Genomic DNA, 57,254 nt, shown 5'->3' with positions numbered 1-57,254 from the left:
GGGCCAGCAGCCCGGCCACGCGCGCCACATCCGACCTCGGCACCTCAAGGTGAGGGCCGTTGTGGGCGATGTGTTGCCGTACGTTCTGCCAGTAGATCAGCTGATGCTGCATGTGGTGTTCATAGAAGGCGAAGAGCCCACGCATCACGCGGTAATCGTCTGCAAGCAGCATGCGTTCGGACTGGCCCTGCGCTGCAGGTGTCGGCTCTGCGCACGGCGGTGCGAAAACGCTCCTGAAGCCCAGGCCCGACGTGACGGGGGTTGAGATCATCGGAACGATCAGCGCATCAGTTCTGCGGGACAATGCGGCGGTGCCGAGCATGATGCTCATTGAGCGCTGGCAGAAGCTGATGGGGAACGTGGCGTTCTCGTCCTTGAAAACGTCAGGCAGGATGAAGACTGCTGCGCCTGCCCTCAGTTCACGGATGGCTGTTGCGAGGCCTTTGCGGGTGTCATGGACGAAACCAACACCGTTGTCCTCGTTCCAGAACCAGCCGTTGAGCCTGTCGAAGACTTCGTTGCCTGGATGGGTATCCGGGTTTCCATAGAACAGGAAAGTCTTCCGCTCATGCCGTAAACGCTCCGCCAGCATGATGATCGACAGAATGTAGTGGGCATGGTGCGGCACTGCGATCAGAAGCCCGCGTGGCGTGCGTGCCAGTTCATCGAATGCGCTGTAGTCCGACCGGTCGGCGCGACTGAGCAGAGACAGGAACTCGGTCCGGTTCCCTCGCCGCAGAACATTGGCAACGAACAGCTTCTGCAGGTACCAGTAGTAGTATTCGCCAAATCTCGTATTTCCCGATTCGGCGCAGGCAATACGCAGGTAGTGCTCGTCGTCGTCGGTCAGAGGGGTTTTGATGATCGACTCGATCCAGGCAATCCGTCGATCAAGGCGGCGCAAGGGACGGGCAAGTTGAGTCAACAATTGTGGAATCAGCATGCAAGCCTTCCCTGTCGATCAACGACATCGCCCTCAAGCGTATCGATCGCTTCCATCAATGCTTCGACTTCGGTATCGGTACTGTCGGGTTGATACTGTGCCAGCAGTGCGGAGCGGAACATCCTGATCTTTCTGCGCGCGTTGTATGTCCTGATCGCCGGCCTGCGCAGTGACTGTTGTTCGCGCAGCAACCATTGATTCCCCAGGCTGCTGCACTGGTGAAGATGGTCGATGATCCCGTGCAGGATCGCGCTGCTGTCGGTCGAATGGGCCTCGATCATGGAATAGCCCTGTATGCCCCAGAACGACAGTGCATAGCCGTAGCGTTGATTGAGGATCATTTCGAGCGGCGAAACGTAGATGTCTTCGCGCGAGGTCCGTATCAGCAGGGTTGCTTCGTGCGCTGAGACAAGCTGGTCCGAGAAAATGACGAGTGCTGGTCGCTGACCGGACTGCGCCAGCCGTACTATGGCGCTTGCGCTCAACCCAAGGCTGTTCTCGTTGCACACAACGCGTAGGCGCCCTGCATCTGCGAGCTGTCTGCTTCTGGTCAAGACTGCGCGCGTGGATGGCAGGACCAGCGCAAGAGCGTCGGTGCCAGCGTGTTCGATCCCTGTATCGGAATGGAGGCTCCGCTCGAACTCCTCCGGTGCGTTGAATCCATCCATGGAATGTGCTCTCGGTAATGACGAGGGCGAAGGCAACAGCCTTCGCCCTCGATCTGCGTCAGTTGATGCCCGGCTCGATTTCCGGCACGCAGTCATTGCCGTTGCTGCCGCAACAGTCCGAGCAGAACAGTGCTACCGCACCATTCCTCACCATTTCAAATGCTGTGCCAATCGACGTTGCGTCATCGGCCCTCTGCAGCATCCCAGCTTCAAAGTCTGCGACATCCAATGCCATAGAACTCATCCTGATTCTCCATTCCAATTGGATACAACGATCAATAGCCGGACAGAGTGAGCCGGCCAATCTGGACGCAACGTCCAAATTCCTTTTTTGAATCAGCTTGCGCGGTGATCTGAACAGTCGAAGGGGATCACCATGAATTTATCGTGAATGGGAAAGTGCTACTGATGAGGGCGAAAGTCAATAGCCTCAGTTCGGACATCCGAGGAGGTAATGGCAGGGCCTGGTCGCCAGGGAAACGAGATCCAGGTCTGCGCGACTGGGAGCGGACGGATCGCATGCATCGGGCCTGACCGGTCCATGTCCAAAGGCCTAGAATGGTGCAATTGCAACCACAGGCTGGAACCCCCATGGCTTCGATCCGCATCGCGATGGCGCAGTTCGATTTCCCGGTCGGCGATGTCGCCGGCAATACCGAGCGCATCATCGAGATGATCGGCCAGGCGCGCGAGGAGTACGGCGCCGAGCTGGTGATGTTCCCCGAGCTGGCGGTCAGCGGCTATCCGCCGGAAGACCTGCTGCTGCGCCCGGGCTTCCTGTACGAGTGCGAACAGGCGATGGGCCGCATCGCCGCTGCCTGCCGTGGCATCACGGCCGTGGTCGGCTGGCCGCAGGCCGCCGGTGCGGTGGTCTACAACGCCGCCAGCGTGCTGCGCGACGGCCTGGTCGAGCGCACCTACCGCAAGCGCGAGCTGCCCAACTATGCGGTGTTCGACGAGCGCCGTTACTTCGACGTGGATCCGGACGGCGGCAGCTGCGTGTTCGACGTGAACGGCGTGCCGGTCGGCCTGCTGATCTGCGAGGACCTGTGGTTCGCCGAGCCGCTGGCCGATACGGTGCGCGAGGGCGCGCAGCTGGTGGTGGTCCCCAACGCTTCGCCGTACGAGCGTGGCAAGCACGCCCAGCGTGACGCCGTGCTGGCCGCGCGCACCCGCGAGAGCGGGGCAGCGATTGCCTACCTCAACGTGGTCGGTGGCCAGGATGCGCTGGTGTTTGACGGCGCCTCCGTGGTGGCCGATGGCGACGGCACGGTGCACCCGGCGGCCGCCGCCTTCGTCGACCAGTGGCTGGTGGTGGACTACGACGGCGAAACCCGCCGCTTCCTGCCGCATGTGTGGATGGACGATGGCGACGAGAGCATGGACGCGCTGGCGTGGCGCGCGGTGACCCGCGGCATCCAGGACTACTGTGGCAAGAACGGTTTCAAGAAGGTGTGGCTGGGCCTGTCCGGCGGCATCGATTCGGCCCTGGTGCTGGCCCTGGCGGTCGACGCGATGGGGGCGGAGAACGTCACCGCCGTGCGCCTGCCGTCGCGCTATACCGCTGGCCTGTCCAACGACCTGGCGGCCGAGCAGTGCCAGGCACTGGGCGTGAAGCTGGAGGCGGTCTCCATCGAGCCTGCCTTCAAGGGCCTGATGGAGTCGCTGGCGCCGATGTTCGAGGGCACCACGCCGGATGTGACCGAGGAAAACCTGCAGTCGCGCAGCCGTGGCGTGATCCTGATGGCGCTGGCCAACAAGTTCGGCGGCCTGCTGCTGACCACCGGCAACAAGAGCGAGTATGCGGTCGGTTACGCCACCATCTACGGTGACATGTGCGGCGGCTACGCGCCGCTGAAGGACCTGTACAAGACGGAGGTGTTCGGCCTGTCCAAGTGGCGCAACACCGTGGGCGGCGCGCCGGTGATCCCGCCGGCGGTGATCAGCCGCCCGCCGTCGGCCGAGCTGCGCGACAACCAGCTGGACCAGGATTCGCTGCCGGCCTATGACGTGCTGGACGGCATCCTGTACCGCTACGTGGACCAGGAGCAGTCGCGCACGGAGATCGTGGCGGCCGGCTATGACGCGGCCGTGGTGGACCGCGTGCTGCGCCTGGTGCGCATCAGCGAGTGGAAGCGGCACCAGGCGGCACCGGGCCCGAAGGTTTCGCGCCGGGCGTTCGGCCGCGAGCGTCGGTACCCGATCAGCAACGGCTACAAGAGCTGAGCGGCGGTCGCCGGGCATGGCCCGGCGCTACCGGGTCATCCACGCATGGCGTGGATCTACTGTAGAGCCGAGCCAATGCTCGGCTTGAAGCTACAAAAGAAAAGGGCCCCTTGCGGGGCCCTTTTTCTTACTTCTTTTCCAGCCGCGCGTTGCGCTGGCCGGTGCTGGCCGACTTCTCGCCGGCGAACGGGTTCAGCTTGCGGATCATCCACGGGTACTTCGGCCAGTTGCCTTCCAGCCACGGGTGCTGCGGCTGGTTCAGCGTCAGCACGCGACGGGCGTCGTCGGCCAGGGTCTTGTTGCCCAGGTGGGTGTAGGCCTCGCCCAGCACCGCCACGGCGTCGTACTGGAAGGCGCTCTGCGGGTAGGTTTCCAGCAGGTAGTTGGCGCGGCCGGCGGCCGAGACATAGGCCTCGCGACGCAGGTAATACAGGGCGTTGTCCAGCTCGTGCTGGGCGAACACGTCACGCAGCTCGATCATCCGCTGGCGCGCATCGGCGGCATAACGGCTGTTCGGGTAGCGGTCGACCACGATGTTGAAGTCCGAATACGCCTGGTGCGGCGTGGACAGATCGCGGCGGCTCGGGTCCAGGGACCATACGCGACGCAGGAAAACCGTATTGCGGTTGGAGTTGGCCAGGCCGCGCAGGTAGTACAGGTAGGCGATGTTGCGGTGGGTCGGGTAGGTACGGATGAAGCGGTCGATGCTGGACACGGCGTCATCGTGCTTGCCGGCCTTGTACTGGGCGTAGGCGGTTTCGATCATCGCCTGCTCGGTGTACGGGCCATACGGGTACTGCGCCACCAGGCGACGGAAGCTGGCTTCGGCGCCGCTCCAGTTGCCGCCCTGCATCAGCGAGTGGCTCTTGTCGTACAGTTGTTCGACCGGCGTTCCTTCATCGGGGCGATCACCCTTCTTGGCGCCGCGATGGCAACCGGTGGCGGCGATGACCAGCACCAGCAACAGGGCGGTGAGGCGGACGGGCGCGGAGAGCATGGAGGAGCGTCGGATCATGGGGTCAAGGCGGGACGCGTCTGGAATACGAAGGGTCGATGATAGCCTAGTGTCCTGTCCAGCGACTGAAACCGGTCGGCCGGACCCCAAAATTTCGAAGATACCCCCCTGCCATGTCTGAACAATCCTCCGAATCGGCCCGCCAGGCCATCGTCCCCGACACCTCCGCCGGCCGCCGTTTCGACGCGGTCGTGGCCGAGCTGTTCCCCGAATACTCGCGCTCGCGCCTGACCGAGTGGATCAAATCCGGCAATGTGCTGCTGGACGGCGCCCAGGCCCGCCCGCGCGACCCGCTGCGCGGCGGCGAGGCCGTCACCCTGAACGTGGTGCTGGACACCCAGACCGACGCCCAGCCGGAGGACATCCCGCTGGACGTGCTGTTCGAGGACGAGCACCTGCTGGTGATCAACAAGCCGGTGGGCCTGGTGGTCCACCCGGGCGCCGGCAACCACAGCGGCACCCTGGTCAACGCCCTGCTGTACCGCGACCCGTCGGTGGCGGTGCTGCCGCGCGCGGGCATCGTGCACCGCCTGGACAAGGACACCAGCGGCGTGATGGTGGTGGCGCGCACCCTGGAAGCGCAGACCGCGCTGGTCGAGCAGCTGGCCGCGCGTGACGTGCACCGCCAGTACCTGGCCATCGTGATGGGCGCCCTGGTGGCCGGCGGTACCGCCGATGCCCCGATCGATCGCCACCCGCGCGACCGCCTGAAGATGGGCGTGCGCGAGGACGGCAAGGAAGCGATCACCCATTACCGCCTGCGCGAGCGCTTCCGTGCGCACACCGCGCTGGAATGCCGCCTGGAAACCGGCCGCACCCACCAGATCCGCGTGCACATGGCGCACATCCGCCACCCGATCGTGGGTGACCCGCTGTACGGCGGCGCGCTGAAGCTGCCCAAGGGCGCCAGCGATGAGCTGGTCGCGGCCCTGCGCGGATTCAAGCGCCAGGCCCTGCACGCGGAAACCCTGGAGTTCGTGCACCCGATCACCGGCGAGCAGGTGCGCAATACCGCACCGGTGCCGGCGGACATGCTGCACCTGATGAAGGTGCTGCGTGAAGACAGCGCGGCCTTTGCCGAGCGCGAGCGGGACCGCTGGTGATGGACGCCACGCTGCCGCTGCTGCAGGCCGACTGGCCGGCGCCTGCGGGCGTCCGCGCGCTGACCACGCGTCGGCATGGCGCGGGCATCTCGCCGGCGCCGTTCGCGCAGTTCAACCTGGGCAATCGGCATGCGGCCGACGGTGATACCCCGGCCAACGTCGAGCACAACCGGCAGCTGCTGCAGCAGGGCCTGGCCCTGCCATCGGCACCGCACTGGCTGCGCCAGGTGCATGGCACCACCGTGCTGCGTTTCGACGCGGCACCGGTGGCCGGTGCCAGCGAGCCGGTGGCCGACGCCGCGGTGACCTCGGTGCCAGGCGTGGTGCTGGCCATCCTCACCGCTGACTGCCTGCCGGTGGTGTTCGCCGCCGCCGATGGCAGCGAGGTGGGGGCGGCGCATGCCGGCTGGCGTGGCCTGGCCGACGGCATGCTGGAAGACACCGTGGCTGCCATGAACACCCCGCCAGCGCAGCTGCGTGCCTGGCTGGGCCCGGCAGCCGGCCCGCAGCACTATGAAATCGGTGAAGAGGTCTACCACGCCTTCGTTGGCCACGATCCGGGCGCGGAAGCGGCCTTCGTCGCCACCCGCGCCGGGCACTGGAAAGTGGACCTGTTCGCCCTGGCCCGGCAGCGCCTGCAGGCCGCCGGGCTGGATGCAGCCAGCATCCATGGCGGAACGATCTCGACCATGGCCGACCCGGACCTGTATTCGCACCGCCGCGACCGCCGTACGGGGCGCATGGCCACGCTGGTGTGGATGGCATGAACGGGCCCGCAGCGCCGGCAGTGATCGTCTTCGACGGTGTCTGCGCGCTGTGCAGCCGCTGGGTGCGTTTCCTGCTGCGGTTTGACCGGCAGGGGCGCTACCGCTTCGCGGCGATGCAGGGTGCACAGGGCAGCGCCCTGCTGCGCGCCCATGGCCTGGACCCGAACGACCCGCTGTCGTTCCTGCTGGTGGACGCGCAGGGCGCCTGGACCGACACCGACGCGATCCTGCGCGTGCTGACGGGGCTGGGCGGCCTGTGGCGCGTGGCCGGCGTGCTGCGCCTGTTGCCGCGTGGTTGGCGGGACGTGGCCTATCGCGCGCTGGCGCGTAACCGCTACCGCTGGTTCGGCCGGCACGACGCCTGTTACCTGCCTGGTCCGGAACAGGCCGCGCGGTTCCTGGATTGACCGCCGCCGGGCGTGGCCCGGCGCTACGACGTGCGCGGGCCAAGGTAGCGCCGGGCCACGCCCGGCGGACCCGTTACCCTTCCAGCGCTTCCAGGTAGCTGCGGCGCCAGTGGTTGATGTCGTACGTGCGCAGGTGGTCCATCATCGCGTGCCAGCGTTCCTGGCGCCGGCGCAGCGACATCGTCGCCGCGGTGGCGATGGCATCGGCCACGCCGTCCAGGTCGTGCGGGTTCACCAGCAGTGCCTGCTTCAGTTCATCAGCGGCACCGGCCAGCAGTGACAGCACCAGCACGCCGGGATCATCCGGGTCCTGCGAGGCCACGTACTCCTTGGCCACCAGGTTCATGCCATCGCGCAGCGGGGTTACCAGGCCCACGGCCGCAGCGCGGTAGAAGCCGGTCAGCGTGGCGTGGGTGAAGTTCTGGTTGACGTAGCGCAGCGGGGTCCAGTCGGGCTCGGCGTGGCCACCGTTGATGTGCCCAGCAATCTGCTCCAGCTGGCTGCGCAGCTGCCGGTACTCGGTGACATCGCCGCGTGAGACCGGGGCGATCTGCAGGTAGGTCAGCGAGCCGCGCTGGTCGGGGTGGCGCTCCAGGTAGCGTTCGAAGCCCTGGAAGCGCTCGGGCAGGCCCTTGGAATAATCCAGGCGGTCCACGCCGATGGCCAGCTGGCGGTCGCGCAGGCTGCTGCGCAGGTTCTTCACCGAGGGCTTGGTTGCTGCCGTTGCCGCCTGGCGGGCGATGAGGTCGGTATCGATGCCGATCGGGAAGGCTGCCGCGCGGAAGCGGCGCCCGCCGGGGGCTTCCAGCCGGCCATCCTCCAGTACGCGGCCACCGCCGAACAGGCGCAGGTAGGTCTGGAAGCGGTCGGCGTCGCGCTGGGTCTGGAAGCCGACCAGATCGTAGGCATAGAGCGAGGAGAACAGCCGCAGGTGGTCGGGCATGGCCTGCAGCAGGTCGGCCGACGGCATCGGGATATGCAGGAAGAAGCCGATCCTGCAGCCGATGCCGCGCTCGCGCAGCATCGCGCCCAGCGGTATCAGGTGATAGTCGTGGATCCAGACGATGTCGTCCTCGCGCAGCAGCGGCGCGAGCTTGTCGGCGAACAGCGCATTGACCTTGTGGTAGGTCTCGCGGGTGCCGCGGTCATAGTCGACCAGGTCCAGGCGGAAGTGCAGCAGCGGCCACAGCGTGCGGTTGGAAAAGCCGTTGTAGTAGCCATCCACATCGCGCTTGGCCAGGTCCATGGTGACGTACTCGATGTCACCGTCCTTCTGCTGGTGCAGCGTGCCGCTGGCATCCTTTGCGTTCTTGCCGCTCCAGCCGAACCACATGCCGCCGCGTTCCTTCAGTGCGGCAAGCAGGCCCACGGCCAGGCCGCCGGCGCGGCTTTCACCGGGTACGGCCACCCGGTTGGACACTACGACCAGACGACTCACGACGCCTCCTGCCAGGAACGCGACAGGCGCATGGCGGCGGTGATCAGGCCGACGTGCGAATAGGTCTGCGGGAAGTTGCCCCACGCTTCGCCACCGTCGAAGGCCAGGTCTTCGGAGAGCAGGCCGAGGTGGTTGCGCTGCTTCAGCAGCAGCTCGAACATCTCGCGCGCTTCGTCCATGCGGCCGATCGCCGCCAGCGCATCGATGTACCAGAACGTGCAGATGGTGAAGCTGGTTTCCGGTTCGCCGAAATCATCCGGTGCCACGTAGCGGTACAGCGAATTGCCGTGCTTGAGGTCGCGGCCGATCGCCTCGACGGTGGCGACGAAGCGGGCGTCCAGTGCGTCGATGAAACCGATGTCGGCCAGCAGCAGCAACGAGGCATCCAGGCGATGGCCGTCGAAGGTGTCGGTGAAGTGGCCAAGCTCCTCGCTCCACGCCTTTTCCATGATGCGGGCGTGGATGGTGTCGGCGCGCTCGCGCCAGTAGTTCGCGCGATCGTCGCGCTTGAGGCGCACGGCGATCTTGCACAGGCGGTCGCAGGCGGCCCAGCACATCGCGCTGGTGTAGGTATGCACTTCGGTGCGGCCACGGAATTCCCACAGGCCGGCATCGGGCACGTCATGCAGGGCGAAGGCCTGCTCGCCCAGCGGCTCCAGCCGCGCGAAGGTGTGCGCATCGCCCGGGTCCTGCAGGCGGCGGTCGAAGAACAGCTGGGTGGATGCCAGCACCACGCTGCCATAGACATCGTGCTGGCGCTGCACCCAGGCCAGGTTGCCGCGGCGCACCGGGCCCATGCCGCGGTAGCCGGACAGGCTGGGCACTTCATCCTCGTCCAGCTTGGCCTCGAAGCCGATGCCGTACAGCGGCTGCAGGGTGCCGTCGGTGGTGGCCAGGTTGAAGATGTAGCCGAGGAACTGTTCCATCGTGCGGGTGGCGCCGAGGCGGTTCAACGCACGCACCACGAACGCCGCATCGCGCAGCCAGCAGTAGCGGTAATCCCAGTTGCGCACGCTGCCGGGCGCTTCGGGAATGGAGGTGGTCATCGCGGCGATGATCGCGCCGCTGTCCTCGTACTGGCACAGCTTGAGGGTGATCGCGCTGCGGATGACCGCGTCCTGCCACTCCAGCGGGATGGACAGGTAGCGCACCCATTCGCGCCAGTAATCGCGGGTGCGCTGGAAGGCTTCCTGCACGTAGCCGCTGATGGAGCGGTTGAGCGATTCATCCACGCCCAGGATGAGGTGGATGGGATGGTTGAGCACGAACGGCAGGCCTTCGCGCACCATGCGCACGGGCACGTCGGTGGTCAGGCGCAGCACGTGTTCGGGCAGGATCCAGCGCACGTGGTTGCTGCCCCAGGTCGATTCGGGCACGCGGGCGCCCCAGTCGGCCAACGGGCGCGCCAGCACGGTGATGCGCGGGCTGCCGGTGAGCGGCCGCACCTGGCGGATCAGGCTGACCGGACGGTAGAAGCGGTCGTTCTGCCGCCAGCGTGGGGCGAAGTCGAGGATTTCCAGTGAACCGCCGTGGCTGTCGTGCAGCACGGTGCGCAGGATCGCGGTGTTGGTCAGGTATTCCTGCTCGCTGCTGGCGAAGTCCTCCAGCTCGATGGCGAAATCGCCGCCGGTCTGCTGGTTGGGCCCCAGCAGGGCGCAGAACGTAGGGTCGCCGTCGAAGGTGGGCAGGCAGCTCCAGACAACGCGGGCATGTTTGTCGACCAGGGCGCCGAAGCTGCCGTTGCCGACCACGCCCAGATCAAGATCGGGTTGGGTCATCACGCGGTACATCTCGGTTGCGGCCGTGGGGTGGCCGGGTCAATACGCATTCTCACGCAGCCAGGCGTGCACGCTGCGTATGTCAGGCAGCGCGAACACCGCCGCGCTGGGTTCACGTTCGCCGATCAGCACGCTCCAGCCATGCTGTCCGTTGGCGGCCTCGAAGCCGAACTCATCGGTGAGGTCATCGCCCAGGAAAACCGGCAGGCGGCCACGGAACGGCAGGTACTGCATCAGGCGGCGCAGGGCGCGGCCCTTGTCGGTGCCCACGGGGACGAACTCGACCACATGGTCACCGGGTTGCAGGCGATAGCTGGGGCGGCCGCGCACATGGCGCTCGGCGAAGGTGCGTACATCACTGGCGGCATGCGGTGCGCCACGCCAGTGCAGGGCCAGACCGGCACCCTTTTCCTCCACCAGCACGCCGGGATAGCCGTGGGCGAAACGCATGGCCTGCTGGTGCAGGGCATGCAGCCATTCGGCGGTGTCATCGTCCTGTTCTTCACGCAGCACGCGCCCGTCCTCGCCACGCAGTTCGTGGCCATGCAAGCCGGCGGCGGGCAGCTGCAGGGGGGCGAACAGCTGGTCCAGCTGTTCCAGTGGGCGACCACTGACGAGGGCGACCGCGCCTTCGAGGCGATCACTGATACGGCCGATGGCTTCACGCACATCCGGCAGGAGCTGCACGGCATCCGGGCGCGCAGCGAATTCTATGAGGGTGCCGTCGACATCGAGAAACAACGCACAGGCGTCGTCCAGCAATGGCGGTGGCGGACGCAGGGGGAGCGGTTCAGCCATGCCCACCAGCTTGCCAGCGGCGGCGTGTAGGGCAGGTCGAGGCGGGGCGACAACTGCCTGACCGGTGGGTGCCGACCGTTGGTCGGCACGAAGGGCAGTGCGGACCAACGGTCCGCACCCACCAGAAAAAATGAAGACCGGTGGGTGCCGACCATTGGTCGGCACGGAAGGGCAGTGCGGACCAACGGTCCGCATCCACCAGAAAAAATGAAGACCGGTGGGTGCCGACCGTTGGTCGGCACGAAGGGCAGTGCGGACCAACGGTCCGCACCCACCAGAAGAAATGAAGACCGGTGGGTGCCGACCGTTGGTCGGCATGGAAGGGCAGTGCGGACCAACGTCCGCACCCACCAGAAGAAATGAAGACCGGTGGGTGCCGACCGTTGGTCGGCACGAAGGGCAACGCGGACCAACGGTCCGCACCCACCAGAAGAAATGAAGACCGGTGGGTGCCGACCGTTGGTCGGCATGGAAGGGCAGTGCGGACCAACGGTCCGCACCCACCAGAAGATATGAAGACCGGTGGGTGCCGACCGTTGGTCGGCACGGAAGGGCAGTGCGGACCAACGGTCCGCACCCACCAGAAGAAATGAAGACCGGTGGGTGCCGACCGTTGGTCGGCACGAAGGGCAGTGCGGACCAACGGTCCGCACCCACCAGAAGATATGAAGACCGGTGGGTGCCGACCGTTGGTCGGCACGGAAGGGCAGTGCGGACCAACGGTCCGCACCCACCAGAAAAAATGAAGACCGGTGGGTGCCGACCGTTGGTCGGCACGAAGGGCAGTGCGGACCAACGGTCCGCACCCACCAGAAGCGGTCAGAACGTGTAACGCACGCGGCCGTAGTAGTACGCGCCGTTGCTGCCGATCGGCGACAGCACGTCGTACGGCAGGTTGCCGTAGTAGTAGATATCGTCGTTGGACTTGTCCGGGTAGTTGTCCGTCAGGTTCTGCCCGCCGATGGCCACGCTCCACTGCTTGTTGAAGCGGTATTCCACCTCTGCATCCAGCTGCCACTCGGCCTGGTAGGTCTGGCGCGGAATGTAGCCATCGCCGAAATTGAACACGCGGGTGGCGCTGCCGTAGCGGTTCACGCGGCTGCTCAGCGACCAGTGGTCGTTGCTCCAGGCGGCCGAGAAGCTGGCACGGGTGCGCGGGGTCGCGTCGGTCAGCGTGTTGGTTTCCTCGATGCCGAACAGCACGTAGTCCGCGTCCAGCGCCTGCAGCTGGGACGGGGTGGCCAGCACGTTCTTCAGCGTGGTCTTGGTGTAGGCATAGGTGCCGGTCAGCAGCAGCTGGCCATCGCCCAGTGCCTGGCGCCAGTTGGTCACCAGCTCGGCGCCACGGGTGCGGGTATCGGCGGCGTTGACGAAGAAGCTGGCACTCTGCAGGCCGGTGACGCCGTAGTTGGCGGCCACGAAGTCGGTCAGCGCATCGCCGGTGATGCTTTCCGACAGCGCGATGCGGTCGTCGATGTCGATCTGGAAGAAGTCCAGCGACAGGTCGAAGTGCTCACCGATGCGGCTGGTGAAGCCCAGCGAGGTGTTCAGCGACTTCTCCGGCTTCAGGTCCTGCGCGCCGAGGCCGCGGGCGATCGGGTTGTTGACCGACAGCAGGCGGCCCTGCACCAGCTGGCCAGCGGCGTTGTAGCCGGTGGACGTGGATTCGTAGCCGATCTGTGCCAGCGACGGCGCGCGGAAGTTGTTGGAGATGGCACCGCGCAGGGCGAAGGCCGGGGTGAATTCGTAGCGCAGGCCGAGCTTGCCGGTCAGCTCGCCGCCGAAATCGTCGCTGTGCTCGTAGCGCGCGGCCAGGTCGGTGGAGAAGTGGTCGCCGAACTGGCTGGACAGGCTGGCATAGGCACTGGCCACGTCGCGCGCCAGCGAAGCGGCATCCTGCGGGGTCAGGCCGCCACCGGCCTGCGAGCCGGTCGGGCGATCGGTGTACGGGCCGGCCGCATAGCTGGACGGGTCACCCGGACGCGTCTGGTAGCGCTCGTGGCGCACTTCCGCGCCCAGGCCCAGGGTGTGGGTGATGCTGTCGCTCTGCGAGAACACGCGGCTCAGGTCGAGGTTGCCCACGGTCTGCGCGTACTGGTAATCGGCGGTCTTGAAGCGGGTCGGGCTGGTCGGGCCCAGCGAGGCATTGATCGAATCGCGCAGGCGGTAGGTGAAGTCGTTCTGGCCGTAATCCACGCTGCCGTCATAGCTCCACTCGCCCCACTGGCCACGCACGCCGGCCACGGCCTGCACATCGCGGTTCTCGCCTTCGGAAATCGGGCGGTATCCGTTCGGGTAGACCTCCTTCCAGTTGGCATCGCCATCGGGGTAGCGGAAGTAGTTCGCACCTTCGGTGTCACGCTGGTTGAAGGTGCCGAAGGCATAGAACGTTGCGGTCTTGCCCACCGGAATCTCGGTGTTCAGCCACAGGTTGATGTCCTTGCTGGCGCCATCGCCGAGCACGTAGTTGCGCTTGCCCTGCAGCGCCAGGTTGGCCTCGGTCTGGTCCCACGGCGGGATCAGGTCGTAGCCGGCGCGGTTGGTGCCGTTGCGCTTCTTGTATTCCAGGCCTACGCGCAGGAAGCCGCCATCCTCGCCCAGCGACGTGCCGACCTTGGCGCTGATGTTGCCGGCCTGGCCATCGGTGAGGGTGCGGCCGATCGGCTTGAGGTCGGTGTGGTTGGCGCCGTAGCTGGCTTCGATCTCGCCGCCGTCGCCGCCGTTGTCCAGGATCACGTTGATCACGCCGGCCACGGCATCGGAGCCGTACAGGGCGCCGGCGCCATCACGCAGCACTTCGATGCGCTTGATGGCGCTGACCGGGATCGAGTTGAAATCGACCGGGGTGGTGCCCTTGCCGATCTTGCTGTCCGTGTTGACCAGTGCGGTGTGGTGGCGGCGCTTGCCGTTCACCAGCACCAGCACCTGGTCAGGCGACAGGCCACGCAGCTGCGCGGCGCGCACGTGGTCGGCGCCGCCGGAGTTGGACTGGCGCGGGAAGTTGAACGACGGCAGCAGGGCCTGCAGCGCACTGCCCAGCTCGCCGTTGACCACGCCGGCCTTGCGGATGTCCTCGGCGGTGAGCACGTCCACCGGCGAGGTGGATTCGAGCACGGTGCGGTCGGCGGCGCGGGTGCCGGTGACGATCACCGTGTCCAGGTTGGTGGCCGCATCCTGGGCAGAGGCGAGGGCGGGGGACAGGGCGAGCGCGATGGCGAGGCCAAGCGGCGACGCGGACAGGCGGGGGGACATGCGGACTCCAGCAACAACGACGTGGGGAAGGGGCGGGGGAGAGAAAGTTTCACTTACATCCATCCGGATGAAGCGATATATTATCTTGGCGTGAGGAGGGGGTGTGACGCAAGCCCCGCTTCCAATCGCATCAGCTGATGCCCCTGTGGCATGAGTGATTGGTTGCAGCCGCAACCGAAACGCAGGTGTACCCTCCGTGCCCCTTCGTCGTGCTTTTCCCCTTCCCCGGAGTGCTGTCCCCCATGAAACACCTTGGCCTGATCTTTGCCGTGCTGCTGGCGACCAGCGGCTGCGCCAGCCTGTCCTCGAAGGCGCCCAGCGCCTATGCCACCACCGCCGAGATGCAGGGCGACGCCGCGCGGCCGTCCAACGGCCAGGGCTGGGTGCGCAGCGAGCTGTACTTCGGCGTGGGTGAGGAGCAGGGCGCGGGCAACCGGCCGCAGGCGGACACCATCAGCGAGGCGCAGTGGCGCGCCTTCCTGGACAAGGAAGTGACCCCGCGCTTCCCCGATGGCCTGACGGTGTTCGATGCCTACGGCCAGTGGCTGTTCCGCGGCGACACCTCGCCCAACCGCCTGCGCACCAAGGTGCTGGTGGTGCTGCATGAAGACAGCCCGCAGCGTCGTGCCGACATCGAAGCCATCCGCCTGGCGTGGAAGCAGCAGACCAAGCACCAGTCGGTGCTGTGGTCGCGGCAGGCCGTTGACGTATCGTTCTGACCTGGAGGCGCCACCGTGGCGCCGCAGGGAACGACGATGAGACACAGGGACACGGTGATGGGCCTGCTGCTGGCGGGCCTGATGACTCCGCTGGCGCATGCCGCTGAAAGCAATGCGCCGCTGCGCTTCGAGGCGGCGCCCGGCGTCCGCGTGCAGGCCGAGGTGACGGAGGGCGGCAGCATTGCCGTGCAGGTACTGCCCTCGGGCAAGCGGCAGAGTCTGCCGGGGGCCCCCGATGTCGAGGGCAATTCCCGCCTGTCTGCCGAGGATGTCGATTTCGATGGGCGCCCGGAGCTGGTTGCGCGGGCGTCGGTCGGCATGGTCAACGAAGCGGTGGCGGTGTATCGCTACGATCCGGCCAGCGGCGGTTTCCGCGCGCTGCAGGCCCAGACCCATGGCCGTGACAACTGCGGCGGCCTGATGGGCCTCACCGTTGATGCGGCCACCCGTATGCTGACCAGCAGCTGCCGCGGCGGGCCGATGTGGTACACCGATCAATACCGCTTCGATGGCAGCACGCTCTATCTGTACCGCTCCGAGGACGTGCTGCGCCTGGGCGACACATTGAACAACACGCTGCAGCCGGATCGGACCGAGGAAAACGGCCCGCTGGCGGTCTGGCGCACCCATGATGCGTCCGGCCGCGTGCTGGAAAGCGCCATCGCCGATGGCCTGAGTGCACCGGCCGCCAATGCACCGCTGCGCGGCCAGCAGGCCACGGTGCTGACCGCGCGCCTGTTCCTGTTTGATCGCCCGGGTGCTGCAAGCACCAAGCGCTATCTGCTGCAGGGCGACCGGGTCGAGATGCTGGATGAAAAGGACGGCTGGATGAAGCTGCGCTATCGCAACCCGAAGCGCGGCGCGATCGAGGGCTGGGTCAACGTCAACGATTGAAACAGGCGTTCAGTCACCGACGCAGCGGATGGTGCTGCGCTGGCGATATGCCTGGTCGAACAGCACCAGCAGACGCAGCGCCACCTCGGTCAGCGGCGAGTCTGCGCCCTGTGGTTCCTCCAGCATGCGGCCGATGATTTCCTGCACCAGTGCCTGTGACTGCTCGGGCGAGATGGAGGGCTGCGCGTAGAACTCACGCGCGAGCCGGCACAGCTGCGGGTAGCGCTGCGCATCGGAACTGAGGATGGCTTCCTCGTGCGGCGCAATCCAGGCACGCTGTTCCGGGTCGCGCCCGTTGTCGAGGTAGAGGTCGAAGGCCACGTCGGTTCCTGTCCGGGTCAGCGGGTCTGCCAGGCCACGGCCTGGCCATCGCGGTGGGCGGCGGCAAACACCAGAAGCAGGCGCAGGCCGCCCCTGCGCTGCACGTCGTCACCAGGGACGGTGGCCAGGCACTGCAGCAGTTCGTCCATCGCGGTTGCGAGCGCGGTGCCCTCGAGGCTGCCGCGCGGCTGCGCACGCAGTGTTGCCAGATGCGGATGCAGGGTGGCATCGAGCCCCTGCAGCCACTGCAGTTCGTGGTAGTTCAGGGTGTCGCGCGATTCAGCGCGGTGCAGGATGAGCTGCATGGGGGCAGGCCGGGGAATCTGCCGTCAATGTATCGGATCAGCCTGCACAATGCCCACAGTGGCATCACTTGGCCGGGTCTAGCCTCGGGGTTCCCCCGAACCCCGACTGTGCCCCCATGAGCAAGCGCGTTGCAGAAATCGTCATCGACACACTTCAGCAGGCCGGCGTCCGCCGCTGCTACGGCATTGTGGGCGATACCTTGAACCACGTGACCGATGCGATGCATCGCAGCGAGATCGAATGGGTGCACGTGCGCCACGAAGAAGTGGCCGCCTTCGCCGCCGGCGCTGATTCGCTGGTGAGCGGGCAGCTGACCGCCTGCGCCGGTTCCTGCGGGCCCGGTGGCCTGCACTTCATCAACGGCATCTTCGAAAGCAACCGCAACCGCGCGCCGATGGTGCTGATCGCCAGCCAGATCCTCACCAGCGAACTGGGCATGGAATTCCCGCAGGAAGTGGATTTCAAGGCGGTCTATGGAAGTTGCACGGTGTTCTGCGAGCAGGTGCACAGCCCCGAGCAGGCGCGGCGCGTGGTGGCGCTGGCCTGCCAGGCGGCGATCAGCCGCCGCGGCGTGGCGGTGGTCATCCTGCCGGCGGACATCAGCGAGGCCGAGGTGAAGCACGACGTGCCGTTCTCGGTGCATTACGCCCAGCCGGTGCTGCGCCCGTCCGATGACGAGCTGCAACGCATCGCCGGACTGCTGGGGCAGGGCAAGCGCATCGGCATCTATGCCGGCGCCGGTTGCCAGGGCGCGCACGCGCAGCTGCTGGAACTCGCCCGGCAGCTGCAGGCGCCGGTGGCGCACACCTCGCGTGCCAAGGATTTTGTCGAGCCGGACAACCCCTACAACATGGGCATGACCGGCATCTTCGGCATCGAATCGGGCTTCCACACGTTGATGGAGTGCGACACGCTGCTGCTGCTGGGCGCTGACTTCGCCTGGGGCCAGTTCTACCCGGACAAGGCGACCATCATCCAGGTCGACCGCGATGGCAGCCACCTCGGCCGCCGCCATCCGGTGAGCCTGGGCGTGGTTGGCGACATCGCACCGACGCTGGACGCGCTGCTGCCGATGCTGCCGCCACGCGAGGACAGCACCTTCCTCGACGAGTGCATCACGCACCGGGACAAGGCGCTGCAGAAGCGCGAACAGGAAGAACAGCCCGGCGAAGGCGAACTGATCCACCCGCAACACCTGACCGCGTTGCTGTCGAAGCACGCCAGCGACGATGCCCTGTTCACCGCCGACGGTGGCTCGCCGATGGTCTGGGTGCTGCGCCATATCCGGGTGAACGGCCGCCGGCGCACGCTGACCAGCCTGCTGCACGGCACGATGGCCAACGCGATGCCGCAGGCGCTGGGCCTGCAGAAGGCCTTCCCCGGCCGGCAGGTGATTTCGCTGTCCGGCGATGGTGGCCTGGCGATGCTGCTGGGTGACCTGCTGACCGCCGTGCAGGAGAACCTGCCGATCAAGGTGGTGGTGTTCAACAACGGCTCGCTGAATTTCGTCGAGCTGGAGCAGAAGGTGGAGGGCCTGCTGGACAACTACACCGACCTGAAGAATCCCGATTTTGGTCGCCTGGCCGAGGTGATCGGTTTCCACGGCCGCACGGTGACCCGCAGCGAGGATCTGGAGGAAGCGGTACTGGACTTCCTGGCCCAGCGCGGACCGGCATTGCTGGATGTGCATACCAGCCGCGCGGAGCTGGTGATGCCGCCGCAGATCGAAGCCAAGCAGGTGGCGGGTACGGCGTTGTATGCGGCCAAGGCGGTGTTGAACGGCCGCTTCGACGATGTGAAGCACCTGCTGGTGGACAACTTCCTGAAAAAGTAGGGGTGGGGGGCGATGCAGGGCTGCGCCCTGCACCCGCTACAGACCAGAGCAACGTCAAGTTCAAGAGCTGGCTATCCGTGGGTTGGCGGGGTGGGTCCGGTTGAGGGGGACGCCGTAAACCCATCCCTGGGGGCTTGGTCGCGCCATCCATGGCGCTCACACCCCCTCAACCGGACCCACCCCGCCTTCGACAGTTTCCCGGTGGCCGGTAGATCCACGCCATGCGTGGATAGCGGAAGAATGATCGGAGTGATCTTCTGTAGCCGAGCCATGCTCGGCTCATGGCTCTCGCGTACAGCAGCCGAGCATGGGCTCGGCTCTACAACGGGAGCCTGCTTCTGATCTTCTGATTCTCTTCCGTGGCCGGCGCGCGCAGGAAATCGTCAGGGGCCGGGCGGGTGGGTGGCGCGGGGGTGTCCGCGGCATGGATGCCGCGGCCAAGCCCCCAAGGATGGGTTTACGGCGTCCCCCGCGCCACCCACCCGCCCGGCCCAGCCCGGAGATCGCTGTTCGAGACCCAGCCACGAGGGGCCCCGCCGTTGGCTGGAACCCATCATTCCATGACGGAATTGGCGCCCAGGCCCCGCTGGGCCTACCATCGGCGGTCCCCACCCCCACCGCCCCTTCCATGTCCGCTCCCGCTCCCGCCGCACCACGCCGCTGGTTCGTCGCTGGCGACTTCAATGGCTTCTTCGGCCTGGTCGTCGACAACCTCTCCATCCTTGGCTTCATCGCCATGGCCCTCATCGGCGTGTTCCAGTTCCCCGCCGATGTGGTGTTTGGCCGCATGTTCCCCGGCACGGCCTTCGGCGTGCTGGTCGGCAACCTGCTCTACACCCTGATGGCGCGCCGCCTCGCCGCACGCACCGGCCGCGACGATGTCACTGCCATGCCGCTGGGCCTGGATGCGCCGACCAGCATCGGCATGGCCCTGCTGGTGCTTGGCCCGGCCTTTGCTGCCTTCAAGCAGCAGGGCATGGACCCGCACGCCGCGGCAATCGCCACCTGGCAGCTGGGCATGGCCGCGCTGGTCATCATGGGCGTGCTGAAGCTGATCCTGTCCTTCTTCGGTGAAGCGGTGACCCGCGCGCTGCCGCGTGCGGCGCTGCTGGGCTCCATCGCCGGCATCGCCCTGGTGCTGATGGGCCTGCTGCCCCTGCTGGAAACCCTGCGCTCGCCGCTGGTCGGCTTCACCACGCTGGGCCTGCTGCTGTACGTGCTGATCGCCAAGGGCAAGCTGCCGGTGCGTGGCCCGGGCGTGCTGCTGGCCTTCGTGTTCGGCACCGTCCTCTATTACGGCCTCGGCCTGGCCGGGCTGGGCGTGCCGGGCTTCCAGGTGCCGGCCTGGGTGCCGCCGCAGGTGGTGCTGCCGCTGCCCACGCTGGGCTTCATCGATGGCCTGCCGACGGCGATGACCTACCTGCCGCTGCTGCTGCCGTTCGGCCTGCTGATGGTCGTGGGTGGCATCAACGTGTCCGAGAGCGCGCGCGCGGCCGGCGATGACTACCGCACCCGCGACATCCTGCTGGTGGAAGCGGTGGCCACGCTGGTGGCCGGTGTCTGCGGCGGCGTTGCCCAGACCACGCCATACATCGGCCAGCCGGCCTACAAGCACATGGGCGCACGCAGCGGTTACACGCTGCTGACCGGCCTGTTCGTCGGCATCGGCGGCATGCTGGGCATCATTTCCGGCCTGGTGCAGTGGCTGCCGCTGGCGGTGCTGGCGCCGATCATCGTGTACGTGTCCATCGACATCACCACCCAGGCGTTCCAGGCCACCCCGCGCCAGCACGCCGGGGCGATGGTGCTGGGCTTCCTGCCCTCGGCGGCGTACCTGCTGGCGATCAAGGCACCGGGCTGGATTCCCGCCGACCAGATGGGCGCGCTGCTGACCCACGTCGATGGCCACGGCCTGCCGGAACTGGCGGTGATCTTCGCGCTGGGCAATGGCTTCATCATTACTTCGATGCTGTGGATCGCCACCGTATCGGCGATGGTCGATGGCCGCCTGCGCCGCGCCTGCGGTTTCCTGCTGGTGGCGGCCGGCCTGACCCTGTTCGGCCTGATCCATTCGGTCGACCCGCGCGGTGGCATCTACCTGCCGTGGGATCTGCAGGGCCTGGCGCGCATCATCAGCTGGCAGTTTGCCGGGGCCTACGTGGCGCTGGCTGTGCTGCTGGGGCTGCTGTCGCTGCAGAAGCAGCCGGTAAAGCCGTTGGCTGACGCCGGGCATTGATGGGGCGCCGGGCCTTGCCCGGCGTCAGGTGTCTCCATCCAGCTCGGGGTAATGGCGGAAGATGCCGTTGGTGTTGAACGCCAGCCGCCGCTCCGAGTCCAGGTACGCGGCGATGTTCGGCCGTTTCGCCACCCGCTCCTGCAGCGCCCGCAGCAGGGGCAGGGTGGGCGCCAGGGCCTGCATCCGCTTCGGGAACATGTAGTCCAGGCCGCTCAGCAGCTGGAACAGCGAGAGGTCCACGTAGGAGTGCTCGCGCAGCGGGTGGCGACCGCCGTTGGCCTCGATCACCTGCTCGAAGTAGCCGAGGAACTTCGGCAGGCGCTCGCTGCGCATCGTTGCCGCGCGCGCCTTGGCCTCGGCTTTCTGCTCCTCGTAGTACTGCGAGGCGGCAATCGGATGATGGGTGTCGTGCACTTCGGCCACCAGATCGGCGATGGTCAACTGCAGCTGCAGCGCCTGCATCCGCCGCGAGGCCGCCTGCGGTACCAGGTCCAGCGTGGGGCCGAGGAAGTCCAGGATCGCCGCAACCTGTGCGATCACCTGCCGTCCGGCCTTCAGGAACGGGGGTGCAAATGGCTGCCCGCCCTCGGCCTGGCCCTGCAGGAACGGCTCCATGACCGCATCACCATGGACGCGTGCCATGTCCACGTACCCGGCGCCGGCATCTTCCAGTGCCAGCCGCACGAACTCGCCACGGCCCTGGATGCCGGTCCAGTAATACAGCGCGTAGTGCATCGCCTGTTCCCTCGCAACGAACCAGCCCCCAGAGTCGCTGCATGGACGCAAAGCAGGCGTGAGCGCCGGGCGTGGGCGGCGTCAGTGTGTATCGCGCCTGCCGGTTTCCGCTGCGGCTGCCTTCAGGCCTGAGGTGGTGCGATGGGCAGGGCAAAGTCGAAATCGTCATCTGCCCGTATCGCAGACAGCTCGGTCACGGCCCGCAGCTGCAGCCCATAGCCCTGTGGAGGGTGCGGCTGCGGCAGGCCGGTGTACCCATGGATGGCAACGTCGTAACAACCTGGAAGCACGTCCAGATAGTCGCTGTTTGGCAGGCGCTCCTGCAGGCGCTGGCGGTAGTGCAGGAAGAAGTCCGCATCCCACGCCATCAACGCGTGCAGGTCAGCGGCGATCAACACGCCGCTGTCCACCCGCAGCGGGGCGCCGGGATGGCTGAAGCAGCGCGTGGCGCCGTCGGCAGGAGCGCTGGTGTCGGCGAATGCGGGCTCAATGAAAACCGCGTAGTCGTCTTCTTCGATGGGGTACATCGGGAACACCGCGCCGGCCCGCGTGGCCGCATCACCGACCGCCGGGTCATCAACGAACCTGCTGAAAGGTGCTTCGCCCGGTGCAAAGTGCTGCCGCAGGAATGCATCCAGCACCAGCGGATCAAACAGCACGATGCCGGGCTGGAGCAGGCGTAGTGCCGCGGTGTGTTTCATTGGAACGCCAGAGTGGGCGAAGCGGGCATTCATGCGGCCTGCGCGAAGATGCAGTGTAAACGCGTCAGTACACGGTCGAGTGCGGCGGGGAACCCCGCAAGCGCGTGCCGGTCTGACGTAGTCCAAGCAGTTTGCAGAGCGAGGTTGCGCATCATGCAGAAGAGTGGAAAAGCAGTGTGGCCCTGGGTGTTGGGCGTCGTGGTGGTTGGCGGTGCGGGCGCGTGGTTGTTCCGCGACCAGTGGCAGGGTCTGGCCGATCGCGTGGAGGTGCCCGCCCAGACGGCACCGCCTTCGACTGCGGCAACCCCTGCAGCACCGGCCACGGAGGCCGCACCCTCGGCGCCGGCCATCCAGCATCCGCTGGACACCGACGTTGCTGCCGATCCGGCGCTGCCAAAGATGGAAGACAGCGATACTGCTGCATGGACCGCGCTGAGCGGCCTGTTCCAGGGGGAAGGCGGGCTGGCGCTGCTGCTGCGGGACCACCTGATCCAACGCCTGGTCACCCACGTGGACAACCTGGACAAGACCAGCGTGCCACCGTCTGCGCTGGCCACGCGGCCGCTGCCCGGCGGCCTGCAGGTGGAGGCCGGCGAAAACGGCGAGCAGATTGCCGCAGGCAACGCGGCGCGCTACGCGCCCTACGTGCAGGCATTCACCGCGCTCGATCCTGCGGCAGTGGGTACGGCGTACAAGCGCTTCTATCCGCTGATCCAGCAGGCCTACGTCGACCTCGGGCGGCCGCAGGGCTACTTCAACGACCGCCTGGTGGCGGTGATCGATCATCTGCTGGAAACCCCGGAACCGGCGCGGCCGGTGGCGGTGGTGCGTGATGAGCGGGGCCGCTATCGCTTTGCCGATCCCGATCTGCAGTCGCGCTCGGTGGGGCAGAAGGCACTGCTGCGCATGGATGCCACGCAGGAGCGTGCGGTGAAGCAACAGCTGCGCGCGATCCGCAGTTCAATCACGCGCGGCTGAAGGCCGCAGCGGCAGATGTCATCACCACCGTGATACGGTCGGCGTCGGGTAGACAGGAGTAACCTCGATGCATGCAATGTGGTTGGGAGTGAGTGCGTTGTTCGCCACGGCGGTGGCTTCGGCTGCCACCGTGGACACAGCGGACGCCGAACTGAGTGATCCCTATCGCTACACCCGCAGCGTGCGCCTTGCCGAACTGGGCAGGCTGCAGGCGCTGGGCAAGACCCAAGGGGCAAAGGGACTGCTGGGCCAGGCAGGCTTCTACCGGGTGCGTGGGGAGCTGGAACGCTCCAGCAAAGCCGCCCAGCAATGCCTGCAGGCCGTGGCCAGTGAACCGGCCGACAGCGTGACGGGGGTCGAGTACCTGTGCTCGGCCACCTTGGCCGGCAATCTGCTGCTGCAGGGCGATATCGCCGGATGGGCAACGCAGATGCTGCAGGTCCGCACGCTGCTGGAGCGTGATATCCGGCCGTTGTTGAAACGCCAGGTGGGCGACATCCATCTTGCCGGCATCAGTGAGCCGCATTTCGAGCGCTTCACCGCCTGGCCGCGCAATGCGCTGGCAGTGCCTGCGCCTGCCAGCGATGTCAGCGTTCCCCTGCAGATGAACAACGAACTGCCGACGCTCGCCCTGAAGGTCCGTACCGCCACCGGTGAACGCGAGGTGCGCGTGCATCTGGACAGCGGCGCGGCGCATTCGCGCATCGGGCGCGCACTGGCGGCCGAACTCGGGCTGGCGCTGACCGAAGGTTTCATGGTGGCCGATGGCAAGCCCGGGCAGTTGTATGCGCTGGCGGCGCCGGCCGATCTCGAGATCGGCGGTCTGGCGGTACGCGGCGTGTCCTTCGCAGTGCTGGGCCAGGACGACCTGCCACGCATCGGCCTGGACGTGCTGCGCGCGCTGGGCCGGGTGCGCATCAACAAGGATGCGCTGGTGATCCAGGCCACTGCCACCCCGGTGCCGTGCACGCGGCGGATGGCCACGCTGTCGACGCTGTGGGGGGATGCGTATGACGTTCGTTATCCGATCCGCGCCGGCAAGCAGAACGTGCTGGTCAAGGTCGATACCGGCTTCAATGGCGCCTTCCAGGCCCGTGGAACGCTGCCGGCAGCGCCGCCCGCGTCTGCGATCCGGCGCAAGAACGTGATCACCACTGCGGGCAGCGAAGACATCCAGTACGTAGAGGCGACCACGCCGGTGATGATCGGCGAGGAAGTGCTGAACCTGCCGGTGGACATCGGCCTGGCACCGGGGCCCGACCCCCTGTTCAACCCGGACTGGCGGGTGGGTTTCGCCGCGACCCAGCGCTACAGCCTGTACATGGACGTTGCCGGCACCTATGGCTGCCCGGTTGCCATTGCTGCCGCGCCGCCGCTGCTGCCACCGAAGCCGGCTGCCGCGCCGCCTGCCGGCGGTTGATTGCAGCTACAGGGTCTGCAGGAATGCCTCGATGTCCTGCAGGTCCTGGCGGCTGAGCCCGCGCGGACGCAGCAGTGGATCTGGCGCAGGGAAGGGCGCCGCATCGGCCGCAGGCGAGGCCGGTGCGCGCGGGCGCGCGCCGCCGACGTTGTAGAACGCCAGTACGCCCGACAGGCGCGGGATCAGACCGTTGTGCATGTACGGCGCGGTGCTGGCCACGCCACGCAGCGAGGGCGTGCGGAAGCGGCCGCTGTCGGCGGGATCGCCAGTGACTTCGTAGCGGCCCAGGTCCTGGCGTGGGCGGCCGTGGAAGTGCAGGCCGAGATTGTGGACGCCGTTGTCAGTGAGCGCGGGCCCGCTGTGGCAGTTCATGCAGCCGGCCTGCGTGCGGAACAGGTGCAGGCCGCGCAGCTGGGCATCCTCCAGTGCACCCGCATTGCCACGCAGGAAGCGATCAAAGCGGCTGTTGCGTGGCGACAGGCTGCGCTCGAAGGCCGCGATGGCCTGGCCGAGCTGGGCGGCATCGATGCGCGGTTGCGCGAACACCTCGTTGAACGCACGGCGATAGGACGCGTCGCGGCGCAGGCGGCGCACGGCGCCCTGCGCGCTGAACCCCATTTCCATGGGATCGGCGATGGGGTGCAGGGCCTGGTCTTCCAGCGTTGCGGCGCGCCCATCCCAGAACAGCGGTGATGCGTGTGCGCTGATGGCAACGCTGGGTGCGTTGCGGCGGCCGGGTTGGCGGTCGTGGCCGAACGATACGCGGCGGCCATCGGCCCAGCCCAGATCGGGATCGTGGCAGCTGGCACAGGCCAGTTGCCGTGATTTCGACAGCACCGGATCGAAGAACAACCGGCGCCCCAGCGCGACCTTGGCCGGGGTGGATGGATTGCCTGCAGGATCGACCGGTGCCGGCAACGGCGCGAGTTCCTGCCAGGCAACACCGGGGTCGACCTCCGGCGCGGGCCAGTGCCTGCTGGGGCCGCTGTAGAGCGCGCGCAGGCAGGCACCGTCCGGGCGTGCGGGCAGCACCTCGGGGCAGGGCGTGTCCTGCGCGGGCGCAGGCCCGCCCGCGCTGCCCAGCAACAGGGCAGCGACGGGCAGGGCCAGGCGCAGTGGGTGCAGGCGCTTCATCGACAATGGCCCGGCAGATGCCTGCCGGGCCGCCGGCTCAGAACGAATAGCCCATTTCCAGCCAGAAGCTGCGGCCAGGTTCGAAGTACATGGTGCCGGCGGCGGCACCGCTGGCTGTGGTCAGGTTGCTGCGGTTGAGCACGTTCTGCACTTCCACCCGCACATAGGCTTCCTGCTCGCGCGGCAGCACCCGGCGGTATTCCAGGTTGGCATCCCAGGTCCAGCTGCCGGAGAAGCGGCGCGTGGTGAGGTTGCGTACGCTTTCGCCGTCGATGACTTCCAGCGCGCCCTCGGTGGTGCCTTCGAAGCCTGCGCGGTAGCGGAAGAAGTTGTTCCAGCTCAGGCCCCAGGCTGGAATGTCGGTGCGGGTGCTCAGGCGTGCGCTCCAGGGCCGCAGGTACTGGGTGGCGGGCAGTTCATAGCGGTACATCAGCTTGCCATCCAGACGCACGCGCTCGAACAGGTCAGGGCGGTCTTCGTAGCTGTTGTAGTTGCGGTTCACATCGGTGTGGTCGGCCGAAAGCTGGAAGCTGTTGCGGGTGCCGGCAAATTCCCACGGGCGCTGCGGGCTGACCGACAGCGTCCATGTCTGCGAATCGCTGCGGCCTTCATTGGTGTATTCGAAGGTATTGAGGTTGTAGAGGTCGCGGTCCGGGCTGTCGACCTTGCGGCGCAGGATGTCCTTGCGGCTGCTGCGGTCCACGTACTTCAGGTGGAACTGCAGGCCGAACGCCTGCTGGTCCACGCCCAGGGTCCATTCGTCGGTGTAGGGCGAATCGACATCGCTCAGGCGGTTGGTGGCCACGTTCCTGGTGCTCTTGGCATCTTCCCAGCGGGTGCTTGCGCTGGTGCGGTCCAGCGTGTCGCGCAGGCGCTCGCGGCCATCGCGCAGCAGGTAGCTGTAGAAGCTGCGCCCGTAGTAGCGGTTCACGCCGGCGTTGATGACCGTACGCTGGTCACCCAGCACATCCCAGGACGCGGCCAGGCGCGGTGACACGTTGGTCTGCTTCCACAGGTTGTTGCGGTCCAGGCGCAGGCCGGGACGGAGGTTCCAGTTGCCGATGCGGATGTCGTCCTGCAGCCAGGCTTCGTACTCTTCGCCGCTCACCTCGAACTGGCCGGCATGGAACAGGAACATGCGCTTGAAGTACTGGCCGGTGCCGCCGCTTCTGGTCGGCGACAGTGAGCAGCTGAAATCATCCACGCTGCCGTCGGACAGCGTGCAGCTGCGGGTGGTGGCGGTGCTCAGCAGTACCCGGTGGTCGTTCAGGCGCTGGTAGTCGCCATCGCGGCGCTGCACGCCGGCACCGAACTGCAGGGTGTGTTCACTGCTGCCCAGCTGCAGCGGTTCGCGGTCGGCCACGAATCGGTAGCCGATGCGGCGGTCGTGCTGGTCGATGTTGCCCCAGCTGCCCTCGGTGCTGATGCCGGACACGCCCCAGTCGAAGTCATCGGAGATCAGCCAGTTGCGCATGTAGTCCAGGTCGCCGCGACGGCTGGTTTCCACCTCGCTGTAGTTCAGGGTGTTGCGCAGGGTCCAGGCGGTGCCGGTCCAGTTCGCGCGCAGGCTGGCAGTGGGCCCGCCGGATTTGATGCTGAAGTACGAATCGCGCGAGTTGGAGATGAAGTAGACATCGTCGGTGGGCGCGTAGGACAGGTTGGCACCGAGCTGCAGGCCTTCGCCATTGCTCCAGTCCAGGGCCACCGTGGCGCTGGTGTTCTCGCGCGTCTGGGTGCGGGTGTTGACGTCCGCGCCGGTGGTTTCACGGCCGCCGGCGTAGGCGCGCAGGGGGATCTCCGAGCGCGTGCGGGTAAAGGTGCCGATGATGCCCAGGCCGCCGCGCGTGCGTCCTTCCAGGCGCGCGCCGACGCGGTACTTGTCGTACTGCGGCTGGTATTTGTACGTATCGGATTCCTCGAAGTTCTCCTGCTGCGCGTCGTTGGCGATGATGCTGTCCCAGGCCGAACGGGCCATGCGGAACCAGACCTTGCCATGCAGGCCGTCGGTTGCAGAACGGCTGCGCGCGTCCACGACGCCGCCCAGGAAGTGGCCGAACGAGGCCGGCACATTGGCGTCGTAGACGGTCAGCGATTCCAGCAGGTCCACATCCACGGCGATGCCCTGCGCGCCGCCGGGCACATCGAAGTTGTGCGCGGGGTTGCCGTTGTCGGGCGTATCGGCCGGATCGAGATCGTTGTTGATCGTGGCGCCATCGAGCAGGAACAGGTTCTGGTAGTACGGCGCGCCATTGATGCTGAAATCATCGGGGCGGATTTCGCCCATGTTGCGGCTGCTGCGGTTGGTATCGCTGAACTGCACCGCCGGGTTGCTGCGCAGGGCCGTGGCGATGTCCCCGTTGCCTTTCACCTGCGCATCCAGGGCATCGGCATCCAGGGTGACGCCCTGGCCGAAGGGCAGTACCTGCGGCAGCGCGACCTTGCCATCGGATGCCCCCACGCGCAGCGGCTGCGTCTGCCGCGTGGTCTTCGCGCCCTGCAGGGTGTAGCTGCCATCGGCCCGGCGCACTGCACGCAGGCCCGTGCCCTGCAGCAGCGTGCTGAAGCCTTCGTCCACGCCCGCTGCCGCATCAACTGGCGGCGCGGTGCGGCCCTGGGTCAGCGCCGGATCGAAGGACAGGGCGACGCCGTGCTGGGCGGCAAAGGCGCTCAGCGCACTGCCCAGCGATGCCGTGGCCGGTGCGTTGGCGGGCTGCCCGGCGGGCGGGGTCTGGGCGAAGGCGGGCGTGGCAGCCAGGGCGATGGCCAGCAGGCTGTAGCGGAAACGGGGTGGGATCACAGGCATGGAGGGAGCCGGCAGAAGAAGGATTCACTTCCTCTGCCACGCAGGATCGAAAAAAGTGTCATTGCGGCGAGGCGTCCGCGCGCACGCGAACTGTCAGGCCCTGATCGATGCGCAGCGGATAGGTGGCGGCCAGCATCGACAGGCTGCGCCGCAGGTCATCCAGCGGGAATGCGCCGGACACCGGCAGGGCCGCCACGGTGTCATCCACCCGCAGCCAGCGCCGGTGGTAGCGGCCCAGTTCATGCAGCAGCGCCTGCAGCGGCAGGCTGTCGGCCACCAGCATGCCGTGCAGCCACGCGTCGCTGCCAGGCGCAGCGGCCTGCGGTGCGGCCAAGCCGGCGTCCCCCCAGCGCAGTTGCTGGCCGGCTGCAACGCGCTGCGTGGCACCGGCGGCGGTGGTCACCTGCACCGCGCCTTGCTGCACCACCAGCAGGGTGGCATCGTCGAACAGGCGCACGTTGAAGCGCGTGCCCAGCGCCTGCAGCATTCCGTGTGGGGTGGCCACCCGCAGGGGCCGCGCGGGGCGGTGTGGATCGGGCGCGGTGTCGATATGGATCTCGCCGCGCCGCAGCCGCAGCAGGCGCTGCTGGCCATCGAAGGCGATGTCGACGGCGCTGGCCGTGGCCAGGTGCAACATGCTGCCGTCGTCCAGCACGCGGTGCAGGCGTTCGCCCACGGCGGTGCGCACGCTGGCGTCCCAGGCCGCTTCGTCGTACAGGCGCCAGGCCAGCCAGCCGCCCAGCGGCGCCACCAGCAGCGCGGCAACGCTGCGCAGCACGGCGCGTCGGCCGGGCGATGCAGGGCGCTGCAGCGCGCCATGGGCGAGGGCGGGTGGCACCTGGCCACTCAGCGCCAGCAGCCGCTCCGCACGCTGCCAGGCGCGTGCGTGCTCGGGATCGGCATCGTGCCAGCGCTGCCAGTGCGCACGCTGCACGGCATTGCCGTCCTCGTGCAGGCGCATCAGCCAGTCGGCCGCCTGCTCCAGCACACGGGGCGACAATGCCCGGTCGCCTGCAGCCTCCACGCCCATCGTCAGCAGGCGTGCGCCAGGCAGCCCATCAGGGCGCGCTTCATGTGCCGCTTCACCGTGGACAGCGACAGCCCCAGCTGCTCGCTGATGGCCTCGTAACGCAGTCCATCGAACTGCGCGAGCAGGAACACCCTGCGCGCCATCGGCGGCAGGCCGTCCAGCATCGCGTCGATCTGCTGCAGCGCCTCGCGCACCAGCAACTGTTCTTCCAGCGACGGCAGCACCGGTTCCGGAAACTGCGCCAGGTACTCCAGGTAGGCGCGTTCCAGCGCCTGGCGGCGGAACCAGTTGGCCGCCAGCCCGCGCGCGACGGTGGTGAGGAACGCCCGCGGCTCGCGCAGCGCGGCCAGATCGCGGCCCTGCAGCAGGCGCGCGAAGGTGTCCTGGGTGAGGTCGTCGGCCACATCGCGATTGCCCACGCGGCCGCTCAACCAGCCCTGCAGCCACCGGTGGTGGTCGCGGTACAGCGTGCCCAGTTGCTCGTGGTGTGCGTGCATGCGGAAGGCGCGGTCGCGCATGGATCGAAATGAGAATGATTCGCAAGTATGGCATTGGCGAGCCCGGCATGCCAGCCCTGGCGCGCGGCTTGCGCTGGATCAACGCGCTGCCTACGCGCCCGGGCGCATGCTTGCCACAGGCTGACCAACCCGATGGTGCCGTCGCAGCCACCCTTGAAACCGGGTGGGGCAACCGCATCTTCCCTGCATCGCCGGCGCGGGCCGGCACTGATGACCGATGAGGATTCGCAATGCGGATGGACAAGCTCACCTCGCGTTTCCAGCAGGCGCTGGCCGACGCGCAGTCGCTGGCCGTGGGCCGCGACAACAGCATCATCGAACCGGCACACCTGTTCAGCGCGCTGCTGGACCAGCAGGGCGGCAGCACGCGTCCGTTGCTGGCCCAGGCCGGCGTCAACGTACCGGTGCTGCGCGAGCGCCTGGCTGAGGCGCTGGATGCGCTGCCCAAGGTGTCCGGCCAGGCCGGCAACGTTTCGATGGGCAATGACCTCGGGCGCCTGCTCAACCACACCGACAAGCTGGCCCAGCAGAACGGCGATGCCTTCATCGCCAGCGAGTGGTTCGTGCTGGCCGCGCTGGAAGACAGCGGCACGCTGGGCATGGCGCTGCGCGCCGCCGGCGCCGACAAGGCGCGCCTGCAGGCCGCCATCGACAAGCTGCGTGGCGGCGAGAACGTGCAGTCGGAAAACGCCGAAGAACAGCGGCAGGCGCTGGAGAAGTACACCATCGACCTGACCGCGCGTGCCGAGAGTGGCAAGCTCGACCCGGTGATCGGCCGCGATGAGGAAATCCGTCGCACCATCCAGGTCCTGCAGCGCCGCACCAAGAACAACCCGGTGCTGATCGGCGAACCCGGCGTAGGCAAGACCGCGATCGTGGAAGGCCTGGCCCAGCGCATCATCAACGACGAAGTGCCCGAGGGCCTGCGTGGCAAGCGCGTGCTGTCGCTGGACATGGGCGCGCTGATCGCCGGTGCCAAGTTCCGCGGCGAATTCGAGGAGCGCCTGAAGGGCGTGCTCAACGACCTGGCCAAGAGCGAAGGGCAGATCATCCTCTTCATCGACGAGCTGCACACCATGGTGGGTGCGGGCAAGGCCGATGGCGCGATGGATGCAGGCAACATGCTCAAGCCGGCGCTGGCCCGTGGCGAGCTGCACTGCGTGGGTGCCACCACGCTGGACGAGTACCGCAAGTACATCGAAAAGGATGCCGCGCTGGAGCGCCGCTTCCAGAAGGTGTTCGTGGGTGAGCCGTCGGTGGAGGACACCATTGCCATCCTGCGTGGCCTGAAGGAAAAGTACGCGGTGCACCACGGGGTAGAGATCACCGATCCGGCCATCGTTGCCGCCGCCACGCTGTCCAACCGCTACATCACCGACCGCCAGCTGCCGGACAAGGCCATCGACCTGATGGACGAGGCCGCTTCGCGCCTGCGCATGGAGATCGACTCCAAGCCGGAGGAGCTGGATCGCCTGGAACGCCGGGTGATCCAGCTGAAGATCCAGCGCGAGATGCTGAAGAAGGAGAAGGACGACGCCTCGCGGCAGCGCCTGGCCGATCTTGAGAATGACATCGACGGCCTGGAGCGCGAGTTCTCCGACCTCAATGAAGTCTGGAAGTCGGAGAAGGCTGCGCTGCAGGGCGCCACGAAGATCAAGGAACAGGTAGAGCAGGCCAAGCTGGACCTGGAAGCCGCACAGCGCCGCCAGGATTTCGCCCGCATGAGCGAGATCCAGTACGGCCTGCTGCCGCAGCTGGAGAAGCAGTTGGCTGCGGCGCAGGAACTGGATGCCAACGACTTCAAGCTGGTGCAGGACAAGGTCACTGACGAGGAGATCGCCGAGGTTGTTTCGCGCTGGACCGGCATTCCGGTAAACAAGATGCTCGAGGGCGAGCGCGACAAGCTGCTGCGCATGGAAGAAGTGCTGCACAACCGCGTGGTCGGCCAGGAAGAAGCGATCAAGGTCGTCTCCGATGCCGTGCGTCGTTCGCGTGCCGGCCTGTCCGATCCGAATCGTCCGGGTGGCTCGTTCCTGTTCCTCGGCCCGACCGGCGTGGGCAAGACCGAGCTGTGCAAGTCGCTGGCCGAGTTCCTGTTCGACAGTGCCGACGCGATGATCCGCATCGACATGAGCGAGTTCATGGAGAAGCACAGCGTGGCCCGCCTGATCGGTGCGCCCCCGGGTTACGTGGGCTACGAGGAAGGCGGCTACCTGACCGAAGCCGTGCGCCGCCGCCCGTACTCGCTGATCCTGCTGGACGAGGTGGAGAAGGCGCACCCCGATGTGTTCAACATCCTGCTGCAGGTGCTGGACGATGGCCGCCTGACCGATGGCCAGGGCCGCACCGTGGACTTCCGCAACACCGTCATCGTGATGACCTCCAACCTGGGCTCGCACCAGATCCAGGACATGGGCAGCGATGACAGCCCGGAGGCCTACACGCAGATGAAGGCCGCGGTGATGGGCGTGGTGCAGGCGCACTTCCGCCCGGAGTTCATCAACCGCCTGGACGACATCGTGGTGTTCCACCCGCTGGACAAGCAGCAGATCAAGCAGATCGCGCGCATCCAGATGCGTGGCCTGGAGCGGCGCCTGGCCGAGCGTGGCTTGAAGCTGGTGGTGTCCGACGCAGCGTTCGACCTGCTCGGCAACGTGGGCTTCGATCCGGTGTATGGCGCACGCCCGCTGAAGCGCGCGATCCAGGCGCAGCTGGAAAACCCGTTGGCGCAGAAGATCCTCTCGGGGGCCTTCGTCAACGGCGACACCATCGAGGTCGGCAACGATGGCGGCCACCTGGTGTTCGCCAAGGCCTGATGCGGGTGTAATGCAGAACGGGGCGCCGCGCGGTCATCGCGCGGCGCCTTTTTTGTGCGCTGATAACGGCGGGTAAGGGCGATATGCCGAGCTGATCTGACCCGTGCGCAACGGCTGCCCTATGGTGGCCGTTTCCCGGATGGAGTCTGGTGCGATGAGTGACCCGCAGTGGCAACTGGAAACCCTGGCCGTGCATGGCGGCTATCGTCCCGACCCGACCACGCGCGCGGTGGCGGTGCCGATCTACCAGACCGTGGCGTACGCCTTCGATGACACCCAGCATGGCGCGGACCTGTTCGACCTGAAGGTGCAGGGCAACATCTACACCCGCATCATGAACCCCACCACCGACGTGCTGGAACAGCGCCTGGCGGCGCTGGAAGGCGGCATCGGTGCACTGGCGCTGGCCTCGGGGCAGGCGGCCATCACCTATGCCATCCAGACCATCGCCGAGGCCGGCGACAACATCGTGGCGGCCAGCGCGCTGTATGGCGGCAGCCTCAACCTGCTGGCGCACACCCTGCCGCAGTACGGCATCCAGGCCCGATTCGCCGACCCGGCGGACCCGGCCGCCTTCGCTGCGCTCATCGACGAACGCACCAAAGCCGTATTCGTCGAATCCATCGGCAACCCGCGCGGGAATGTGACCGACATTGCCGCGATCGCCGAGGTCGCCCACGCCGCTGGCGTTCCGCTGATCGTCGACAACACCGTGGCCACGCCGTTCCTGCTGCGCCCGTTCGAGCACGGCGCCGACATCGTGGTGCACTCGCTGACCAAGTATCTCGGTGGCCACGGCACCAGTCTGGGCGGGGCGATCATCGACTCGGGCCGCTTCGACTGGGCCGCGCAGCGCACACGCTTTGCCCGCCTGAATGAACCCGACCCCAGCTATCACGGCGTGGTCTATACCGAAGCGCTCGGGCCGGCGGCGTACATCGGCCGCGCGCGGGTGGTACCGCTGCGCAACACCGGCGCCGCGCTGTCGCCGTTCAACGCCTTCCTGATCCTGCAGGGCATTGAAACCCTGGCCCTGCGCATGGAGCGCATCAACGCCAACGCGCTGGCGGTGGCGCAGTACCTGCAGGCGCACGCGAAGGTGGCCTGGGTGCGCTATGCCGGCCTGGCCGACGACCCCGAACATGCCGCCGCGCAGCGCTACCTGGGCGGGCACGGCTCCGGCGTGCTGACCTTCGGCCTGCCCGGTGGGCGTGAGGCGGGCGCGCGCTTCCTGGATGCACTGAAGTTGTTCACCCGGCTGGTGAACCTGGGCGACGCGAAATCCCTGGCCACGCACCCGGCCTCGACCACGCACCGCCAGCTCGACGCCGCCGAACTGGCCCGTGCCGGTGTCAGCGAGGACACCGTGCGCCTGTCGATCGGCATCGAACATATCGAAGACCTGCGCGCAGATCTGGAACAGGCCCTGGCCGCCGCCTGATAGCTAACGGCTTGGTCGTCATCGCCAGCGGCGATCACCACGCCGCGCAGGATGGGGTACGGTGGAACTGCCTCTCCAAGGCGTGGCAGAACTGGCAATCCCCAGCAGTACAGATCCCCGACGGGTGCGGGCCCGCCGGGGATTTTTTTTTTGTAGGTCCACGCCATGCGTGGATGGATGGCCATCGAAGAGCATCCACGCATGGCGTGGATCTACCGTGTCGACCAAGGTCGACACCTACCAGAGCAGGACCAGATCGAGCCCGTTGCGCACAGTAACGGGATCCGACCCAGTGCCGACCAACGGTCGGCACCCACCAACAGCAGCATTCCCAGCAGCAGTTCCAACAGCAGCAGTTCCAGCAGCAGCAGTTCCAGCAGCAGCAGTTCCAGCAGCAGTTCCAGCAGCATTCCCAACAGCAGTTCCAACAGCAGCAGTTCCAACAGCAGCAGTTCCAACAGCAGTTCCAACAGCAGTTCCAACAGCAGCGGGAACCTGTCGAAGGCGGGGTGGGTCCGGTGGCAGGGGTGTGAGCGGCATGGATGCCGCGACCAAGCCCCCATGGACGGGTTTACGGCGTCCCCTGCCACCGGACCCCCCCCGCCATCCCACGGAATGCAGGCTTTTGACGTTGACGTTGATTCAGCAGGTGCAGGGCTGCAAGCCCTGCCGCCCGCACACCCCTCACACCACCGGAATGCTGTGCTGCCCCAGGTTCCGGTACGGCGGCGTCGACATGATCATCTCCGCCAGCGAATACGCCAGCTCGCGCTCGGCCATCACCGTGCCATCGGCACCGTGTTCCAGCAGATGCTTCACTTCCGCATCGCTGTGCGCCCGCGCCAGCAGGGTCAGGTCCGGGTTGATCGCCCGCAGCTTGGCCAGCGCCTCACCGGCTTCCAGCGGCTGCGGAATGGCCAGCACCGCGATCTTCGCGCGCTCCGGGTGGGCCTCGGCCAGCACCCGGTCGGCCGCCGCGCTGCCGCGGATCGCCGCCAGGCCCCTGGCGTGCGCCTGCTCGACGTGTTCCTTGTTGTCATCGATCACCAGCACCGGCACGCCACGGTCGCGCAGCACCTGGGCCAGCTCGCTGCCAACGCGGCCATAACCGATCACGATGGCGTGGTCATGCAGGTCGCGCGACGGGCCGGTGGCCTCTTCGGGCTCGGCCGCCTGCGGCGACTGCTCCTGCTTGGCCTGCCAGCGGTCCAGCAGGCCGAACACCAGCGGGTTCAGCATGATCGATACCAGCGCACCGGCCAGCACCAGCGACTGGCCTTCCTTGGGCAGGATCTGCAGCGCCACGCCGAGGCCGGCGATGATGAAGGCGAATTCGCCGATCTGCGCCAGGCTGGCCGAGATGGTCAGCGCGGTGCTGGTGGGGTGGCCGAAGGCGCGCACGATGAAGAACGCCGCCGCCGACTTGCCGAACATGATGATGGCCACCGTCGCCAGCACCTGCCACGGGTGCTGCACGATGATGTTGGGGTCGAACAGCATGCCCACCGACACGAAGAACAGCACCGCGAACGCATCGCGCAGCGGCAGCGAGTCATGCGCCGCCTTGTGGCTCAGTTCGGATTCGTTGAGCAGCATGCCGGCGAAGAACGCGCCCAGCGCGAAGGACACGCCGAACAGCATGGCCGAGCCGAACGCCACGCCCAGCGCGATGGCCAGCACCGACAGGGTGAACAGCTCGCGCGAACCGGTGCCGGCGATGCGCTCCAGGATCCACGGAATGACCCGGCGGCCAACCACCAGCATCACCGCCACGAACAGGCCCAGCTGCACGAAGGTCCAGCCGATGTCGGCCAGCACGCTGCCGAGGGTGTGGGTTTCCTTGGCGGCGTCGGGGCCGAACACGCCGGCCAGCACCGGCATCATCACCAGTGCCAGGACGCAGGCCAGGTCCTCGACGATCAGCCAGCCCACCGCGATCTTGCCGCGCAGGGTTTCCAGCAGGCGGCGTTCTTCCATCGCCCGCAGCAGCACCACGGTACTGGCGGTAGCCAGCGAGAAACCGAAGATGACCCCGTGCAGGGCCGGCCAGCCCATCAGCCAGGCCACGCCCCAGCCCAGCAGGGTGGCCACGGCGATCTGGCCGATGGCACCGGGGATGGCGATGGCCTTCACCGCCATCAGGTCCTTCAGCGAGAAGTGCAGGCCGACGCCGAACATCAGCAGCATCACGCCCAGTTCGGCCAGCTGGTTGGCCAGCGCCTGGTCGGCGACGAAGCCGGGGGTGAACGGGCCGACGCAGATGCCAGCCACCAGGTACCCGACCAGAGGAGACAAGCGCAGCTTGTTGGCCAGCGCGCCGAAGATGAAGGCGAGCCCCAGGCCAACGGCCACGATGTTGATCAGGTCGGTGTCATGGTGCATCGGCACTCGCAGGAAATCGGGGGGATGCCCCGATTTTCACCGATGCAGCCACATACGGCAAACCTTAAATGCGAATGGGGCCAGATTCTCTTTCCCGCAGGAAAAGGGCTCTGAGCCGATCCGCTGTCCCGCGCCATTGCTGAGGGAGAGGGGGCGGATCCGCCGCTGGCGCCTGCGCGGAATGTCGGAATCGGACCTGGCTTGGCTGCTGAGTCCTGCTCTACTGGCGGCCGGGACCGCGCCACCGCTGCTTCGGAAGGGCCGAGGAAGGACGACGGATTCGAGACGTGAGTGTGTGCTCACAAGTCCCTGCGCGCCAATGGATTCACGCCAATCGGGGATAGCTGAAGCCGGCCGGCTTCCCCGGATACGCGCTCGATGGGCTGGCACCCCGCAGCCTGATCGACGTTCCCTGTGCCTTCCGCAGAAGTCACCATGGATGGATTGCCCCGCTCTGCGGACCAGGCAGGCCTGCCCTTCTCACGCCGCATCGGCCAACAATCAGATGAATCTTCCAAACATTGATGTAGTGATCCAGGCGGTCGGTCAGGACACCAGCTCGGCTTTCCTATCCCGATTGCTCCTTGAGCTGGAAATCGGCGAGGTCGACTTCCGTCGCTATCCGTTCAACTTGGCTGGAAGGCGAATATGGACTGACAGCGAGGGGGCGCTGCAGTTGGAGTTCAAGGACGTCGGACTCCTTAAGGACATTCCGTATCATGACCTGGACGATGGGCCTTGGGTACTCACCAATGTCGTGTTCTGGGCATCTGAGAAAAACAAACGTGCTTACTCTGGCCCGTTGCCCCATGGGCTTAATTTCTCAATGTCTCCTCACCATGTGAGGGAGCGATTTGCAGCCCTGAATGCGGGAACTCCTGTCGAGGCGGGTATCTCGGGTAATGTGGAAATATGGAGCATTGGTGGCATGGAGTTCAAAGTTAACTTCCTCGGTCCCGGAGATTCGATTCGCTGCGTATCCGTTGGCATTCCGGTGGATCGCACTGATCGCCGAGCGTAAGCGCGGCAGTTGTGCGTCTCGCCTGAATGGACAATGGTCTTTCCATGAATCACCCAGCAAGCGTGGTGCACATCCAGGCAATTACCGGGCTGTTTGGCAGAAGCGCCACTGACCCAGCCGTCACGGCAATGCTTCAATCGCTTGGCGTCAGACGCAGGCCGGAGCTGGCCCGTCCTGCAAAGAGCCCTTACGAAGCGATTCTGCGTGTGAGCGGGCAGGGCATGCTGTTCTCCTTTAGTGAGCGCAACTACTGGAATGGGCGATCTGTTACCTCGCATGGCAGGAGCGGTCAGCTGATTTTCACCAACGTTGCTGTCACGGCAGGCATTCCGGATGTCATGCGCCGGTATGAAGGCGAGCTGCCGTTTGGCTTGCAGTGGGAGGACGACAGGACCGCAGCACGCAAAAGGTTCGTCGTGGCGGGATTCGGGGACAGGTTACACGCAGGCAAGCGTGACGCCTGGTGGCTGCCCGAGTACCGCATCCGTCTGACGTATCAGCCTGAATGCATCAAGCAGGCAGGAGCGTGTGGGATCTTTGATATCAGCTTGGGAATTCCCATGCGCCCATTGGCTCGCGCACCGGCAACGCCCGAGTACCCTTCAGCGGAGCAGGTGCTCGCTGTGCTCGGCAGATCGACCAATGACCCCGATTTCCAGGTCGTGTTCCGGGGCCTTGGTCTTGCGAGTCTGATGGCGGAGGCGAGCAGCGAGGTCGTCGATAGAGCCGACGAGCATGGCTTCATCCTTTACTTTGACAGTAGGCAGGGCGTGCCCGGAGGCCAGCCGGTTTGCACGGGCATCAGTTTCGTTCGCGATCAACTGGGAAACTCAAGAGCCTGGGCCGGGCCGCTGCCATTCGGTCTTCAATTCGATGATTCGCCGTCCATTCTCGAAGAGCGTATGGGCCAACGAGCCAGTCGTTGGCGTGATGAAGGAACGTTTGGCAGCGCGAGCTGGTCGCTGCCTGGTCTTCAAGTGAGCGTGAATTTCGACAGTCTGGACAACTGTCTCGAGTCTGTCCGTGTGATCGCAGAAGGTCATCGCACGTCCAATTGCCAGCCGCGCGGCTGATCTTGCTCGCAGCACATAACAAAACACCCGCCGGATCATTCCGGCGGGTGTGAGAGATGCGGCGAGGGGTTGCCGGCCAGCGGCCGGCACTACCGCTTACCAGTTGTACTTGATGCGGCCGTAGACGTACGCGCCGTTGAAGCCGAACGGCGAGTAGTTGCTGTACGGCAGCATGCCGAACGTCGAGTTCTGCAGGTCTTCGGTGCGGTCCGGGTACTCGTCCAGCAGGTTGTCGGCGCCCAGGGTGAGGGTCCAGTTGCTGCTCGGCTTGTAGCTCACCGATGCGTCCAGCACCCACTTGTCGCCGTAGGTCTGGTCGCGCAGGGCGGTGGCCGAGTTGCGCACGGTGAACTCACCGTAGCGGGTGGCGGCCAGGCCCAGCTCCCAGTGGTCCGAACGCCAGGTGCCGCTCAACACGGTCTTGTCGCGCGGGTAGCTGTCCTCGATGCGGCCGATCTCATCGCGGCCGATCAGCGACTGGGTCAGGCCCAGGGTGCTGAACACGGCCGGGGTGCCGCCCACGCGCTGCACCTTGGTGTCGTTGTAGCTGTACGCCGCGGTCAGTTCCAGGCTGCTGGCCGCGAACGGCACGGTGTAGCTGGAGACGAAATCAACACCGCGGGTGCGGGTGTCCAGGCCATTGGTGAAGTACGAGAACGCGGTCACCTGCGGCAGCCCCAGGCTGGTCAGCAGTGCGCTGGTTGCGGCGTTGGTGGTGATGCTGGACGACAGCGCGATGCGGTCATCGATGTCGATCTGGTAGGCATCGACCGTGATGTACAGGCGGTCCACCGGCTGCAGCACCAGGCCCAGGCTGTAGGAGGTGGAGGTTTCAGCCTTCAGCGGCGAAGCGCCCAGCGCCTGTGCGGCCGCGCTGGTGGTGGGGAAGGTGCCGCGTTCGACGAACACGCCGTTGGTGAACTGGCTGGTCACCGCCTGGTAGCCCTGCTGGGCCAGCGACGGGGCGCGGAAACCGCTGGAAGCGGTGGCACGCAGCGCGACCTTGTCGGTGAATGCATAGCGCGCCGACAGCTTGCCGGAGAAGCGGTCACCGAAGTCCGAGTAATCCTCGTAGCGGCCGGTGATGCCGGCGGAGAACTTCTCGGTCAGGTCGGCTTCCAGGCCGGCATAGACCGCGTAGTTGTGGCGGTCGGCATGCACTTCATTGGTGGGGGTGAAGCCGGCGAAGCCCTGCGCACCGGTGCCGGTGTAGGAATTCAGTTCGCCCGGGTTCTGGTCCCACTTTTCCTTGCGGTACTCACCACCGAAGGACAGGGTGACCGGGTAGGCCAGGCCCCAGTCCAGCGACTTGGTCACGTCTGCATTGAAGATGTCCTGCTGGTACTTCAGCGTGCCGTCGTAGAACGAGCGCGGGCTGGTGGCGCCCAGGCTGTAGTTGATGCTGTTGCGGGTGTTGAAGTCCAGGGTGTTCTCGCCGTGGTTCAGGCTGAGGTCCCAGGTCCAGCCGCTCTCGGTGTTGCCCTTGACGCCGGCCACCAGCGAGCGGTCCTTGGAATACTGGTTGATCTCCGGCACGTAGCCGTCCGGGTAGATCTGCGACAGCAGCGCGGTCTGGCTGCTGTGGTTGGGCGAGCGGTAGAACGCGAACGAGGTGATGTCGCGGTTGCTGAGCAGCGCGCTGGCGTAGCCGGTCACGTGGTCGCTGAAGTCGAAGCTGCCGTTGAGCGAGGCCGCGGTGGCATCCACGCGCGGGTCGCCGACGATGAAGGTGGTTTCACCGATGGCCGGGAAATTGCCGGTGTTCGGCGTGGTGCCACGGTACGGGCCGGCGCGGTTGCTCTCATCCTGCTGGCTGATCTGCCCGGCCACGTGCACGCGGCCACGGCCGTTGGCGAACTCCACGCCGGTGTCGCCGGAGAGCTGGTACTTGTTGCCGTCGCCAGCCGAGTACTGGCCATAGTCCACGGCCAGGCTGCCGCCGCTGCCGCTGCCCTTGAGCACGATGTTGATGACGCCGGCGATGGCGTCCGAGCCGTACTGCGCCGAGGCGCCGTCGCGCAGCACTTCCACGCGTTCGATGGCGGCGATCGGGATCGCGTTGATGTCCACCGCCGAGGCCCCGCGGCCGATGCTGCCGTTGACGTTGATCATCGCCGAGGTGTGCTGGCGCTTGCCGTTCACCAGCACCAGCACCTGGTCCGGCGAGAGGCCGCGCAGCTGCGCCGGGCGCACGCCGCTGGTGCCGTCGGTCAGGGCCGGGCGCGGGAAGTTCAGCGAGGGCAGGGCGCGCGACAGCGCGGTGGCCAGTTCGCCGGTACCGGTGGACTGCAGGATTTCCGGGGTGATGATGTCGATCGGCGACTGCGACTCGGCGACCGTACGGTCGGCCACGCGGGTACCGGTGACGATCACCGTATCGAGGGTGTTGGCGGCGCTGCCGGCCTGCTGGGCAGCAGCGGCGAACGAAGAGCCACCGAGTGCGACAGCGACGGCGGCGGCGATCAGGCTGGTCTTGCGGGTCATCGGGGTGGGGCTCCGGTTGGCGGGAACTGGCACCGGAATCGACATCACGGGGGTGAGGCGGACGACGGTTGTTGCGGTGCGCAATACAGCAATTAACGGGAATTTAAACAGCTGTCAAATGCGCGTCATGTGAAAAAACGTTGCAAAAGCAAGCATTTAGCGCTGACGGGCATTGGCGGGGGAGGGGCCCGGGAGGCGCGCGGACTCGACGAGGGAGAGAAGTGGAGCGACCGCGTCGCTTCCCGGGGCGCGTCAAGTATTCGTTAACGCTAGAATTGCGTCGCAGGAACAGTGCTTACCAGCACATTCCATTCGGTTATATGGACGCCTTCCCCCATGATTTCGCTTCGTAATTTCGCCTTGCGCCGCGGCGAGCGGCTGCTGTTGTCCAATGTCGACCTGACCCTGCATGCCGGTTACCGGGTGGGTGTGGTCGGCCGCAATGGTGCTGGCAAGTCCAGCCTGTTCGCGGCGGTGAAGGGCGAGCTGGAGGCGGACAAGGGCGACGTCGACCTGCCCGGCAAGGTACGCATCGCCAGCGTCGCCCAGGAAACCCCGTCGCTGCCCGACCCCGCGCTGAGCTTCGTGCTGGGCGGCGATATCGAAGTGGCCGCGGTGCTGGCCGCCGAAGCCGACGCCACCGCCCGCGAGGACTGGGAAGCCGTGGCCGAGGCGCATACGCGCATGGCCGAGCTGAACGCCTATGACGCCGAAGCGCGCGCCGGCAAGCTGCTGCACGGCCTGGGCTTCCCGGCCGAGACCCACCACCGCGCGGTGTCCTCGTTCTCCGGCGGCTGGCGCGTGCGCCTGAACCTGGCCCGCGCGCTGATGATGCCCAGCGACCTGCTGCTGCTGGACGAACCGACCAACCACCTCGATCTGGACGCGGTGTACTGGCTGGAACAGTGGCTGCTGAAGTACCCGGGCACCCTGCTGCTGATCTCGCATGACCGCGAGTTCCTCGACAACGTGGCCACCCACACCCTGCACCTGCACGGTGGCGGCGCCAAGCTCTACCCGGGTGGTTACACCGATTTCGAGCGCCAGCGCGCCGAACAGCTGCGCCAGCAGCAGATCGCGCACGAGAAGGAACAGGCCGAGCGCGCCCACCTGCAGAGCTTCATCGACCGCTTCAAGGCGCAGGCCAGCAAGGCCGCGCAGGCGCAGAGCCGCATGAAGCGCCTGGCCAAGCTGGCCGGTACCGAAGCGGTGCGTGCCGAGCGCGAATTCCGCATCGAATTCGCACCGCCGGCCAAGCTGCCGTTCTCGCTGATCCGCCTGAACCATGTCGAGGCGGGGTACGGCAAGGACGCGGTGATCCTGCACAACGTCGGCTTCGGCCTGGAAGCGGGCCAGCGCATCGGCCTGCTCGGCCCCAACGGCGCCGGCAAGACCACCCTGGTGAAGACCCTGGTGGGCGAGCTGATGCCGATCGACGGCGAGCGCTCGGCGCACCCGGACCTGAAGATCGGCTACTTCGCCCAGCACACGGTGGAATCGCTGCACGAAGGGCAGTCGCCGATGGAGCATTTCCGCGAGATCGCCCCGGATGCGCCGAACCAGTCGTTCCGCGATTTCCTGGGCAAGTGGAATTTCCCCGGTGACCGCGCGTTCGAGCCGGTCGATGGCTTCTCCGGTGGCGAGCGCGCCCGCCTGGCGCTGGCGCTGATTGCCTGGCAGCAGCCGAACGTGCTGCTGCTGGACGAACCGACCAACCACCTTGACCTGGAAATGCGCGAAGCGCTGGCCGAAGCGCTGGCCGATTTCGATGGCGCGATCGTGATGGTCTCGCATGACCGCCACCTCATCGGCCTGGTCTGCGACACCTTCTGGCGCGTGGCCGATGGCGTGGTCGAGCCGTTCGACGGCGACCTCGACGCCTACGCCGCCTGGCTGCGTACCCGCCCGCAGGCGCAGGGCACCAAGGCGCGTATGGAACAGGTGGAAGAGCCGGTGGTGGTCAAGACCGCCCCGGTGGCGCAGGTGGTGCAGAAGAAGCCGGCCAACCCGCACAAGCTGGCCTCGGCCGAAGCCAAGGTGTCCGAGCTGGAAAACAGCCTGGCCGAGCTGGACCGCCAGCTGGCCGACCCGGCCAACTACGCCGATGCCACCCGCATGGCCGTGCTTGGCCGCGACCGCGAAACCACCGCTGCCCAGCTGGAAAAGGCCGAAGCTGCGTGGATGGAGCTGCTGGAAGGGTAATGGGTAGTGTCGGCCGCTGGCCGGCATTCCGATGCGCCCGGAAGATCAACGGGTTGCCGGCCAGCGGCCGGCACTACCCGGTAGCGCCGGGCCATGCCCGGCGGGGTTACCCGCCCTGCGCCTGCAGCCACTCGCGGAAGCGCCGGGCCGGTTCGCGCTCGGCACGCGAGCGCAGCCGCGTCAGCCAGTAACGGCCTAGTTCCAACGTGGTCGCAAACGGCTGCAGCAGGCGGCCTTCGGCCAGCTCCTGCTCGAACATGCGCAGCGGCAGCAGGGCCACGCCGGCGCCACCGGCCGCGGCCATCGCCACGGTCAACGACGAATCAAACACCGGCCCGCGCGCTTCCACGCCGCTCACCCCGGCTGTCTGCAGCCAGCGCGGCCATTCATCGCTGCGGTAGGACCGCAGCAGCGGCACCGTGCCCAGATCGCGCGGCTGCTTCAGGCGCCGCGCCAGCGCCGGCGCGCACAGTGGCGCGAACGGCGCCTCGAGGATCGCCGTGCAGGCCTGGCCCTGCCAGTCGCCATCGCCGAAGCGGATCGCCAGGTCGAGGCCTTCGCCGGCCAGGTCGATGCGGTTGTTGTGGGTCTGCAGGCGCAGCTCGATATCCGGGTGCGCGGCTTCGAACGCGGCCAACCTCGGCAGCAGCCAGCCGGTGGCAAAGGTGCCCACCACGCCCAGCGTCAGCACTTCCCGCGCTGGGCCGCCGGTGTAGCGGGCGATGCTGGCCGAGATGCGCTCGAAGGATTCATTGAGCACCGGGAACAGCGCGGCGCCCTCGTCGGTCAATGCCACCCCGCGCGGTAGGCGGTGGAACAGGCGGATGCCCAGCCGGTCCTCCAGGCCGCGGATCTGGTGGCTGAGCGCGGCCTGGCTGACGCACAGCTCCAGCGCCGCACGGGTGAAGTTCTGGTGCCGGGCGGCGGCCTCGAAGGCGCGCAGGGCATTCAGCGGCAGGGTCGGGTGCAGCATGGCCAGGTGTGAGGTGGAGTGATGGCTGATCCTAGCGCGACAGGTCGCAGCCTCGCCATGGCATGGGTTCATTTGCGACAGGCATGAATTCATTTCATGCCTTCCCCTGAAAATTCCCGCTGGTGGCGACGCGTCACAGCTCCCGATAATCGGTGCTCGTCCACCGGAGCCCGCCCATGCACGCCCGCCGCCGATTCCTGCAGTTCAGTGGTGCCGCCCTCGCATCCTCCCTGCTTGCGCCCGCACTGGCGCGCGCTGCCGCCGCCGTGCCGGCCGCGCCGGCCGCCATTGCCAATGCCGCCGATTTCGCCGCGCTGGAGAAGGTCAGCGGCGGCCGCCTGGGCGTAACCGTGCTGGACACCGGCAGCGGTCGTCGCATCGCCGGGCATCGCCAGGACGAGCGCTTCCCGATGTGCAGCACGTTCAAGTCGATGCTGGTGGCCCACGTGCTGAGCCTGGCCGATGCGGGCCGCGTCTCGCTGGACACCCGTGTGCCGATCGCCGAAAAGGATCTGCTGTCCTACGCCCCGGTGGCCCGCCGCCACGTCGGCAAGGACCTGAGCGTGCGCGACCTGTGCCGGGGCACGCTGACCACCAGTGACAACACCGCCGCCAACCTGCTGCTGGGCGTCAATGGTGGCCCGCCCGCGCTGACGGCGTTCCTGCGCGCGCAGGGCGACGCGGTCACCCGCAACGACCGCTACGAGCCGGAGATGAACCGGTTCGCGAAGGGCGACCCGCGCGACACCACCAGCCCGGCGGCGATGGCCGCCAGCCTGGCCCGTTTCGCCGTGGGCAATGGCCTGTCGACGGCATCCCGGCTGCAGTTCGCCGATTGGCTGATCGACAACCAGACCGGCGATGCCTGCCTGCGCGCCGGGCTCGGCAAGCGCTGGCGGGTGGGCGACAAGACCGGCAGCAATGGCGAGGACACCCGCAACGACATCGCCGTGCTGTGGCCGCGTGCCGGTGGCGCGCCGTGGGTGGTGACCGCCTACCTGCAGGGCGCATCGGTGGATGATGACCAGCGTGCGGCCGTGCTGGCGCGGGTCGGTGCGCTGGCCGATGCGATGATCCCCTGAGCCGTGCGGGGCAGGGCGCTGCGGTTTGCGCCTGCCCGGCATGGCCGTTAGGGTTGGGGCATGAATGTACGTGCCCCCCTGCTTTCCGTCGCCGCGCTGTGCAGCCTGGCCGCCTGTTCGCAGCAGACGCCAGCGATCAACCACGATCTGTCCACGGCCCCGGCCGATGCGTTCATGGCGGCCATCGCCGCCCACTGCGGCCAGGCCTTTGCGGGCAGGGTTGTCGAGGACACCCCGGCCCCGACCGGCGAGGATCCCTTCGCCGGCCAGCGCCTGGTGATGCACGTGCGCGGCTGCGCCGATCCAGGGCATGAGCTGCGTATCCCGTTCCATGTCGGCGATGACCATTCGCGGACCTGGATCATCACCCGTACCGAAAACGGCCTGAAGCTCAAGCACGACCACCGCCATGCCGACGGCAGCCCGGATGCGATCACCCTGTATGGCGGCGACAGCAAGCCGCCAGGCACCGCCGAGCGCCAGCAGTTTCCGGCCGATGGCGATTCAGTGGCGATGTTCCGCCGTGCCAACATGCTGGCCTCTACGTTCAATACCTGGGCGATGGAGATCGAGCCGGACCAGCGGTTCGTCTATGAGCTGACCCGGCCGGAAGGACGCCGCTTCCGCGCCGAATTCGATCTCAGCAAGCCGGTGGCGCTGCCGCCGGCGCCGTGGGGCGACGAGGCCCCGCCGGCACCCTGACCCTTCCCTCAGCCACCCGGGTAGCGCCGGGCCATGCCCGGCGGCTTTCCTGCGGTTGACCGCGCCGCTGCGCTCGCCGGGCATGGCCCGGCGCTACCCCTCACCGCGTGCCGAAGCGCGCCCGGCAGCCGTTGCTCACCCACACCTGCCCGCGCGAATAGCCCCAGCTGCGTCCTTCCTGGCAGGCACTGCCCGACAACTGCTGCTGCAGCACCGGGCGGCCCTGTCGTTCATCCCAGTCGCAGTTCTGGGTGCGATTGTTGTTGCTGCTGCAGGTGACGGAATAGTTGCTGTTGCCGCCGCCCCAGCCACCGCCGTGGCCGCCGCCCCAGCCGCCACGCGACTCGGCGAATTCGCCGCGGCAGCCGCGGTTGACCCAGATCGAGCCGTTGCGCATGCCCCAGGTCTGGCCTTCCACGCAGGCCGAGCCGGAAATCTGCCGGACCAGCGACGCGCCGCGCCAGTTGGTCGGGCAGGTGCGCTCGCGGTTGTCCTGGCTCTCGCAGCGGATGGTGCCGCCGCTGCCACCGCCCCAGTTGCCGCCATTGCCGCCGCCCCAGCCACCGCGGCCCTCCACGAACTCGGCGCGGCAGCCATTGGTGACCCAGATGCTGCCGTTGCGGCTGCCCCAGGTGCGACCCTCCACGCAGGACGAGCCGGACAGCTGGCGCACCATCTGCGCATTGCGCCAGCCGGTGTTGCAGACCCGCTCCCGGTTGTTCTGGCTTTCGCAGCGGACGACGCCGTTCTGCGCAGCGGCGGGGGCGACGGGCAGGGCGAGGCCGGCAAGGCCGCCCACAGACAAGGTCAGGGCCAGGCTGGCCAGGGACAGCGGTTTCATGGCGAATCCCCATACGGTGTGTGGTGCGCGACTATAAGGACGGGCCGGATAAAGCCCGTGTGACTGTCCGCATTTGCCCCGGCCGGGGCCTCGGCCGCAGAATACGGGGCTTTCCGGCCCCCGTCGGGTGCCGGCGTTCTCCAGCGGAGCTTTCCCCCATGCGTACCCACTTCTGCGGCCTGGTCGATGAGACCCTGATTGGCCAGACTGTCACCCTCGCCGGCTGGACCGACGTGGCCCGTAACCAGGGCGGCGTCTGCTTCATCGATCTTCGAGATCATGAAGGCATCGTGCAGGTGACGGTGGAGGTGGACAACGCCGAAGTGTTCGCCGTGGCCGCTTCGCTGGGCTATGAGGACGTGCTGCAGGTCGAAGGCGTGGTGCGCGCCCGCCACGCGGTGAACGACAAGATGGCCACCGGCAAGGTGGAAGTGATCGCCACGGCCATCACCGTGCTGAACAAGGCTGCCCCGCTGCCGTTCCACGCCCACGAGAACCCGGGCGAAGACACCCGCCTGAAGTACCGCTACCTGGACCTGCGCCGCCCGGAAATGCAGCGCATGCAGCGCACCCGCATCAAGCTGGTGCAGGCCCTGCGCCGTCACCTGGACGAGCGCGGTTTCCAGGACATCGAAACCCCGATCCTGACCAAGGCCACCCCGGAAGGCGCCCGCGACTTCCTGGTGCCGGCGCGCATGCACCCGGGCGAGTTCTACGCCCTGCCGCAGAGCCCGCAGCTGTTCAAGCAGATCCTGATGGTGGCCGGCTTCGACCGCTACTACCAGATCGCGCGCTGCTTCCGCGACGAGGCCCTGCGTGCCGACCGCCAGCTGGAATTCACCCAGCTGGACATGGAGTTCGCCTTCGTCCGCGAGCGCGACGTGCAGGATTTCGTCGAGTCGATGATCCGCGCCATCTTCAAGGAAGTGGTGGACGTCGAACTGGCCGCCAGCTTCCCGCGCATGACCTGGGCCGAAGCGATGCGTCGCTACGGTTCGGACAAGCCGGACCTGCGCATCGCGCTGGAACTGGTGGACGTGGCCGAGCTGGTCAAGGACAGCGAATTCGCCGTGTTCACCGGCCCGGCCAATGACGCCGAAGGCCGCGTGGCCGCGCTGCGCATCCCGGGCGGCGCCAGCCTGTCGCGCAAGCAGATCGACGAATACGCCGCGCACGCCGCCAAGTACGGCGCCAAGGGCCTGGCCTACATCAAGATCGCCGACAACGGCGAAGTCAGCTCGCCGATCCAGAAGTTCTTCAGCGAGGCATCCTTCGCCGCCCTGGTCGCCCACGTCGGCGCCGGCAACGGCGACATCGTGTTCTTCGGTGCCGGTGGCTACAACAAGGTGTCCGACTTCATGGGCGCCCTGCGCCTGAAGGCCGGCAAGGACTTCGGCCTGGTTGCCGACGGCTGGGCCCCGCTGTGGGTCACCGACTTCCCGATGTTCGAATGGGACGACGAAGACCAGCGCTACGTCGCCCTGCATCACCCCTTCACCGCGCCGGCCGTGGATGACATCGCCGACCTGCGCGCCAACGCCCGTACCGCCGTTTCGCGCGGCTACGACATGGTGCTCAACGGCAATGAAATCGGCGGCGGCTCGATCCGTATCCACCGCCCGGACATGCAGAGCGCGGTGTTCGAGCTGCTGGGCATCGGTGCCGAAGAGGCCCGTGCCAAGTTCGGCTTCCTGCTCGACGCGCTGAACTACGGCGCACCGCCGCACGGCGGCATCGCCTTCGGCATCGACCGCATCGCCGCACTGATGGCCGGCACCGAGTCGATCCGCGACGTCATCCCGTTCCCGAAGACCACCGGTGCGCAGGATCTGATGACCGATGCGCCGTCGCCGATCGTCGACACGCAGCTGGCCGAAGTGCACATCCAGGTTCGCCCCAAGACCAACTGATCAGGAGATCCAGGCAATGACCGAGTTTGCGTTTTCGCTGGAGTGGGAAAAGCTGGGCAATGAAGGCTCCGAGGCCAACCTGGTCACCGAGCGTGCACGTGTATTCGGTGGTTGGCTGGTCCGCGTCGGTACCAACCCGGCGGCGATGGCCCTGACCTTCGTCGCTGACGGCGAAGGCCGTTGGGACGGTGAAGACTTCGGCGTCGAGGATTACGAGGACGACGAAGAGGAAGAGGAAGAGTTCGACGAGGACGAGGAAGAAGGCGAGGACGAGGAAGAAGGCGAGGACGAGGACGAAGAGGAATACGAGGAAGAGGACGAGGAAGAAGAAGACGAAACCGAGTCGCCGGAACGGGCTTGACCCCGACCGTCGCCCTGGCGTCAACTCGACCCATGTATTCCATCCGCCGCGCCACCGTGGACGACGCGCCGACCCTGTCGGCGCTGGCTGCCCGCACGTTCACCGAGACCTTCGGCCATCTGTACCCGCCGCAGCACCTGCAGGATTTCCTCGAGGAGTCCTACACGGTGGAGCGGCAGCGCACCATCCTGGCCCACCCCGATTACGCGGTGTGGCTGCTGGAGCTGGACGGGGAGGCGGTCGGCCATGCCGCCGCCGGCCCCTGCGGGCTGCCGCACCCGGACGTGAAGCCGGGTGATGGCGAGCTCAAGCGCCTGTACCTCATCAAGACCCAGCAGAGCTGTGGCTGGGGCAGCCGCCTGCTGGAAACCGCACTGGCCTGGCTGGAACAGGACGGCCCGCGCACCCTGTGGCTGGGGGTGTGGTCGGAAAACTTCGGTGCCCAGCGTTTCTATGCCCGTTACGGCTTCGAGAAGGCCGGCGAGTACCTGTTCCCGGTAGGCGAAACCAACGACCTGGAATTCATCCTGCGCCGGGTGCCGCGTCCGGCATGAGGCCGTTCACCGGCGCTTGCCGGTCGATTCTGTTCAATCACCGTACGTCCCGCCCCGCCGAACGCCAGGCTGCAACGCATGACTCCCCCCGTACTGCTTCTGCATGGCATCTGGAATGCCCGCGCCTGGGTCGGGCCATTGGCCTGGCGCCTGCGCGCGCGTGGTTTCCAGGTGCATGCCTTCGGTTACTCCTCGGTATTCGGTGGCCCCGATGTCGCCGTGCCGCAGCTGCTGGAGCGCCTGGCCGATGCCGGCCCGCTGTCGCTGGTCGGCCACAGCCTGGGCGGCCTGCTGGCGCTGGAGGCCCTGCGCCGCCAGCCGCAGCTGGATGTGCAGCGCGTGGTCTGCCTGGGCTCGCCGCTGCGTGGCAGTGGCACGGCGCGGTCGCTATCCGAGCACGGCTGGGGCCTGGCCCTGGGTCGCAGCAGCGAACTGCTGCTCGATGGCCTGCCGGACTGGCAGGGCAGGGCGAAGGTCGGCCTGATCGCCGGATCGGTGCCGCATGGCCTGGGCAGCCTGCTGGGCGCGCTGGATGACGTATCCGACGGCACCGTGGCCCTGGCCGAGACCCGCCTGCCGGGCCTGGCCGATCACTGCGTGGTGCGCACCAGCCACAGCGGCCTGGTGGTATCGCCTGATGCCGCACGGCAGACCGCGTACTTCCTGCGCCACGGCCAGTTTGACCACAGCCGCGACGCCGCCGCCGCGTAGGTTGGTGGGTGCGACCGGCCGGCATTGGTGGGTGCGAACCGTTGGTTCGCACGCTCTTCGCCGGGCCATGCCCGGCGGCATCTCCCCGCCCTAGACACGGTTGCGGCCGCCGATCAGGTAGAATCCGCGCCTTGATCCTGAAGCAGCCAGACGGTAACACCCATGGGAAGAGGTCCCTCGATCGAAAACCGCAAAAACGCGTCTGACGCGAAGCGCGGCAAGATTTTCACCAAGATCATCCGCGAGATCGGCGTTGCCGCGCGCGGCGGTGGAGGCGACCCCAACAACAACCCGCGCCTGCGTGTTGCCATGGACAAGGGCCTGAGCGTGAACATGTCCAAGGACGTGATCGAACGCGCCATCAAGAAGGCCACCGGTGAACTGGAAGGCGTCGATTACGAGGAAATCCGCTACGAGGGCTACGCCCCCGGCGGCGTGGCCGTCATCGTCGACTGCCTGACCGACAACCGCGTGCGCACCGTGGCCGATGTCCGCCACGCGTTCAGCAAGTGCGGCGGCAACATGGGCACCGAAGGCTCGGTCGCCTTCATGTTCAAGCGCCTGGGCGTGCTGCACTTCGCCGCCGGTGCCGATGAAGAAGCGATCACCGAAGCGGCCATCGAGGCCGGCGCCGACGACATCGTGGTCTACCCGGAAGACGGCGCGATCGACGTGGTCACCAGCCCGGAAGCGTTCAACGCGGTCAAGGATGCGATGGCTGCGGCCGGCCATGTCGCCGACCACGCCGAGATCACCTTCCGCGCCGACAACGACATCAAGGTCGAGGGCGATGTCGCCCTGCAGGTCAAGAAGCTGCTGGACATGCTGGAAGACCTGGACGACGTGCAGGACGTGTATTCCAACGCCGAACTCGGCGCCGACGCCTACGCCTGAGCCGTCCTCGACGGCCTGGGCGCGGGCCGTTGAACGGTCACCGCGGACAGTCATGAGCCCATTGCCCTGCCAGCGTTTCCCGTTCCACCCGGCCAGGAGTGCCACATGACCCGCATCCTCGGCATCGACCCCGGTTCCCAGCGGACCGGGGTCGGCATCATTGATGTCGACGCCGCCGGCAAGGTCAGCCACGTGCACCACCAGCCGCTGGTGCTGCTGGGCGCCGACGATTTCCCCCAGCGCATGAAGCTGCTGGTGCTGGGCCTGGCCGACCTGTGCCGGGAATACCAGCCGGACGAAGTGGCCATCGAAAAGGTCTTCATGGCTCGCAACCCCGATTCGGCGCTGAAGCTGGGCCAGGCCCGTGGCGCGGCGATCTCGGCGGTGGTGCTGCGCGACCTGCCGGTGCACGAATACGCCGCCAGCGAGATCAAGCTGGCCGTGGTCGGGCGCGGTGGCGCCGAAAAGCAACAGGTTCAACACATGGTCGGGCTCATGCTCAACCTGAAAACCAAGCTGCAGGCCGACGCGGCCGACGCGTTGGCCGTGGCGATCACCCATGCCCACGTAAGGGCGACGGCCAACCGCCTGGGGCTCAGTGCCCGCCAGGCCTGGGGCCGCAAATGAGGAGCTGCACGCAATGATCGGTCGACTGCGCGGCATCGTCGCCTACAAGGCACCGCCGTGGCTGGTGGTGGACGTGAACGGGGTGGGCTACGAACTGGAGGCGCCGATGAGCACCTTCTACGACCTGCCCGAACTCGGCCGCGAGGTCACCCTGTACACCCATTACTCGCAGAAGGAAGACAGCGTCTCGCTGTACGGCTTCCTGCGCGAGGGTGAGCGCCGCCTGTTCCGCGACGTGCAGAAGGTCAGTGGCATCGGCGCGAAGATCGCGCTGGCCGTGCTGTCCGGCGTCACCGTCGAAGAGTTCGCGCGCATGGTGCAGGCCGGCGACATCACCGCGCTGACCCGCATCCCCGGCATCGGCAAGAAGACCGCCGAGCGCATGGTGCTGGAGCTGCGCGACCGCGCTGCCCAGTTCGGTGCCGGCGGCGCATTGCCCACCGGCAGCGGCCCGGCCCCGGCCGATCCGCTGTCCGACGCCACCGTGGCCCTGCAGCAGCTGGGCTACAAGCCGGCCGAAGCGGCACGCATGGCCCGCGAAGCCTTCAATGAAGGCGACGAAGTGGCCACCGTCATCCGCAAGGCCCTGCAGTCGGCGCTGCGCTGAAGCGCGCCGCCTCCCACCCCACAACCGCCTGAGCTTCGCCAGGAGAGCCATGTCCAGCAGTCAAACCCCGCACGCAGCCGCCCCCGGCGGCCATGGTCACGCCCCCCCGGCCGGGGGAATGGCGCTGATCATCGGTGCGATCGGCGTGGTCTTCGGCGATATCGGCACCAGCCCGCTGTACACCCTGAAGGAGGCGTTCTCGCCGCACTACGGGCTCAACAGCGACCACGACACCGTGCTCGGCGTGCTGTCACTGGCGTTCTGGGCGCTCAACATCGTGGTCACGCTGAAGTACGTGACCATCATCATGCGCGCCGACAATGACGGCGAGGGCGGCATCATGGCGCTGATGGCGCTGACCCAGCGCACCCTGCGCAACGGGTCACGCTCGGCGTACGTGGTCGGCATCCTCGGCATCTTCGGTGCGTCGCTGTTCTTCGGCGACGGCGTGATCACCCCGGCCATTTCCGTGCTGGGCGCGGTGGAAGGCCTGGAGGTGGCCGCCCCGGGCCTGCATGCCTTCATCGTGCCCATCACCGTGGTCGTGCTGATGGCCGTGTTCGCGGTCCAGCGCTTCGGTACCGAACGGATCGGCAAGCTGTTCGGGCCGATCACCACGATCTGGTTCCTCTCGCTGGCCGCCATCGGCATCTACAACATCGTCGATTCGCCGGAAGTGCTGAAAGCCTTCAACCCGTGGTGGGCCATCCGCTTCTTCATGGAACATGGCTGGCACGGCATCTTCATCCTCGGCGCGGTGGTGCTGGCGGTGACCGGCGGTGAAGCGCTGTACGCCGACATGGGCCACTTCGGTGCCAAGCCGATCCGCCATGCCTGGTACTTCTTCGTGCTGCCGTGCCTGGTGCTGAACTACCTGGGGCAGGGCGCGCTGGTGCTCAACCACCCCGAGGCACTGAAGAACCCGTTCTTCGAAGCCGTGCCGGACTGGGCGCTGTACCCGATGATCATCCTGGCCACCATGGCCGCGGTGATCGCCTCGCAGTCGGTCATCACCGGCGCATTCTCGGTGTCCCGCCAGGCCATGCAGCTGGGCTACATCCCGCGCATGCGCATCAAGCACACCTCGCACGACACCATCGGCCAGATCTACATCCCCGGCATCAACTGGGGCATCGCCGTCATGGTCATCGGCCTGGTGCTGGCATTCCGCAGCTCGTCCAACCTGGCCGTGGCCTACGGCATCTCGGTGTCGGCCACCATGCTCATCGACACCCTGCTGCTGGCCCTGGTGGCCCGCTCGCTGTGGCCGAAGGCGCGCAACTGGATCCTGCCGCTGTGCGTGGTGTTCTTCATCATCGACCTGGGCTTCGTCATCGCCAACGGCGCCAAGCTGCTGCAGGGCGCGTGGTTCCCGGTGGTGCTGGGCATCTTCCTGTTCACCATGATGCGCACCTGGCGCCGTGGCCGCGAGCTGCTGCGCGATGAGATCCGCAAGGACGGCATCCGCATCGACACCTTCCTGCCGGGCCTGATGCTGGCGCCGCCGGTGCGCGTGCCGGGCACCGCAGTGTTCCTCACCGCCGACCCGACCGTGGCCCCGCATGCGCTGATGCACAACCTCAAGCACAACAAGGTGCTGCACGAGCGCAACGTGTTCCTGCACGTGGAAACCCTGCCCATCCCCTATGCGATGGAAGGGCAGCGGTTGAAGATCGAATCGGTGGGCGACGAGTTCTACCGGGTCTACGTGCGCTTCGGCTTCATGGAAACCCCGGACGTGCCGCTGGCGCTGATGCGCTCGTGCGACCACGGCGGCATCTACTTCGACCCGATGGACACCACGTTCTTCGCCAGCCGCGAGACCATCGTCGCCACCGCCAACCGCGGCATGCCGATCTGGCGCGACAAGCTGTTCGCGCTGATGCACAGGAACGCGGCACCGGCCACCGGCTTCTTCCGCATCCCGGGCAACCGCCTGGTCGAACTGGGTGCTCAAGTGGAGATCTGACGCGTCAGATCTCCACTTGAGCTTCGTCCCACGGTTTGCGGTGCAAACCGTGGGCCCCGCGCGCATTCCACCTTATCCCCCCGCCTGTCGGCGCCCCCCTTGAACAACAAGGGGGCTCCACTTGCGGAGGTGCCGCGCGCCTGAAGCTGAGCCCACTCTCCTGCTTTGTTTCATCCACGCATGGCGTGGATCTACCGTGTCGACGAAGGTCGACACCTATTAGATCCGACCCCGTGCCGACCAACGGTCGGCACCCACCATCAGCAGCAGGTTCCGGCAGACCGCAGCAAAGTGTCGAAGGCGGGGTGGGTCCGGTTGAGGGGGTGTGAGCGGCATGGATGCCGCGACCAAGCCCCCATGGATGGATTTACGGCGTCCCCCTCAACCGGACCCACCCCGCCATCCCACGGCATGCCCGCTTCTGCTTCGGCCTTTGACGTTGCTCTGGCCTCTGCGGGTGCCGGGCGCAGCCCGGCCGAAACCCGCACTTTTGCCGCATAATCACGGCATGACCGACGATCGCATCATCGGCGCCGGCGCCACCCGCGAGGATGACGCCGCCGACGCCAGCATCCGACCCAAGCGACTGGCCGATTACCTCGGCCAGGCGCCGGTGCGCGAGCAGATGGAAATCTACATCCAGGCCGCCAAGGCCCGTGGCGACGCGCTCGACCACGTGCTGATCTTCGGCCCGCCCGGCCTGGGCAAGACCACCCTCAGCCATGTCATCGCCAACGAACTGGGCGTGGCGCTGCGGGTGACCTCCGGCCCGGTGATCGAGAAAGCCGGCGACCTCGCCGCGCTGCTGACCAACCTGCAGCCGCACGATGTGCTCTTCATCGACGAGATCCACCGCCTGTCGCCGGTCGTCGAGGAAGTGCTGTACCCGGCGATGGAAGACTTCCAGATCGACATCATGATCGGCGAGGGCCCCGCGGCCCGCTCGATCAAGATCGACCTGCCGCCGTTCACCCTGATCGGCGCCACCACCCGCGCCGGCCTGTTGACCGCGCCGCTGCGCGACCGCTTCGGCATCGTCCAGCGCCTGGAGTTCTACAGCGTCGAGGAACTGACCCGCATCGTGCGCCGTTCGGCGGCCATCCTGGCCATCGACTGCACCGCCGACGGGGCAGGGGAGATCGCCCGCCGCGCGCGCGGTACCCCGCGTATCGCCAACCGCCTGCTGCGCCGCGTGCGCGATTACGCCCAGGTCAAGGCCGGCGGCCATATCGACGAAGCCGTCGCCCAGGCCGCCATGAAGATGCTCAAGGTCGACCCGGAAGGCTTCGACGAGCTTGACCGGCGCCTGCTGAAGACCATGGTCGACTACTTCGACGGTGGCCCGGTGGGCATCGAATCGCTCGCTGCGGCCCTGTCCGAGGAGCGCGGCACGCTGGAAGACGTGGTTGAACCCTACCTGATCCAGCAGGGCTTCCTGGTGCGCACCGCGCGCGGCCGCATGGCCACCCACAAGGCCTACCGGCACATGGGCCTGAAGCCCAAGAACCCGCCGCAGGACCTGTTTGCGGAGGTTCCCGATGTCGGTTGAGCCCCGATTCAGTTGGCCGACACGCATTTACTGGGAAGATACGGACGCTGGCGGGGTGGTCTACCACGCCCGCTACGTGGCCTTCATGGAACGGGCCCGGACCGAATGGATGCGCGCGCTGGGCTACGGCCAGGAGCGCATGCGCAGCGAGCACGGCATGGTGTTCGCGGTGCGTTCGATGCAGATGGACTTCATCAAGCCGGCCCGGCTGGATGACGCCCTGCAGGTGAGCGCCACCCTGGTCCAGCTGAAGAAGGCCAGCATGGTCTTCGACCAGCGGGTCGAGCGCGACGGCGAACTGCTGCTGTCGGCCCAGGTCCGCATCGCCGCACTGGACGCGGCCAGTTTCCGCCCGCGTGGCATGGACGAACCCGTCCTTGCCGCGCTGCAACCCTACCTCCACCCCGAATCCGAACTTTGAGGAACAACGGATGATCGCAACGCTCCTGGCCCTGCAGGCCACGGTCACCGAGGCACTGCCGGCCGATGTCAGCAATGCCGCGACCCAGACCCTTGCCCAGGCCACCACCGGCGGCGGCATCAACTACCTCGAACTGATGGCCAAGGCCAGCCTGCCGGTGAAGATCATCGTGCTGCTGCTGCTGGTCGGCTCGTTCGTCAGCTGGGTGATCATTTTCCGCAAGGCCCGCGTCTTCAAGCAGGCCACCCGTGAAGCGGACGAGTTCGAGAACCGCTTCTGGTCCGGCGCCGACCTGGGCAAGCTGTACAGCTCGGCCACCGACCGCAGCCGCAATGTCGGCGGCCTGGAAGCCATCTTCGAAGCCGGCTTCCGCGAATACAGCCGCCTGCGCGACAAGCGCCGCCTGGATGGCCGCGCGCAGCTGGAAGGTGCCCAGCGCGCCATGCGCACCACCTACACCCGCGAAGTGGACCAGCTCGAGCGCAACCTCGAACTGCTGGCCAACATCGGCTCCACCGCCCCGTACGTGGGCCTGGTCGGCACCGTGTTCGGCATCATGGTCACCATGCACGACATGATCAGCAGCGGTGCCCAGGCCGGTATCGCCGCC

General features: G+C 67.0%; 49 protein-coding genes (2 of these 49 cut by a window edge). 28 read left to right on the top strand and 21 right to left on the bottom strand.

Features of this window, described 5'->3' with window-relative positions; translation table 11 throughout:
• The 3 genes in view from C1927_RS16545 to C1927_RS21460 are tightly spaced (at most 58 nt apart) and all read right to left on the bottom strand, a layout consistent with a single transcriptional unit that may run on beyond the window.
• Window positions 1-943, bottom strand: partial view of a hypothetical protein gene (locus C1927_RS16545; RefSeq protein ID WP_079222935.1) — the 5' portion only. Its footprint begins 71 nt before the window's first position; the window shows 943 of its 1,014 coding nt (coding positions 1-943); the start codon lies at window positions 941-943; its stop codon lies off the left edge, out of view.
• Window positions 937-1,611: a hypothetical protein gene (locus tag C1927_RS16540; RefSeq protein ID WP_079222934.1), complete on the bottom strand. Its 675-nt coding sequence runs from the start codon at window positions 1,609-1,611 to the stop codon at window positions 937-939. Before C1927_RS16540 ends, C1927_RS16545 begins: the two co-directional genes overlap by 7 nt.
• 58 nt (window positions 1,612-1,669) lie before the next feature.
• On the bottom strand, window positions 1,670-1,855 hold the full coding sequence (locus tag C1927_RS21460) for a hypothetical protein (protein WP_152027107.1): 186 nt from the start codon (window positions 1,853-1,855) through the stop codon (window positions 1,670-1,672).
• A gap of 347 nt (window positions 1,856-2,202) precedes the next feature.
• Here C1927_RS21460 and C1927_RS16535 point away from each other — a divergent pair, with 347 nt between their 5' ends.
• Window positions 2,203-3,837: an NAD+ synthase gene (locus C1927_RS16535; protein ID WP_079222933.1), complete on the top strand. Its 1,635-nt coding sequence runs from the start codon at window positions 2,203-2,205 to the stop codon at window positions 3,835-3,837.
• A gap of 127 nt (window positions 3,838-3,964) precedes the next feature.
• On the opposite strand, the gene C1927_RS16530 is transcribed toward C1927_RS16535, so the two are convergent.
• Window positions 3,965-4,852, bottom strand: a complete 888-nt coding sequence (locus tag C1927_RS16530; RefSeq protein WP_079222932.1) for an outer membrane protein assembly factor BamD — start codon at window positions 4,850-4,852, stop codon at window positions 3,965-3,967.
• A 113-nt stretch (window positions 4,853-4,965) separates the two neighbouring features.
• Between C1927_RS16530 and rluD the strand changes: the two genes are divergently transcribed.
• Genes rluD through C1927_RS16515 form a run of 3 tightly spaced genes read left to right on the top strand, consistent with a single transcriptional unit; the run spans window position 4,966 to window position 7,129 of the window.
• Window positions 4,966-5,955: a 23S rRNA pseudouridine(1911/1915/1917) synthase RluD gene (gene rluD / locus C1927_RS16525; protein WP_079222931.1), complete on the top strand. Its 990-nt coding sequence runs from the start codon at window positions 4,966-4,968 to the stop codon at window positions 5,953-5,955.
• Window positions 5,955-6,722 carry a peptidoglycan editing factor PgeF gene (pgeF, locus tag C1927_RS16520; RefSeq protein WP_079222930.1) on the top strand — a complete coding sequence of 256 codons (768 nt, stop codon included), beginning with the start codon at window positions 5,955-5,957 and terminating at the stop codon, window positions 6,720-6,722. Before rluD ends, pgeF begins: the two co-directional genes overlap by 1 nt.
• Entirely contained in the window at window positions 6,719-7,129 is a 411-nt protein-coding gene (locus C1927_RS16515) for a thiol-disulfide oxidoreductase DCC family protein (RefSeq protein ID WP_079222929.1), read from the top strand. The genes pgeF and C1927_RS16515 overlap by 4 nt, the downstream gene beginning before the upstream one ends.
• Before the next feature lie 73 nt (window positions 7,130-7,202).
• Here C1927_RS16515 and otsA read toward each other — a convergent pair whose 3' ends face one another.
• From otsA to C1927_RS16495, 4 genes are all read right to left on the bottom strand, one after another.
• Entirely contained in the window at window positions 7,203-8,567 is a 1,365-nt protein-coding gene (otsA, locus tag C1927_RS16510; protein WP_079222928.1) for an alpha,alpha-trehalose-phosphate synthase (UDP-forming), read from the bottom strand.
• Window positions 8,564-10,345, bottom strand: coding sequence for a glycoside hydrolase family 15 protein (locus tag C1927_RS16505; RefSeq protein WP_079225357.1), 1,782 nt, complete (start codon window positions 10,343-10,345; stop codon window positions 8,564-8,566). Before C1927_RS16505 ends, otsA begins: the two co-directional genes overlap by 4 nt.
• A gap of 39 nt (window positions 10,346-10,384) precedes the next feature.
• The gene (otsB, locus tag C1927_RS16500) at window positions 10,385-11,143 is read right to left on the bottom strand and encodes a trehalose-phosphatase (RefSeq protein ID WP_108747250.1); all 759 of its coding nucleotides are present in this window, start codon (window positions 11,141-11,143) and stop codon (window positions 10,385-10,387) included.
• Window positions 11,144-11,962: 819 nt separating this feature from the next.
• Window positions 11,963-14,395 carry a TonB-dependent receptor gene (locus C1927_RS16495; protein WP_079222926.1) on the bottom strand — a complete coding sequence of 811 codons (2,433 nt, stop codon included), beginning with the start codon at window positions 14,393-14,395 and terminating at the stop codon, window positions 11,963-11,965.
• A 242-nt stretch (window positions 14,396-14,637) separates the two neighbouring features.
• Between C1927_RS16495 and C1927_RS16490 the strand changes: the two genes are divergently transcribed.
• Window positions 14,638-15,114, top strand: coding sequence for a DUF3574 domain-containing protein (locus C1927_RS16490; protein WP_079222925.1), 477 nt, complete (start codon window positions 14,638-14,640; stop codon window positions 15,112-15,114).
• A gap of 36 nt (window positions 15,115-15,150) precedes the next feature.
• Complete coding sequence (locus C1927_RS16485) at window positions 15,151-16,008, top strand: hypothetical protein (RefSeq protein ID WP_079222924.1); 858 nt, start codon at window positions 15,151-15,153, stop codon at window positions 16,006-16,008.
• Between the two features lie 9 nt (window positions 16,009-16,017).
• Here the strand turns inward: C1927_RS16485 and C1927_RS16480 are convergent, their stop codons facing one another.
• Together C1927_RS16480 and C1927_RS16475 are read right to left on the bottom strand one after the other, a co-directional pair.
• Window positions 16,018-16,329 carry a hypothetical protein gene (locus C1927_RS16480; RefSeq protein ID WP_079222923.1) on the bottom strand — a complete coding sequence of 104 codons (312 nt, stop codon included), beginning with the start codon at window positions 16,327-16,329 and terminating at the stop codon, window positions 16,018-16,020.
• A gap of 17 nt (window positions 16,330-16,346) precedes the next feature.
• A complete protein-coding gene (locus C1927_RS16475; RefSeq protein WP_079222922.1) occupies window positions 16,347-16,634 on the bottom strand; it encodes a hypothetical protein in 288 nt (95 codons plus the stop codon).
• Between the two features lie 116 nt (window positions 16,635-16,750).
• On the opposite strand from C1927_RS16475, the gene C1927_RS16470 reads away from it, so the two are divergent.
• Complete coding sequence (locus tag C1927_RS16470; RefSeq protein ID WP_108747249.1) at window positions 16,751-18,469, top strand: thiamine pyrophosphate-dependent enzyme; 1,719 nt, start codon at window positions 16,751-16,753, stop codon at window positions 18,467-18,469.
• 628 nt (window positions 18,470-19,097) lie between these two features.
• Complete coding sequence (locus tag C1927_RS16465) at window positions 19,098-20,705, top strand: hypothetical protein (protein WP_108747248.1); 1,608 nt, start codon at window positions 19,098-19,100, stop codon at window positions 20,703-20,705.
• A gap of 24 nt (window positions 20,706-20,729) precedes the next feature.
• On the opposite strand, the gene C1927_RS16460 is transcribed toward C1927_RS16465, so the two are convergent.
• Together C1927_RS16460 and C1927_RS16455 are read right to left on the bottom strand one after the other, a co-directional pair.
• On the bottom strand, window positions 20,730-21,440 hold the full coding sequence (locus tag C1927_RS16460) for a glutathione S-transferase (protein ID WP_079222919.1): 711 nt from the start codon (window positions 21,438-21,440) through the stop codon (window positions 20,730-20,732).
• A gap of 122 nt (window positions 21,441-21,562) precedes the next feature.
• Window positions 21,563-22,174, bottom strand: coding sequence for a hypothetical protein (locus C1927_RS16455; RefSeq protein ID WP_216821158.1), 612 nt, complete (start codon window positions 22,172-22,174; stop codon window positions 21,563-21,565).
• A 120-nt stretch (window positions 22,175-22,294) separates the two neighbouring features.
• On the opposite strand from C1927_RS16455, the gene C1927_RS16450 reads away from it, so the two are divergent.
• Window positions 22,295-23,119: a DUF3014 domain-containing protein gene (locus tag C1927_RS16450; RefSeq protein ID WP_108747873.1), complete on the top strand. Its 825-nt coding sequence runs from the start codon at window positions 22,295-22,297 to the stop codon at window positions 23,117-23,119.
• Window positions 23,120-23,186: 67 nt separating this feature from the next.
• A complete protein-coding gene (locus C1927_RS16445; RefSeq protein ID WP_254051495.1) occupies window positions 23,187-24,539 on the top strand; it encodes an aspartyl protease family protein in 1,353 nt (450 codons plus the stop codon).
• A 6-nt stretch (window positions 24,540-24,545) separates the two neighbouring features.
• Here C1927_RS16445 and C1927_RS16440 read toward each other — a convergent pair whose 3' ends face one another.
• From C1927_RS16440 to C1927_RS16425, 4 genes are read right to left on the bottom strand one after another with little or no spacing between them, the layout of a single operon-like run.
• Complete coding sequence (locus tag C1927_RS16440; protein ID WP_108747246.1) at window positions 24,546-25,673, bottom strand: cytochrome c peroxidase; 1,128 nt, start codon at window positions 25,671-25,673, stop codon at window positions 24,546-24,548.
• Between the two features lie 37 nt (window positions 25,674-25,710).
• A complete protein-coding gene (locus tag C1927_RS16435; protein WP_108747245.1) occupies window positions 25,711-28,476 on the bottom strand; it encodes a TonB-dependent receptor in 2,766 nt (921 codons plus the stop codon).
• A gap of 58 nt (window positions 28,477-28,534) precedes the next feature.
• A complete protein-coding gene (locus C1927_RS16430; RefSeq protein ID WP_216821157.1) occupies window positions 28,535-29,476 on the bottom strand; it encodes a FecR domain-containing protein in 942 nt (313 codons plus the stop codon).
• A 32-nt stretch (window positions 29,477-29,508) separates the two neighbouring features.
• Window positions 29,509-30,024 carry a sigma-70 family RNA polymerase sigma factor gene (locus C1927_RS16425; protein WP_254051494.1) on the bottom strand — a complete coding sequence of 172 codons (516 nt, stop codon included), beginning with the start codon at window positions 30,022-30,024 and terminating at the stop codon, window positions 29,509-29,511.
• Between the two features lie 230 nt (window positions 30,025-30,254).
• Between C1927_RS16425 and clpB the strand changes: the two genes are divergently transcribed.
• Both clpB and C1927_RS16415 read left to right on the top strand, forming a co-directional pair.
• Window positions 30,255-32,840 carry an ATP-dependent chaperone ClpB gene (clpB, locus tag C1927_RS16420; RefSeq protein ID WP_108747243.1) on the top strand — a complete coding sequence of 862 codons (2,586 nt, stop codon included), beginning with the start codon at window positions 30,255-30,257 and terminating at the stop codon, window positions 32,838-32,840.
• A gap of 154 nt (window positions 32,841-32,994) precedes the next feature.
• Window positions 32,995-34,281: an aminotransferase class V-fold PLP-dependent enzyme gene (locus C1927_RS16415; RefSeq protein WP_108747242.1), complete on the top strand. Its 1,287-nt coding sequence runs from the start codon at window positions 32,995-32,997 to the stop codon at window positions 34,279-34,281.
• 212 nt (window positions 34,282-34,493) lie between these two features.
• On the opposite strand, the gene C1927_RS21545 is transcribed toward C1927_RS16415, so the two are convergent.
• On the bottom strand, window positions 34,494-34,763 hold the full coding sequence (locus C1927_RS21545) for a hypothetical protein (RefSeq protein ID WP_174208694.1): 270 nt from the start codon (window positions 34,761-34,763) through the stop codon (window positions 34,494-34,496).
• Between the two features lie 202 nt (window positions 34,764-34,965).
• Entirely contained in the window at window positions 34,966-36,663 is a 1,698-nt protein-coding gene (ybaL, locus tag C1927_RS16405; protein ID WP_108747241.1) for a YbaL family putative K(+) efflux transporter, read from the bottom strand.
• Window positions 36,664-37,168: 505 nt separating this feature from the next.
• Between ybaL and C1927_RS16400 the strand changes: the two genes are divergently transcribed.
• Together C1927_RS16400 and C1927_RS16395 are read left to right on the top strand one after the other, a co-directional pair.
• The gene (locus C1927_RS16400; protein ID WP_108747240.1) at window positions 37,169-37,684 is read left to right on the top strand and encodes a hypothetical protein; all 516 of its coding nucleotides are present in this window, start codon (window positions 37,169-37,171) and stop codon (window positions 37,682-37,684) included.
• Between the two features lie 44 nt (window positions 37,685-37,728).
• Entirely contained in the window at window positions 37,729-38,757 is a 1,029-nt protein-coding gene (locus tag C1927_RS16395; protein WP_254051493.1) for a hypothetical protein, read from the top strand.
• Between the two features lie 96 nt (window positions 38,758-38,853).
• Here the strand turns inward: C1927_RS16395 and C1927_RS16390 are convergent, their stop codons facing one another.
• Window positions 38,854-41,241, bottom strand: a complete 2,388-nt coding sequence (locus tag C1927_RS16390) for a TonB-dependent receptor (protein ID WP_108747238.1) — start codon at window positions 41,239-41,241, stop codon at window positions 38,854-38,856.
• Between the two features lie 336 nt (window positions 41,242-41,577).
• Here C1927_RS16390 and abc-f point away from each other — a divergent pair, with 336 nt between their 5' ends.
• Entirely contained in the window at window positions 41,578-43,443 is a 1,866-nt protein-coding gene (gene abc-f, locus C1927_RS16385; RefSeq protein ID WP_079222910.1) for a ribosomal protection-like ABC-F family protein, read from the top strand.
• Window positions 43,444-43,549: 106 nt separating this feature from the next.
• Here the strand turns inward: abc-f and ampR are convergent, their stop codons facing one another.
• Window positions 43,550-44,416, bottom strand: a complete 867-nt coding sequence (gene ampR / locus C1927_RS16380; protein ID WP_079222909.1) for a LysR family transcriptional regulator AmpR — start codon at window positions 44,414-44,416, stop codon at window positions 43,550-43,552.
• Window positions 44,417-44,592: 176 nt separating this feature from the next.
• On the opposite strand from ampR, the gene blaL2 reads away from it, so the two are divergent.
• Complete coding sequence (gene blaL2, locus C1927_RS16375; RefSeq protein ID WP_108747237.1) at window positions 44,593-45,498, top strand: L2 family extended-spectrum class A beta-lactamase; 906 nt, start codon at window positions 44,593-44,595, stop codon at window positions 45,496-45,498.
• Between the two features lie 60 nt (window positions 45,499-45,558).
• Window positions 45,559-46,200 carry a hypothetical protein gene (locus tag C1927_RS16370; RefSeq protein ID WP_108747236.1) on the top strand — a complete coding sequence of 214 codons (642 nt, stop codon included), beginning with the start codon at window positions 45,559-45,561 and terminating at the stop codon, window positions 46,198-46,200.
• Window positions 46,201-46,300: 100 nt separating this feature from the next.
• Here the strand turns inward: C1927_RS16370 and C1927_RS16365 are convergent, their stop codons facing one another.
• Entirely contained in the window at window positions 46,301-47,041 is a 741-nt protein-coding gene (locus tag C1927_RS16365) for a DUF3011 domain-containing protein (RefSeq protein ID WP_108747235.1), read from the bottom strand.
• Between the two features lie 158 nt (window positions 47,042-47,199).
• Between C1927_RS16365 and aspS the strand changes: the two genes are divergently transcribed.
• The 11 genes from aspS to tolQ all read left to right on the top strand — a co-directional run.
• Complete coding sequence (gene aspS / locus C1927_RS16360) at window positions 47,200-48,951, top strand: aspartate--tRNA ligase (RefSeq protein WP_108747234.1); 1,752 nt, start codon at window positions 47,200-47,202, stop codon at window positions 48,949-48,951.
• A gap of 16 nt (window positions 48,952-48,967) precedes the next feature.
• Window positions 48,968-49,312, top strand: coding sequence for a DNA primase (locus tag C1927_RS16355; RefSeq protein ID WP_108747233.1), 345 nt, complete (start codon window positions 48,968-48,970; stop codon window positions 49,310-49,312).
• Window positions 49,313-49,344: 32 nt separating this feature from the next.
• Window positions 49,345-49,866, top strand: coding sequence for a GNAT family N-acetyltransferase (locus C1927_RS16350; protein ID WP_079222903.1), 522 nt, complete (start codon window positions 49,345-49,347; stop codon window positions 49,864-49,866).
• A 78-nt stretch (window positions 49,867-49,944) separates the two neighbouring features.
• Window positions 49,945-50,577, top strand: coding sequence for an alpha/beta fold hydrolase (locus tag C1927_RS16345; RefSeq protein WP_079222902.1), 633 nt, complete (start codon window positions 49,945-49,947; stop codon window positions 50,575-50,577).
• Window positions 50,578-50,739: 162 nt separating this feature from the next.
• Window positions 50,740-51,471: a YebC/PmpR family DNA-binding transcriptional regulator gene (locus C1927_RS16340; RefSeq protein ID WP_079222901.1), complete on the top strand. Its 732-nt coding sequence runs from the start codon at window positions 50,740-50,742 to the stop codon at window positions 51,469-51,471.
• A gap of 105 nt (window positions 51,472-51,576) precedes the next feature.
• Window positions 51,577-52,098 (top strand): crossover junction endodeoxyribonuclease RuvC, encoded by a 522-nt coding sequence (ruvC, locus tag C1927_RS16335; RefSeq protein ID WP_079222900.1) that lies wholly within the window; start codon window positions 51,577-51,579, stop codon window positions 52,096-52,098.
• 13 nt (window positions 52,099-52,111) lie between these two features.
• On the top strand, window positions 52,112-52,705 hold the full coding sequence (gene ruvA, locus C1927_RS16330) for a Holliday junction branch migration protein RuvA (RefSeq protein ID WP_006386266.1): 594 nt from the start codon (window positions 52,112-52,114) through the stop codon (window positions 52,703-52,705).
• Between the two features lie 118 nt (window positions 52,706-52,823).
• Entirely contained in the window at window positions 52,824-54,674 is a 1,851-nt protein-coding gene (locus C1927_RS16325; RefSeq protein ID WP_174208693.1) for a potassium transporter Kup, read from the top strand.
• 508 nt (window positions 54,675-55,182) lie between these two features.
• A complete protein-coding gene (ruvB, locus tag C1927_RS16320) occupies window positions 55,183-56,223 on the top strand; it encodes a Holliday junction branch migration DNA helicase RuvB (RefSeq protein ID WP_079222898.1) in 1,041 nt (346 codons plus the stop codon).
• The gene (gene ybgC / locus C1927_RS16315) at window positions 56,213-56,644 is read left to right on the top strand and encodes a tol-pal system-associated acyl-CoA thioesterase (RefSeq protein ID WP_079222897.1); all 432 of its coding nucleotides are present in this window, start codon (window positions 56,213-56,215) and stop codon (window positions 56,642-56,644) included. Before ruvB ends, ybgC begins: the two co-directional genes overlap by 11 nt.
• Window positions 56,645-56,654: 10 nt before the next feature.
• Window positions 56,655-57,254 carry the 5' portion of a protein TolQ gene (tolQ, locus tag C1927_RS16310; RefSeq protein WP_079222896.1) on the top strand. The gene runs 180 nt beyond the window's last position, so only the first 600 of its 780 coding nucleotides appear in the window; its start codon is at window positions 56,655-56,657; its stop codon lies off the right edge, out of view.

Origin of the sequence: Stenotrophomonas sp. ZAC14D1_NAIMI4_1 (genome assembly GCF_003086775.1) — a bacterium.
Lineage (GTDB): Bacteria > Pseudomonadota > Gammaproteobacteria > Xanthomonadales > Xanthomonadaceae > Stenotrophomonas.
Note: the sequence above shows the minus strand (reverse complement) of the source record. Positions and strands in the feature narration are given on the sequence as shown.

Bases quoted from the DNA above. Each gene is read 5' to 3' on its own strand.
- C1927_RS16540 (WP_079222934.1), bottom strand. From the start codon at position 1,611: ATGGATGGATTCAACGCACCGGAGGAGTTCGAGCGGAGCCTCCATTCC.
- C1927_RS21460 (WP_152027107.1), bottom strand. From the start codon at position 1,855: ATGAGTTCTATGGCATTGGATGTCGCAGACTTTGAAGCTGGGATGCTG.
- C1927_RS16535 (WP_079222933.1), top strand. From the start codon at position 2,203: ATGGCTTCGATCCGCATCGCGATGGCGCAGTTCGATTTCCCGGTCGGC.
- C1927_RS16530 (WP_079222932.1), bottom strand. From the start codon at position 4,852: ATGATCCGACGCTCCTCCATGCTCTCCGCGCCCGTCCGCCTCACCGCC.
- rluD (WP_079222931.1), top strand. From the start codon at position 4,966: ATGTCTGAACAATCCTCCGAATCGGCCCGCCAGGCCATCGTCCCCGAC.
- pgeF (WP_079222930.1), top strand. From the start codon at position 5,955: ATGGACGCCACGCTGCCGCTGCTGCAGGCCGACTGGCCGGCGCCTGCG.
- C1927_RS16515 (WP_079222929.1), top strand. From the start codon at position 6,719: ATGAACGGGCCCGCAGCGCCGGCAGTGATCGTCTTCGACGGTGTCTGC.
- C1927_RS16505 (WP_079225357.1), bottom strand. From the start codon at position 10,345: ATGACCCAACCCGATCTTGATCTGGGCGTGGTCGGCAACGGCAGCTTC.
- otsB (WP_108747250.1), bottom strand. From the start codon at position 11,143: ATGGCTGAACCGCTCCCCCTGCGTCCGCCACCGCCATTGCTGGACGAC.
- C1927_RS16495 (WP_079222926.1), bottom strand. From the start codon at position 14,395: ATGTCCCCCCGCCTGTCCGCGTCGCCGCTTGGCCTCGCCATCGCGCTC.
- C1927_RS16490 (WP_079222925.1), top strand. From the start codon at position 14,638: ATGAAACACCTTGGCCTGATCTTTGCCGTGCTGCTGGCGACCAGCGGC.
- C1927_RS16485 (WP_079222924.1), top strand. From the start codon at position 15,151: ATGAGACACAGGGACACGGTGATGGGCCTGCTGCTGGCGGGCCTGATG.
- C1927_RS16475 (WP_079222922.1), bottom strand. From the start codon at position 16,634: ATGCAGCTCATCCTGCACCGCGCTGAATCGCGCGACACCCTGAACTAC.
- C1927_RS16470 (WP_108747249.1), top strand. From the start codon at position 16,751: ATGAGCAAGCGCGTTGCAGAAATCGTCATCGACACACTTCAGCAGGCC.
- C1927_RS16465 (WP_108747248.1), top strand. From the start codon at position 19,098: ATGTCCGCTCCCGCTCCCGCCGCACCACGCCGCTGGTTCGTCGCTGGC.
- C1927_RS16460 (WP_079222919.1), bottom strand. From the start codon at position 21,440: ATGCACTACGCGCTGTATTACTGGACCGGCATCCAGGGCCGTGGCGAG.
- C1927_RS16455 (WP_216821158.1), bottom strand. From the start codon at position 22,174: ATGAATGCCCGCTTCGCCCACTCTGGCGTTCCAATGAAACACACCGCG.
- C1927_RS16450 (WP_108747873.1), top strand. From the start codon at position 22,295: ATGCAGAAGAGTGGAAAAGCAGTGTGGCCCTGGGTGTTGGGCGTCGTG.
- C1927_RS16445 (WP_254051495.1), top strand. From the start codon at position 23,187: ATGCATGCAATGTGGTTGGGAGTGAGTGCGTTGTTCGCCACGGCGGTG.
- C1927_RS16440 (WP_108747246.1), bottom strand. From the start codon at position 25,673: ATGAAGCGCCTGCACCCACTGCGCCTGGCCCTGCCCGTCGCTGCCCTG.
- C1927_RS16435 (WP_108747245.1), bottom strand. From the start codon at position 28,476: ATGCCTGTGATCCCACCCCGTTTCCGCTACAGCCTGCTGGCCATCGCC.
- C1927_RS16425 (WP_254051494.1), bottom strand. From the start codon at position 30,024: ATGCGCGACCGCGCCTTCCGCATGCACGCACACCACGAGCAACTGGGC.
- clpB (WP_108747243.1), top strand. From the start codon at position 30,255: ATGCGGATGGACAAGCTCACCTCGCGTTTCCAGCAGGCGCTGGCCGAC.
- C1927_RS16415 (WP_108747242.1), top strand. From the start codon at position 32,995: ATGAGTGACCCGCAGTGGCAACTGGAAACCCTGGCCGTGCATGGCGGC.
- ybaL (WP_108747241.1), bottom strand. From the start codon at position 36,663: ATGCACCATGACACCGACCTGATCAACATCGTGGCCGTTGGCCTGGGG.
- C1927_RS16400 (WP_108747240.1), top strand. From the start codon at position 37,169: ATGAATCTTCCAAACATTGATGTAGTGATCCAGGCGGTCGGTCAGGAC.
- C1927_RS16395 (WP_254051493.1), top strand. From the start codon at position 37,729: ATGAATCACCCAGCAAGCGTGGTGCACATCCAGGCAATTACCGGGCTG.
- C1927_RS16390 (WP_108747238.1), bottom strand. From the start codon at position 41,241: ATGACCCGCAAGACCAGCCTGATCGCCGCCGCCGTCGCTGTCGCACTC.
- abc-f (WP_079222910.1), top strand. From the start codon at position 41,578: ATGATTTCGCTTCGTAATTTCGCCTTGCGCCGCGGCGAGCGGCTGCTG.
- ampR (WP_079222909.1), bottom strand. From the start codon at position 44,416: ATGCTGCACCCGACCCTGCCGCTGAATGCCCTGCGCGCCTTCGAGGCC.
- blaL2 (WP_108747237.1), top strand. From the start codon at position 44,593: ATGCACGCCCGCCGCCGATTCCTGCAGTTCAGTGGTGCCGCCCTCGCA.
- C1927_RS16370 (WP_108747236.1), top strand. From the start codon at position 45,559: ATGAATGTACGTGCCCCCCTGCTTTCCGTCGCCGCGCTGTGCAGCCTG.
- C1927_RS16365 (WP_108747235.1), bottom strand. From the start codon at position 47,041: ATGAAACCGCTGTCCCTGGCCAGCCTGGCCCTGACCTTGTCTGTGGGC.
- aspS (WP_108747234.1), top strand. From the start codon at position 47,200: ATGCGTACCCACTTCTGCGGCCTGGTCGATGAGACCCTGATTGGCCAG.
- C1927_RS16355 (WP_108747233.1), top strand. From the start codon at position 48,968: ATGACCGAGTTTGCGTTTTCGCTGGAGTGGGAAAAGCTGGGCAATGAA.
- C1927_RS16350 (WP_079222903.1), top strand. From the start codon at position 49,345: ATGTATTCCATCCGCCGCGCCACCGTGGACGACGCGCCGACCCTGTCG.
- C1927_RS16345 (WP_079222902.1), top strand. From the start codon at position 49,945: ATGACTCCCCCCGTACTGCTTCTGCATGGCATCTGGAATGCCCGCGCC.
- C1927_RS16340 (WP_079222901.1), top strand. From the start codon at position 50,740: ATGGGAAGAGGTCCCTCGATCGAAAACCGCAAAAACGCGTCTGACGCG.
- ruvC (WP_079222900.1), top strand. From the start codon at position 51,577: ATGACCCGCATCCTCGGCATCGACCCCGGTTCCCAGCGGACCGGGGTC.
- ruvA (WP_006386266.1), top strand. From the start codon at position 52,112: ATGATCGGTCGACTGCGCGGCATCGTCGCCTACAAGGCACCGCCGTGG.
- C1927_RS16325 (WP_174208693.1), top strand. From the start codon at position 52,824: ATGGCGCTGATCATCGGTGCGATCGGCGTGGTCTTCGGCGATATCGGC.
- ruvB (WP_079222898.1), top strand. From the start codon at position 55,183: ATGACCGACGATCGCATCATCGGCGCCGGCGCCACCCGCGAGGATGAC.
- ybgC (WP_079222897.1), top strand. From the start codon at position 56,213: ATGTCGGTTGAGCCCCGATTCAGTTGGCCGACACGCATTTACTGGGAA.